This window comes from Pseudarthrobacter sp. Pseusp20 (assembly GCF_059492155.1).
In genome coordinates this window covers 674,709-729,234 of sequence record NZ_CP168521.1, presented here as the reverse complement: position 1 = coordinate 729,234, position 54,526 = coordinate 674,709, and the positions used below count along the sequence as shown (strand labels likewise).

At 67.5% G+C, this 54,526-nt stretch carries 58 protein-coding genes (1 of these 58 running past the window's edge); 21 read left to right on the top strand and 37 right to left on the bottom strand.

Features of this window, described 5'->3' with window-relative positions; all coding sequences use genetic code 11:
• Positions 1-160 carry the 3' portion of an NCS2 family permease gene (locus ACEN9K_RS03540; protein ID WP_056392274.1) on the top strand. The gene continues 1,280 nt to the left of window position 1, outside the view, so only the last 160 of its 1,440 coding nucleotides appear in the window; its start codon lies beyond the left edge, outside the window; it ends in the stop codon at positions 158-160.
• 31 nt (positions 161-191) lie between these two features.
• On the opposite strand, the gene ACEN9K_RS03535 is transcribed toward ACEN9K_RS03540, so the two are convergent.
• A complete protein-coding gene (locus ACEN9K_RS03535; RefSeq protein WP_056392276.1) occupies positions 192-1,496 on the bottom strand; it encodes a cation:proton antiporter in 1,305 nt (434 codons plus the stop codon).
• 229 nt (positions 1,497-1,725) lie between these two features.
• Between ACEN9K_RS03535 and hutG the strand changes: the two genes are divergently transcribed.
• Positions 1,726-2,715 (top strand): formimidoylglutamase, encoded by a 990-nt coding sequence (gene hutG, locus ACEN9K_RS03530; protein WP_495635183.1) that lies wholly within the window; start codon positions 1,726-1,728, stop codon positions 2,713-2,715.
• A 19-nt stretch (positions 2,716-2,734) separates the two neighbouring features.
• Here hutG and ACEN9K_RS03525 read toward each other — a convergent pair whose 3' ends face one another.
• Both ACEN9K_RS03525 and ACEN9K_RS03520 read right to left on the bottom strand, forming a co-directional pair.
• Positions 2,735-3,403: a response regulator gene (locus ACEN9K_RS03525; protein ID WP_018771722.1), complete on the bottom strand. Its 669-nt coding sequence runs from the start codon at positions 3,401-3,403 to the stop codon at positions 2,735-2,737.
• A complete protein-coding gene (locus ACEN9K_RS03520) occupies positions 3,400-4,980 on the bottom strand; it encodes a sensor histidine kinase (protein ID WP_018771723.1) in 1,581 nt (526 codons plus the stop codon). The genes ACEN9K_RS03525 and ACEN9K_RS03520 overlap by 4 nt, the downstream gene beginning before the upstream one ends.
• Positions 4,981-5,289: 309 nt before the next feature.
• On the opposite strand from ACEN9K_RS03520, the gene ACEN9K_RS03515 reads away from it, so the two are divergent.
• Genes ACEN9K_RS03515 through ACEN9K_RS03500 form a run of 4 tightly spaced genes read left to right on the top strand, consistent with a single transcriptional unit; the run spans position 5,290 to position 8,792 of the window.
• Positions 5,290-6,300, top strand: coding sequence for a Bug family tripartite tricarboxylate transporter substrate binding protein (locus ACEN9K_RS03515; RefSeq protein ID WP_018771724.1), 1,011 nt, complete (start codon positions 5,290-5,292; stop codon positions 6,298-6,300).
• A complete protein-coding gene (locus ACEN9K_RS03510) occupies positions 6,297-6,800 on the top strand; it encodes a tripartite tricarboxylate transporter TctB family protein (RefSeq protein ID WP_018771725.1) in 504 nt (167 codons plus the stop codon). Before ACEN9K_RS03515 ends, ACEN9K_RS03510 begins: the two co-directional genes overlap by 4 nt.
• The gene (locus tag ACEN9K_RS03505; protein ID WP_018771726.1) at positions 6,801-8,339 is read left to right on the top strand and encodes a tripartite tricarboxylate transporter permease; all 1,539 of its coding nucleotides are present in this window, start codon (positions 6,801-6,803) and stop codon (positions 8,337-8,339) included.
• A 57-nt stretch (positions 8,340-8,396) separates the two neighbouring features.
• Positions 8,397-8,792, top strand: a complete 396-nt coding sequence (locus ACEN9K_RS03500; protein ID WP_018771727.1) for a universal stress protein — start codon at positions 8,397-8,399, stop codon at positions 8,790-8,792.
• Positions 8,793-8,794: 2 nt separating this feature from the next.
• Here ACEN9K_RS03500 and ACEN9K_RS03495 read toward each other — a convergent pair whose 3' ends face one another.
• Positions 8,795-9,676 carry a fumarylacetoacetate hydrolase family protein gene (locus ACEN9K_RS03495; RefSeq protein WP_495635182.1) on the bottom strand — a complete coding sequence of 294 codons (882 nt, stop codon included), beginning with the start codon at positions 9,674-9,676 and terminating at the stop codon, positions 8,795-8,797.
• Positions 9,677-9,883: 207 nt separating this feature from the next.
• On the opposite strand from ACEN9K_RS03495, the gene ACEN9K_RS03490 reads away from it, so the two are divergent.
• Positions 9,884-10,144, top strand: coding sequence for a hypothetical protein (locus tag ACEN9K_RS03490; protein WP_144601200.1), 261 nt, complete (start codon positions 9,884-9,886; stop codon positions 10,142-10,144).
• A 70-nt stretch (positions 10,145-10,214) separates the two neighbouring features.
• Here ACEN9K_RS03490 and ACEN9K_RS03485 read toward each other — a convergent pair whose 3' ends face one another.
• The 4 genes from ACEN9K_RS03485 to ACEN9K_RS03470 all read right to left on the bottom strand — a co-directional run bounded on the left by ACEN9K_RS03485 (position 10,215) and on the right by ACEN9K_RS03470 (position 14,898).
• Positions 10,215-10,460, bottom strand: a complete 246-nt coding sequence (locus ACEN9K_RS03485; RefSeq protein ID WP_018771730.1) for a hypothetical protein — start codon at positions 10,458-10,460, stop codon at positions 10,215-10,217.
• A gap of 162 nt (positions 10,461-10,622) precedes the next feature.
• Positions 10,623-12,215, bottom strand: a complete 1,593-nt coding sequence (gene hutH, locus ACEN9K_RS03480) for a histidine ammonia-lyase (protein ID WP_495635181.1) — start codon at positions 12,213-12,215, stop codon at positions 10,623-10,625.
• A gap of 3 nt (positions 12,216-12,218) precedes the next feature.
• Entirely contained in the window at positions 12,219-13,916 is a 1,698-nt protein-coding gene (gene hutU, locus ACEN9K_RS03475) for a urocanate hydratase (protein WP_223993619.1), read from the bottom strand.
• A 139-nt stretch (positions 13,917-14,055) separates the two neighbouring features.
• Positions 14,056-14,898 carry an IclR family transcriptional regulator gene (locus ACEN9K_RS03470; protein ID WP_018771733.1) on the bottom strand — a complete coding sequence of 281 codons (843 nt, stop codon included), beginning with the start codon at positions 14,896-14,898 and terminating at the stop codon, positions 14,056-14,058.
• A gap of 334 nt (positions 14,899-15,232) precedes the next feature.
• Here ACEN9K_RS03470 and ACEN9K_RS03465 point away from each other — a divergent pair, with 334 nt between their 5' ends.
• Positions 15,233-16,720, top strand: a complete 1,488-nt coding sequence (locus ACEN9K_RS03465; protein ID WP_495635180.1) for an amino acid permease — start codon at positions 15,233-15,235, stop codon at positions 16,718-16,720.
• A 48-nt stretch (positions 16,721-16,768) separates the two neighbouring features.
• Entirely contained in the window at positions 16,769-17,404 is a 636-nt protein-coding gene (locus ACEN9K_RS03460) for a LysE family translocator (RefSeq protein WP_026266143.1), read from the top strand.
• A 145-nt stretch (positions 17,405-17,549) separates the two neighbouring features.
• Here the strand turns inward: ACEN9K_RS03460 and ACEN9K_RS03455 are convergent, their stop codons facing one another.
• A complete protein-coding gene (locus ACEN9K_RS03455) occupies positions 17,550-18,413 on the bottom strand; it encodes an SDR family oxidoreductase (RefSeq protein ID WP_018772207.1) in 864 nt (287 codons plus the stop codon).
• A gap of 139 nt (positions 18,414-18,552) precedes the next feature.
• On the opposite strand from ACEN9K_RS03455, the gene ACEN9K_RS03450 reads away from it, so the two are divergent.
• Positions 18,553-18,939: a winged helix-turn-helix transcriptional regulator gene (locus tag ACEN9K_RS03450; protein WP_018772206.1), complete on the top strand. Its 387-nt coding sequence runs from the start codon at positions 18,553-18,555 to the stop codon at positions 18,937-18,939.
• Positions 18,940-19,106: 167 nt separating this feature from the next.
• On the top strand, positions 19,107-19,373 hold the full coding sequence (locus ACEN9K_RS03445; protein WP_018772205.1) for a hypothetical protein: 267 nt from the start codon (positions 19,107-19,109) through the stop codon (positions 19,371-19,373).
• 22 nt (positions 19,374-19,395) lie between these two features.
• On the opposite strand, the gene ACEN9K_RS03440 is transcribed toward ACEN9K_RS03445, so the two are convergent.
• Both ACEN9K_RS03440 and ACEN9K_RS03435 read right to left on the bottom strand, forming a co-directional pair.
• Positions 19,396-20,145, bottom strand: a complete 750-nt coding sequence (locus ACEN9K_RS03440) for a 3-hydroxybutyrate dehydrogenase (RefSeq protein ID WP_018772204.1) — start codon at positions 20,143-20,145, stop codon at positions 19,396-19,398.
• 63 nt (positions 20,146-20,208) lie between these two features.
• Entirely contained in the window at positions 20,209-21,588 is a 1,380-nt protein-coding gene (locus tag ACEN9K_RS03435; RefSeq protein ID WP_018772203.1) for an MFS transporter, read from the bottom strand.
• A gap of 127 nt (positions 21,589-21,715) precedes the next feature.
• Here ACEN9K_RS03435 and ACEN9K_RS03430 point away from each other — a divergent pair, with 127 nt between their 5' ends.
• Positions 21,716-22,612, top strand: a complete 897-nt coding sequence (locus tag ACEN9K_RS03430) for a LysR family transcriptional regulator (RefSeq protein WP_018772202.1) — start codon at positions 21,716-21,718, stop codon at positions 22,610-22,612.
• Here ACEN9K_RS03430 and ACEN9K_RS03425 read toward each other — a convergent pair.
• The 11 genes from ACEN9K_RS03425 to ACEN9K_RS03375 all read right to left on the bottom strand — a co-directional run bounded on the left by ACEN9K_RS03425 (position 22,609) and on the right by ACEN9K_RS03375 (position 34,612).
• On the bottom strand, positions 22,609-23,520 hold the full coding sequence (locus ACEN9K_RS03425; protein ID WP_018772201.1) for a spermidine synthase: 912 nt from the start codon (positions 23,518-23,520) through the stop codon (positions 22,609-22,611). The two genes, ACEN9K_RS03430 and ACEN9K_RS03425, sit on opposite strands and share 4 nt — an antisense overlap.
• A 32-nt stretch (positions 23,521-23,552) precedes the next feature.
• A complete protein-coding gene (gene rfaE2, locus ACEN9K_RS03420; protein WP_495635179.1) occupies positions 23,553-25,085 on the bottom strand; it encodes a D-glycero-beta-D-manno-heptose 1-phosphate adenylyltransferase in 1,533 nt (510 codons plus the stop codon).
• Positions 25,082-26,542, bottom strand: a complete 1,461-nt coding sequence (locus tag ACEN9K_RS03415; protein WP_495635178.1) for an aldehyde dehydrogenase family protein — start codon at positions 26,540-26,542, stop codon at positions 25,082-25,084. Before ACEN9K_RS03415 ends, rfaE2 (ACEN9K_RS03420) begins: the two co-directional genes overlap by 4 nt.
• A 95-nt stretch (positions 26,543-26,637) precedes the next feature.
• Positions 26,638-27,354: an SDR family oxidoreductase gene (locus tag ACEN9K_RS03410; protein WP_018772198.1), complete on the bottom strand. Its 717-nt coding sequence runs from the start codon at positions 27,352-27,354 to the stop codon at positions 26,638-26,640.
• A 44-nt stretch (positions 27,355-27,398) separates the two neighbouring features.
• Positions 27,399-28,814: a D-glycero-beta-D-manno-heptose 1-phosphate adenylyltransferase gene (gene rfaE2, locus ACEN9K_RS03405; RefSeq protein WP_018772197.1), complete on the bottom strand. Its 1,416-nt coding sequence runs from the start codon at positions 28,812-28,814 to the stop codon at positions 27,399-27,401.
• Entirely contained in the window at positions 28,811-29,521 is a 711-nt protein-coding gene (locus tag ACEN9K_RS03400) for a D-sedoheptulose-7-phosphate isomerase (RefSeq protein WP_495635177.1), read from the bottom strand. Before ACEN9K_RS03400 ends, rfaE2 (ACEN9K_RS03405) begins: the two co-directional genes overlap by 4 nt.
• Positions 29,518-30,783 (bottom strand): glycosyltransferase, encoded by a 1,266-nt coding sequence (locus ACEN9K_RS03395; RefSeq protein ID WP_018772195.1) that lies wholly within the window; start codon positions 30,781-30,783, stop codon positions 29,518-29,520. Before ACEN9K_RS03395 ends, ACEN9K_RS03400 begins: the two co-directional genes overlap by 4 nt.
• Positions 30,780-31,814, bottom strand: coding sequence for a glycosyltransferase (locus tag ACEN9K_RS03390; protein WP_495635176.1), 1,035 nt, complete (start codon positions 31,812-31,814; stop codon positions 30,780-30,782). Before ACEN9K_RS03390 ends, ACEN9K_RS03395 begins: the two co-directional genes overlap by 4 nt.
• Entirely contained in the window at positions 31,811-32,899 is a 1,089-nt protein-coding gene (locus ACEN9K_RS03385; protein ID WP_495635175.1) for a glycosyltransferase family 9 protein, read from the bottom strand. Before ACEN9K_RS03385 ends, ACEN9K_RS03390 begins: the two co-directional genes overlap by 4 nt.
• On the bottom strand, positions 32,899-33,435 hold the full coding sequence (locus tag ACEN9K_RS03380) for a D-glycero-alpha-D-manno-heptose-1,7-bisphosphate 7-phosphatase (protein ID WP_018772192.1): 537 nt from the start codon (positions 33,433-33,435) through the stop codon (positions 32,899-32,901). The genes ACEN9K_RS03385 and ACEN9K_RS03380 overlap by 1 nt, the downstream gene beginning before the upstream one ends.
• A gap of 229 nt (positions 33,436-33,664) precedes the next feature.
• The gene (locus tag ACEN9K_RS03375; RefSeq protein WP_495635174.1) at positions 33,665-34,612 is read right to left on the bottom strand and encodes a sigma-70 family RNA polymerase sigma factor; all 948 of its coding nucleotides are present in this window, start codon (positions 34,610-34,612) and stop codon (positions 33,665-33,667) included.
• A 151-nt stretch (positions 34,613-34,763) separates the two neighbouring features.
• Here ACEN9K_RS03375 and ACEN9K_RS03370 point away from each other — a divergent pair, with 151 nt between their 5' ends.
• Positions 34,764-35,804: an NAD-dependent epimerase/dehydratase family protein gene (locus tag ACEN9K_RS03370; RefSeq protein WP_134165215.1), complete on the top strand. Its 1,041-nt coding sequence runs from the start codon at positions 34,764-34,766 to the stop codon at positions 35,802-35,804.
• 56 nt (positions 35,805-35,860) lie between these two features.
• On the opposite strand, the gene ACEN9K_RS03365 is transcribed toward ACEN9K_RS03370, so the two are convergent.
• Positions 35,861-36,577 (bottom strand): hypothetical protein, encoded by a 717-nt coding sequence (locus ACEN9K_RS03365; RefSeq protein ID WP_144601192.1) that lies wholly within the window; start codon positions 36,575-36,577, stop codon positions 35,861-35,863.
• Positions 36,578-36,764: 187 nt separating this feature from the next.
• Between ACEN9K_RS03365 and ACEN9K_RS03360 the strand changes: the two genes are divergently transcribed.
• The 5 genes from ACEN9K_RS03360 (at position 36,765) to ACEN9K_RS03340 (ending at position 40,760) form a co-directional block, all read left to right on the top strand.
• Complete coding sequence (locus ACEN9K_RS03360) at positions 36,765-37,754, top strand: hypothetical protein (RefSeq protein ID WP_495635173.1); 990 nt, start codon at positions 36,765-36,767, stop codon at positions 37,752-37,754.
• Positions 37,754-38,185 carry a phage holin family protein gene (locus ACEN9K_RS03355; RefSeq protein ID WP_026265945.1) on the top strand — a complete coding sequence of 144 codons (432 nt, stop codon included), beginning with the start codon at positions 37,754-37,756 and terminating at the stop codon, positions 38,183-38,185. Before ACEN9K_RS03360 ends, ACEN9K_RS03355 begins: the two co-directional genes overlap by 1 nt.
• On the top strand, positions 38,182-38,844 hold the full coding sequence (locus ACEN9K_RS03350; RefSeq protein ID WP_134164841.1) for a DUF3618 domain-containing protein: 663 nt from the start codon (positions 38,182-38,184) through the stop codon (positions 38,842-38,844). Before ACEN9K_RS03355 ends, ACEN9K_RS03350 begins: the two co-directional genes overlap by 4 nt.
• A gap of 104 nt (positions 38,845-38,948) precedes the next feature.
• Positions 38,949-40,178 carry a YihY/virulence factor BrkB family protein gene (locus tag ACEN9K_RS03345; protein WP_495635172.1) on the top strand — a complete coding sequence of 410 codons (1,230 nt, stop codon included), beginning with the start codon at positions 38,949-38,951 and terminating at the stop codon, positions 40,176-40,178.
• Between the two features lie 324 nt (positions 40,179-40,502).
• On the top strand, positions 40,503-40,760 hold the full coding sequence (locus ACEN9K_RS03340) for a hypothetical protein (protein ID WP_018772209.1): 258 nt from the start codon (positions 40,503-40,505) through the stop codon (positions 40,758-40,760).
• Between the two features lie 99 nt (positions 40,761-40,859).
• Here ACEN9K_RS03340 and ACEN9K_RS03335 read toward each other — a convergent pair whose 3' ends face one another.
• The 5 genes from ACEN9K_RS03335 to ACEN9K_RS03315 form a co-directional block, all read right to left on the bottom strand.
• Positions 40,860-41,636, bottom strand: a complete 777-nt coding sequence (locus ACEN9K_RS03335; protein WP_488315157.1) for a glycosyltransferase family 2 protein — start codon at positions 41,634-41,636, stop codon at positions 40,860-40,862.
• Entirely contained in the window at positions 41,633-43,012 is a 1,380-nt protein-coding gene (locus ACEN9K_RS03330; RefSeq protein ID WP_144601445.1) for a bifunctional PIG-L family deacetylase/class I SAM-dependent methyltransferase, read from the bottom strand. The genes ACEN9K_RS03335 and ACEN9K_RS03330 overlap by 4 nt, the downstream gene beginning before the upstream one ends.
• A complete protein-coding gene (locus ACEN9K_RS03325) occupies positions 43,006-44,094 on the bottom strand; it encodes an acyl-CoA dehydrogenase family protein (protein WP_478222446.1) in 1,089 nt (362 codons plus the stop codon). Before ACEN9K_RS03325 ends, ACEN9K_RS03330 begins: the two co-directional genes overlap by 7 nt.
• Positions 44,095-44,149: 55 nt before the next feature.
• Positions 44,150-44,839, bottom strand: a complete 690-nt coding sequence (locus ACEN9K_RS03320) for an O-methyltransferase (protein ID WP_056389630.1) — start codon at positions 44,837-44,839, stop codon at positions 44,150-44,152.
• Between the two features lie 86 nt (positions 44,840-44,925).
• On the bottom strand, positions 44,926-45,249 hold the full coding sequence (locus ACEN9K_RS03315; protein ID WP_478222447.1) for a thiamine-binding protein: 324 nt from the start codon (positions 45,247-45,249) through the stop codon (positions 44,926-44,928).
• 124 nt (positions 45,250-45,373) lie between these two features.
• On the opposite strand from ACEN9K_RS03315, the gene ACEN9K_RS03310 reads away from it, so the two are divergent.
• Positions 45,374-46,036 carry a TetR/AcrR family transcriptional regulator gene (locus ACEN9K_RS03310; RefSeq protein WP_051081466.1) on the top strand — a complete coding sequence of 221 codons (663 nt, stop codon included), beginning with the start codon at positions 45,374-45,376 and terminating at the stop codon, positions 46,034-46,036.
• A gap of 97 nt (positions 46,037-46,133) precedes the next feature.
• A complete protein-coding gene (locus tag ACEN9K_RS03305) occupies positions 46,134-46,358 on the top strand; it encodes a hypothetical protein (RefSeq protein ID WP_018772216.1) in 225 nt (74 codons plus the stop codon).
• 81 nt (positions 46,359-46,439) lie between these two features.
• Here ACEN9K_RS03305 and ACEN9K_RS03300 read toward each other — a convergent pair whose 3' ends face one another.
• The 7 genes from ACEN9K_RS03300 to ACEN9K_RS03270 form a co-directional block, all read right to left on the bottom strand.
• Complete coding sequence (locus ACEN9K_RS03300; protein WP_488315161.1) at positions 46,440-46,820, bottom strand: hypothetical protein; 381 nt, start codon at positions 46,818-46,820, stop codon at positions 46,440-46,442.
• 81 nt (positions 46,821-46,901) lie between these two features.
• Positions 46,902-47,039 carry a hypothetical protein gene (locus tag ACEN9K_RS03295; RefSeq protein WP_223993586.1) on the bottom strand — a complete coding sequence of 46 codons (138 nt, stop codon included), beginning with the start codon at positions 47,037-47,039 and terminating at the stop codon, positions 46,902-46,904.
• 233 nt (positions 47,040-47,272) lie between these two features.
• Positions 47,273-47,584 (bottom strand): AzlD domain-containing protein, encoded by a 312-nt coding sequence (locus tag ACEN9K_RS03290; RefSeq protein WP_144601439.1) that lies wholly within the window; start codon positions 47,582-47,584, stop codon positions 47,273-47,275.
• Positions 47,581-48,381, bottom strand: coding sequence for an AzlC family ABC transporter permease (locus tag ACEN9K_RS03285; RefSeq protein ID WP_495635171.1), 801 nt, complete (start codon positions 48,379-48,381; stop codon positions 47,581-47,583). Before ACEN9K_RS03285 ends, ACEN9K_RS03290 begins: the two co-directional genes overlap by 4 nt.
• Entirely contained in the window at positions 48,378-48,935 is a 558-nt protein-coding gene (locus ACEN9K_RS03280) for a DoxX family protein (RefSeq protein WP_495635170.1), read from the bottom strand. The genes ACEN9K_RS03285 and ACEN9K_RS03280 overlap by 4 nt, the downstream gene beginning before the upstream one ends.
• Before the next feature lie 59 nt (positions 48,936-48,994).
• Positions 48,995-50,380: a CoA transferase gene (locus ACEN9K_RS03275; RefSeq protein WP_495635169.1), complete on the bottom strand. Its 1,386-nt coding sequence runs from the start codon at positions 50,378-50,380 to the stop codon at positions 48,995-48,997.
• Between the two features lie 7 nt (positions 50,381-50,387).
• Positions 50,388-51,287: a glycerophosphodiester phosphodiesterase gene (locus ACEN9K_RS03270; RefSeq protein ID WP_018772223.1), complete on the bottom strand. Its 900-nt coding sequence runs from the start codon at positions 51,285-51,287 to the stop codon at positions 50,388-50,390.
• Positions 51,288-51,420: 133 nt separating this feature from the next.
• Between ACEN9K_RS03270 and ACEN9K_RS03265 the strand changes: the two genes are divergently transcribed.
• Entirely contained in the window at positions 51,421-52,698 is a 1,278-nt protein-coding gene (locus ACEN9K_RS03265; protein WP_495635674.1) for a DUF445 domain-containing protein, read from the top strand.
• A 178-nt stretch (positions 52,699-52,876) separates the two neighbouring features.
• Here ACEN9K_RS03265 and ACEN9K_RS03260 read toward each other — a convergent pair whose 3' ends face one another.
• Together ACEN9K_RS03260 and ACEN9K_RS03255 are read right to left on the bottom strand one after the other, a co-directional pair.
• Positions 52,877-53,626, bottom strand: coding sequence for a LamB/YcsF family protein (locus ACEN9K_RS03260; RefSeq protein ID WP_488315165.1), 750 nt, complete (start codon positions 53,624-53,626; stop codon positions 52,877-52,879).
• A complete protein-coding gene (locus ACEN9K_RS03255) occupies positions 53,610-54,410 on the bottom strand; it encodes a hypothetical protein (protein ID WP_026266216.1) in 801 nt (266 codons plus the stop codon). The genes ACEN9K_RS03260 and ACEN9K_RS03255 overlap by 17 nt, the downstream gene beginning before the upstream one ends.
• Positions 54,411-54,526 lie beyond the last annotated feature (116 nt).

The window sequence follows — 54,526 nt, the reverse complement described above, 5'->3', positions numbered from 1 at the left end:
CTCCATCGCCAACGGCCTGGGCGCAGGCTTCATCGCGTACGTCCTGATCCGCACCGTCCAGGGACGGGTCAAGGACATCCACCCGCTGATGTGGGCCGTGGCCGCGGCGTTCGCACTGTTCTTCGCCATCGGGCCCATCGAGGCCGCACTGGGCATGTAGCTACACCCCTGTATAGCTGCACGGCATGCAGCTATACAGGGGTGTTCGGCGCGAGTCCCTCGTCGCCGGACACCGCCAGCGCCTTCCTTTCGCGCAGCCGGTCCAGCCGGTTCATGAGGGGCGAGGTGGTGGCGCCATGGATCACGATGGACAGCGCCACCACCAGCCCGATGAAGGACCAGAGCCAGTGTGCCTGGTCCGTGAAGTGGCCTTCGCCCAGCGCAAAGGCCAGGTAGTACACCGACCCGATGCCGCGGATGCCAAAGAAGGAGAGCGCCACGCGTTCCCGCGGCCCGGTCTTGCCGCCCAGCAGGCCCAGCCAGCCGGCAAGCGGCCGGACCACCAGCAGGAATGCCAACGCCACCAGCACTTCCCCCAAGCCAATCCCTTCAAGCAGCCCACGGGCGATTGCACCGCCGAGCAGGACCAGGATCACCACCGTCAGGAGCCGTTCCAGCTGCTCCACGTAGGAGTGCAGCACCCGGTGGTAGCCGTGGGTGCGTTCAGCTGCGCGGATGGTCACGGCGCAGACGAAGACCGCGATGAATCCGTAGCCCGCCACCATTTGCGTCAGCCCATAGGCCAGGAACGTCGCCGCCAGGGCCACGAACCCCTCGGAGTGGTTGGACAGCCTGAAGCTCTCCGCATGGGCGGAGAAGAAGACCCTTGCCAGCAGCTTGCCGGTGAGGAAGCCCACCAGCAGCCCGATGGCCAGCCGCCACAGCACGTCCAGCCCGAACCATTCGCCAAACCAGGCAGTTGGGCTTGCCCCGGCGACGCTGATGGCAATGGCCAGGTACACGAACGGGAAAGCCAGCCCGTCGTTCAGCCCGGCTTCCGAGGTGAGTCCGAACCGGACCTCATCCTCCTTGTCGGTATGGCCATCCTGGTCCGCGGGCTCGCCCACCTGGACTTCGGACGCGAGGACCGGGTCCGTGGGGGCGAGGCTGGCGGCCACCAGCAGGGCCGCGCCCAGCCCCAGGCCCAGGAACCACATGCCCAGCAGCGTCAACCCCAGGATGCACAACGGCATGGCGATGCCCAGGAGCCGCCACGTGGTGGACCAGCGCTTGCGTCCCACCGGCCGGTCCAGGGCCAGTCCGGCGCCCATCAGCGAAATGATCACGCAGACCTCCGCAAGGTGCATGACAAAATCGCCGTGCTCCACCGGGTTGGGGTCCGGCAGCGATGGAATCAGCGCGAACGCCCCCATCCCGGCACCAAGGAAAACCATGGGCATGGACAGCGGCATGTCGCGCAGCAGCTTGGGCAGGACCGCGGCGATGAAGACGGCGATGCCTGCCGCGGCAAAGAGGATGTCTGGGGCTTCGAACATGGGGAAGGCTCTCCAGCCTGGAATGGTTGCGTGGATCCGGAAGCGGACACGCCACGCTTCGATGGGGCGGACTGCTCTCACCATAACCCCTGCACCCGGCATATCCCCGGCGCAGTAAGAAGTCCGGGTACCTGGAAGCCGGGTCCTGGAGTTAGGGGGTTCTTGGATCCCGGACAGGACGACGGCGGCGTTGCTGGTTTTCGTGCCCCGCATGCGGTGAGCTTGAGTCATGTCCCTCCAGCTCCCCGCCGTCGATGTCCCGCCCCAGCTCTGGACCGGGAGGTTCGACGGCGACGCTCCCGGCCACCGCCGATGGTGGCAGGCAGTTGACACGCTGGACAGCACCACGGCGGGTGCGGGGGACGGGATGGGCGCGCAGGGTACGGGGGGTACGGCGACCGGCAGGCCCGTGGCCCTGCTGGGCTTCGCCAGCGACGAGGGAGTGCGCCGGAACAAGGGGCGCACCGGAGCGTCCGCCGCCCCCGCAGCCTTGCGGAAGGCGCTGGGCCCGCTCGCTTTCCACCTCGACCGGACGGTGGCTGACCTCGGCGACGTGGCGGTGCCCGGGGAAGACCTGGAAGCCGGGCAGGAACGGCTTGGCCGCGCAGTGGCGGCCCTGCTGGACGCCGGCCACCAGACCGTTGTCCTGGGCGGCGGCCACGAAACCGCCTACGCGAGCTACCTCGGCGTCAGCGCCTCGTCGGCGGTCCGCAACGGGCAGCGGCTTGGTGTCCTGAACCTTGACGCCCACTTCGACCTCCGCGACGAGCCGGTGCCCAGTTCCGGGACCCCGTTCCTGCAGATGGCCCATGCGGAAGCGGACGCCGGGCGGGAATTCCGCTACGCCGTCGTGGGCATCTCGGAGCCGAACAACACCCGGGTCCTGTTCGACACCGCCCGGACGCTGGGCGTTCGGTACCTGCTGGACGAGGACTGCGACGCAGAGAGGGTGCGGGACTTCGTGGACGCCTTCCTGGCGGACATCGACGTGCTGTACCTGACCATCGACCTGGATGTGCTGCCCGCGGCCGTGGCGCCCGGGGTGAGCGCGCCCGCGGCCTACGGCGTGCCGCTGCCTGTTATTGCCGCCGTGTGCCGGCAGGTGGCGCGGAGCGGGAAGCTCCTGCACCTGGACGTTGCGGAGCTGAACCCGGCCTTCGATATCGACGGCCGGACCGCCAAAACCGCAGCGCGGCTGGTGGACACGCTGCTGCGCTGAAAGACGCCGCAGCCCGGAATCAGGCTCCCTTCAGGACGTACCGGCGCTCCGGCCGTCCCACGCCGTACTTGAGCCGCACCTCAAGGGTGCCTTCGTCGTGCAGGTATTCCAGGTAGCGGCGGGCGCTGACGCGGGAAGTGCCCAGTTCCTGGGCCACTTCTGCGGCTGACACGTCACCGGCGGCAGCGTTCAATGCCGCCTCCACCAGCTTCAGGGTCTCGATGCTGCAGCCCTTGGGGAGCGGACGTTCGGCGCGGTCCAGGCCGAACACCCGGTTGACGTCCGACTGCTCGGCCACGTCCTTGGACGCGTCAAGGCCTTGGTAGGCATTGCGGTAGTGCTCCAGCCGCTCCTGCAGGTCCGTCTGCGAAAAAGGCTTGATCAGGTAATGGACAATGCCGCCCCGGAGCGCCTTCCGCACGGTCTCCACCTCCCGTGCGGCACTGATGACCAGCACGTCCAGCTCCGGTGCCACCGCTCGCAGGCGCTGCATCAGGTCAAGGCCATTGATGTCCGGAAGGTGGATGTCCAGCAGCACCAGGTCCGGCTGGAGCCGTTCGGTTTCCGCCACGGCCTGGGCCCCGGTGTGTGCCGCACCCACCACGGCGAAGCCCGGCGTGCGCTGGATGAAGCCGGCATGCACCTTGGCCACCATGAAGTCGTCATCGACGATCAGGACCTTGATCATGGCTGGGTACTCCCTCGTTTCAGCACGGCGGTAAAGACAGCCCCATTATCGTTGGCCACCGCCAGGTTCCCGCCACTGCGGCGGCACACCACCCGGGACAGCGCCAGCCCGAAACCGCGGCTGCCGGCCGGGCCCGGTTCCTTGGTAGTGAAGCCCTGGCGGAAGATGTGGTCCGTGGAGCTGCCGGGAACGCCGGGACCATTGTCCCGCACCGTCACCACGACGTCTTTCCCTGCCTTGCCCTCCACCCGCACCGTGACGGCTCCCTGCGGAAGCCCGGTGACGGCGTCGAACGCGTTGTCCACCAGGTTCCCCACCACGGTGGTGAGGTCCCGGGACAACTCGTCATCAACGGGGTCCAGCACGGAGTCGGGGTGCAGCTGCAGGGCCACGCCCCGTTCGGTGGCGAGGCTGGACTTGGCGATCAGCAGGGCAGCGAGCGCGGGATCCTTGATCCGGCCGGTCACTTCGTCATTGAGCCGGGTCCGGTCCACGGTGGCACCGTTGACGAACTGGACCACGGAGTCGTACTCGCCGATCTGGATCAGGCCGGAAATGACGTGCAGCTGGTTGGCGAACTCGTGCGCCTGGGCCCGCAGGGTGTCCGTGGCAGTGCGGGTGGTGCCGAGTTCCTGCTCCAGTTCGGAGAGTTCCGTGCGGTCGCGAAGGGTTGTGACCGAGCCGATGACCCGGCCGCGGGACTGGATGGGCACCCGGTTCATCACCACCAGCCGGTCCCCCACCAGCACCAGCTGGTCCGGCCCGGGCTGGTCCCGGGTGAGGACTTCCTTGAGGGCGGGTTCGACGGCGAGGCCCGCCACGCGTTTGCCCACGCAGTCGGGCGGAAGTCCCAGCAGGGCGCGGGCGCTGTGGTTGGCCACCGTGATCCGATCGTGCAGGTCCAGCGCAACCACACCCTCCTTGAGGCCGTGCAGCATGGCTTCGCGGTTCTCCACCAGGCTGGTGATTTCGCTGGGTTCCATGCCGAGAGTCTGCCGTTTGACCCGCCGCGAGAGCAGCAAGGAGCCGGCAATGCCCAGGACGCTGGCGACGCCCAGGTACGTGAGGAGGTTGGGGACGGCGTCGCCCAGCCGCTCGAGCACGGTGGGATAGTTGCGGCTGATGGAGGCGATCCCGATCATGCGGCCGGTATCGTCCAGGACCGGGACGTGGGCGGAGAGGAGCGGGGCGGGCGTGCCGCCCACCACTCCGGTCCAGGCCCTGCCTTCCATCACCCGGCTGGCGCCGAGCTCCAGCGGCTCGCCCAGCAGGCTGGGGTCCGAGGACGCCACCACGGTGCGGTCCAGTTTCGCGAGCGCGACCCGGGAGGAGCCCGAGACGATCCGGACGGATTCCGCCACCGACGGCAGGACGGCCCCGCCGCGCGGTTCGGCGTCCGGGAGGAGTTCGCGCACCACGGGGTTGCCGCCCAGGGCTTCCGCGGCCGACAGGGCACGCCTGCCTTCGATCCGTTCGAAGGCGGCCGCGGACTGGGCCAGGGAGATGGCCACCACGCCCACCAGGACGGCCAGGACAATGAGCAACTGCAGCAGAAGGTACTGCCCCGCGAGGGACATTCCTCGTCGTCGAGTCACAATGGTCTTCCTGGAGTTGCTGGTTGGGCCGGGAGTTGTCCGGCGGGTTTGGCTGGCCCCTTATGCGCGCAGCAGCGCGGGCCCAGGGCCGGGGTTGGTACCGGGAACTATATCCCAAAGCCCGCGGCCGGGCCGTTGTGGGGGTTTGGAAACGTGAACGCAATGAACACAACTTTCTCTGCGTACACAAGAGTGATCGGCGTCACGGCCGCCCCTAGCATCGGAACCACAAGGCATCGGAACCGCAAGGCAGCCGATGCCGGTCAGATTTGTTCGAGAGAAGAGGAACACATGCGCCAGATCCGCGCATTGCGAATTGCCGCCGTTGCCGCCGGCATCGCCCTGATGGCCACCGGTTGCGGTGCCACCAGCAAGAGCTCCACCGGTTCGGAAAGCTCCGGCGCCGCCGCCGGACCCATCACCGGCCTGCAGATCATGGTCCCCAACACCCCCGGCGGCGGTTACGACACCACCGCCCGCGCCGCCGCGAAGGTCCTCGACGACGAGAAGATCTCCACCAACACCGAGGTCTTCAACCTCGCAGGGGCCGGCGGCACGGTGGGCCTGGCCCGCGTGGTCAACGAGAAGGGCAACGGCGATCTTGCCATGCTCATGGGCCTGGGCGTTGTCGGCGCCAGCTACACCAACAAGTCCGAGTCCAAGCTGACCGACACCACCCCGCTGGCCCGGCTGATCGAAGAGCCCGGCGCCATCATGGTCAGCAAGGACTCCCCGTACAAGACCATCGATGACCTGGTGAAGGCCTGGAAAGCCGATCCCGGTTCCATCGCCGTGGGCGGCGGCTCCTCCCCCGGCGGCCCGGACCACCTGCTGCCCATGCAGCTGGCCGGGGCCGTGGGCATCGACGCCACCAAGGTCAACTACGTTGCCTACGACGGCGGCGGCGACCTCCTGCCCGCAATCCTGGGCAACAAGCTGGGCTTCGCCGCTTCCGGCGCCGGCGAGTACCTGAAGCAGATCGAATCCGGCGAGGTCCGGGTCCTGGCCACCAGCGGCGAGAAGCGCCTGGACGGCGTGGACGCACCCACGCTCAAGGAATCCAACATCGACCTGGTGTTCACCAACTGGCGCGGCGTCGTGGCCCCTCCGGGAATCAGCGACAAGGACAAGGCATCCCTGATCGCAGCCCTGGAAAAGATGCACGGCACGGCCGGCTGGAAGGAAGCGCTGAAGACCCACAGCTGGACCGATGCCTTCATCACCGGTGACCAGTTCAAGACCTTCCTCACCGAGCAGGACAAGCGGGTGGCGGACGTCCTCACCAAGCTTGGGTTGGCGTGACCTCCCTGACCACAGGCCTCAAAGGCCGCTCCGAGCTGGGAGTTGCACTCCTGCTCGGGGCGGCCGGCGTCCTGGTCTTCCTGGATGCCAACGGCCTGGTAACCCCGTATTCGAAGTCCGACCCGGTGGGTCCCAAAACCGTTCCGTTCATCGTGGCCGGAATGCTGGTGGTCTGCGCCGTGCTGCTGGCCGTCAACGTCCTGCGCGGCGGCAAGGGCGAGGCTGAGGGCGGCGAGGACGTCGACCTCACGCACCCCGCCGACTGGAAGACCGTCCTGCCGCTGGCCGGCGCGTTCATCCTGAACATCCTGCTGATCGACTGGGCCGGCTGGGTGATCTCCGGAACCGTCCTGTTCTGGGGCAGCGTCCTGGCCCTCGGCAGCCGCCGCTACGTCCGGGACGGCGCGATCTCCGTGGCCCTGTCCCTGTTGACCTTCTACGGCTTCTACCTCGGCCTGGGCATCGCGCTGCCGGCCGGCCTCCTGGAAGGAATCCTCTAAATGGACGTCTGGTCCTCCCTGATGGACGGCTTCGCCACCGCCCTGACCCCCATGAATTTCCTGTACGCCGTCATCGGCGTCGTCCTGGGCACCGCCGTCGGTGTCCTCCCCGGCCTGGGCCCGGCCATGACCGTTGCCCTGCTGCTCCCCGTCACCTATGCCCTGGAACCCACCAGCGCTTTCATCATGTTCGCCGGCATCTACTACGGCGGCATGTACGGCGGTTCCACCACCTCGATCCTCCTCAACACTCCCGGCGAATCGTCCTCCGTGGTCACCGCCATCGAGGGCAACAAGATGGCCAAGGCGGGCAGGGCGGCGCAGGCGCTTGCGACGGCGGCCATCGGCTCGTTCGTCGCCGGCACCATCGGCACGGCGCTGCTGGCCGTCTGCGCGCCGATCGTGGTGAAGTTCGCAGTGAGCCTTGGTGCACCCAGCTACTTCGCCATCATGGTCTTGGCGCTGTTGGCGGTCACGGCCGTACTCGGTTCGTCGCGCTTGCGCGGCTTTGCTTCCCTGGGCCTGGGCCTGGCCATTGGTCTTGTGGGCATGGACTCCGTGACCGGCCAGCGCCGCCTCACCTTCGGCCAGCCGCTCCTGGCGGACGGCCTGGACATCGTGGTGGTGGCCGTGGCCATCTTCGCCGTGGGAGAGGCCCTCTGGGTGGCCGCGCACCTGCGCCGTACCCCCCTGCATGCCATTCCCGTGGGCCAGCCCTGGATGGGCAAGTCCGACTGGAAGCGCTCCTGGAAGCCCTGGCTGCGCGGGACCGCCTTTGGCTTCCCGTTCGGCGCACTGCCGGCAGGCGGCGCCGAGATCCCAACCTTCCTCTCCTATGTCACGGAAAAGCGCCTCAGCAAACACCCCGAAGAGTTCGGCAAGGGTGCCATCGAGGGCGTTGCCGGTCCGGAAGCGGCCAACAACGCGGCGGCCGCCGGCACCCTGACCCCCATGCTGGCGCTGGGCCTGCCAACCAACGCCACCGCCGCCGTCATGCTCGCCGCCTTCACCAGCTACGGCATCCAGCCGGGCCCGCAGCTTTTCGAAAGCCAAGGGCCCCTTGTGTGGGCGCTGATCGCCAGCCTCTTCATTGGCAACCTGCTGCTCCTGCTGATTAACCTCCCGCTGGCACCGATGTGGGCGAAACTCCTGCAGCTGCCCCGCCCCTACCTGTATGCCGGCATCCTGTTCTTCGCCACGCTGGGCGCCTACTCGGTTAACCTGCAGGCGTTCGACCTGGTGATCCTGCTGGTCCTGGGCGCACTGGGCTTCATGATGCGGCGCTTCGGGCTTCCCGTCCTGCCGCTGATCCTTGGCGTGATCCTGGGTCCGCGGATCGAAGGGCAGCTCCGCAAGACCCTGCAGCTGAGCGCGGGTGACCCGGCAGGGCTCTTCAGCGAGCCGATCGCTGTCGGGATCTATGTCATCATTGGCCTCATCCTGCTCTGGCCCTTTGCCTACAAGCTGTACCGGCGCAGCCGTCCGGACCGCAGGCCGCTGGTTCCCGCCAATTCGGGCGCAGCTGACTACAGCGACTGAGCAGGCCCGCCCCGTCGCCAGATCCCACTACCCGCATCGAGCAGAAAAGGAGACTCCATGACCGTCGTTGTGGGATACGTCCCCACCCCCGAGGGCGAAGCCGCCCTCACTCAGGCCATCACCGAGGCCAGGAAGAGCAACAGCACCCTGGTGCTGATCAACTCCTCAAAGGGCGAAGCACCGGTGGACAACCGCTTTGCGCAGGACGGCGATATCCAGGACATCGAGAAGCGGCTGGCCGGCCAGGGCATCGAGTACCTGATCAAGCGGCCCGTCCGCGGCCATGATGCCGCGGCCGAGGTGCTGGACGCCGCGGAGGAGCACAACGCCGAACTGATCGTGATCGGCCTGCGCCGCCGCACCCCGGTGGGCAAGCTGATCATGGGCAGCACATCCCAGCGCATCCTGCTGGAGGCGGACTGCCCGGTCCTGGCGGTAAAAGCGGGCCAGTAACCCTAGGCTCTGACGGCCGCCCGTGCCCGGAACAACTCCTGGCGCTGGCGGCCCAGGCCGTCCACCTCTACCTCCACCACGTCGCCCGGCTGGAGGTAGGGGAAACGGCCGCTGAGGGCCACACCCTGCGGCGTCCCGGTCAGGATCACGTCACCCGGTTCAAGCCGCATGTACTGGCTGCAGTGGTGGACCAGTGTGGGCGCATCAAAGATGAGCTCCGACGACGACGAATCCTGGCGCGGCTCACCATTCACCCAGCTGCGCAGCCGCAGGTTGCCGCCGTCGATCTCCCCCGCCGGAACCAGCCAGGGGCCCAGGGGCGTGGACCCGGGAAGGGATTTCCCCTTGGTCCATTGCCCCGCCGCTCCCGGCAACTGGTATTCCCGCTCGGAGAAGTCGTTGGCGGTCACATAGCCGGCAATGCACTTGGACGCCTCTTCGACGGACCCGAGGTAGCTGGCTTCGCTGCCGATCACGATGCCCAGTTCCACTTCCCAGTCATATTGGGTGGAGTGCGGCGGAAGCGGGGCGGGGTCGCAGGGTCCGGTAACGGTGTTGCTGGGCTTGAGGAAGACGACGGGGACCGTTGGCGGTTCGGCACCCGATTCGGCGGCATGGGCGGCGTAGTTCATCCCGACGCCCACCACCGAACCGGGCCGGGCCACGGGGGAACCAACCCGAAGCGCAGCGGCGCCCGCCAAAACCGGCAGTTCCCCGGCCTCCAGTGCATCCCGCACCCTGTCCAGTCCGCCCCCGGCAAGGAACTCCCCGTCCACGTCGGCGGTAAGGGGCAGCAGGCTGTAATACCGGTCGATGCCGTCCGCCGGGGAAACCAGGACCGCAGGCTGCTCGCTGCCGCTTTCGCCCAGGCGCATGATCTTCATACCGAATTCTCCTCAAGCCGTATCGATCGGGTGCTTCCAGGGCCCCTGGGCCCCGAGATCCATGGTCGTTGATTCGCTTCGATCCCGCGAACAAAAGCCTTTGTGACTGCACATCCAGCGCCCGAAAGGACAGTCATCTGACATCTAACCGGAGCAGTCGGTAGAATGGTTGAGCCATCTTGGCACGAAACACAGAAAGTGCAGTACATGACTACAGCCACATTGGAGCGGATCCCCACCGCCGCCAAGCCCACCGAAGGACCTGCTTTGCGGTCCATCAGCCTGGAGTTCTCCAGCGCCAGCGAGGTCCACGCAGGACTGGAAGAGGCGGTGGCCGAACTGATTGGGGTGGCAGCGAAGGATGCCGAGTGCGGCATCCGCGTCACCAGGCTGCACCCGGGAAGCTACACGGTAGCCCTGGACGCATCAGTACCTTTCGGCGAAACGTACGAGTCCTTCGCGGTCTGACCACGCCTACAAAAAATCCCCGCACGCCATACGGCAGTGCGGGGATTTTTTATTGCTGCTTGCGGGACTGCTAGCCGCGGCGGACCTCCACGCCGTCGGACTTCAGGAAAAGCTGCTTCTCCGCGGGGCCTGACGGACCGGCCGGAACCAGCCAAAGGACGTTGCCGCTTTGGGACACCTCTTCCACCTCCCCGGCTGCCACCACATGCGCATGCTTGATGATCTCGACGCGGTCCCCGGCCTTGAGGGCCTTCCAGTTGGATACCGCGGCGGAATGGGCATTGCGCCTGGACAGGACTGCCCCACGTGCTTTCATTTGAACTTCTACCCCTTTGTATCGTTCTGCTGCCACAGCTTCTTTGATGTGACTTTCACTACATCTTCAGTTCTACTACACTCCCGGCGCCCCGGGGGGCGGGGGCGCCGGAAATTCCACCTTTCGGACGGACGGTCAGTAGGCGCTGAAGATTCTTCGGTATCAGGCGAGCGACCCGACGGCGGATTCGGCTGCCCGGAGCACGTCACCTGAGGCGACCAGGCGGTCAGCCGCTTCCAGTTCCGGCGACAGGAACCGGTCCGTCCCCGGCCCCTCCACCACCCCGCGGAGCGCGGCCACGACAGCGGTACCCGCGGGCCCCGGCGTCAGGACCCCGCCCGAGAGCTGCGAGCGGATGTCCAGCGCCCGCGCCGAGGTCACCAGTTCGATGGCCAGGACGCGGCGGAGGTTTTCCACCGCCTTGCGCAGCTTGCGTGCCGCATGCCAGCCCATGGAGACATGGTCCTCCTGCATGGCGGAGCTCGGAATCGAGTCCACGGAGGCCGGAACGGCAAGCCGCTTGTTGTCCGAAACCAGGCCGGCCTGGGTGTACTGGGCGATCATCAGCCCGGAGTCCACGCCGGGGTCAGCGGCGAGGAAGGCGGGCAGGCCATGCGACCGGGCAGGATCCAGCATGCGGTCGGTCCGGCGTTCAGCGATGGAGCTGAGGTCGGCGACGGCGATGGCCAGGTAGTCCAGGACGTATGCCACAGGCGCGCCGTGGAAGTTGCCGTTGGAGCTCACACGCCCGTCGGGAAGGACCACGGGGTTGTCGATGGCTGCCGCCAGCTCCCGGGTGGCCACCAATTCGGCGTGGTCAACGGTGTCCCGGACGGCACCGGCAACCTGGGGGGCGCAGCGCAGCGAGTAGGCGTCCTGCACCCGGGAGTCCCCCACCCGGTGCGACGCCACGATGGGAGAGTCTGACAGCACGCGGAGCATGTTGTCCGCGCTTGCCGCCTGGCCCGGGTGGGGCCGCAGCGCGGCGTGCAGTTCGGGCAGGAATACCTGGTCGGTGCCCAGCAGCGCCTCGACGCTCAGGGCGGCGGTGATGTCCGCCGTCGACAGCAATTGGCGAAGATCGGCGATGGCCATCAGGAGCATGCCCAGCATGCCCTCGGTGCCGTTGACCAGGGCCAGGCCCTCCTTTTCGGCGAGGGTGACGGGCTCGATGCCGTGTTCTGCCAGCAGCTCAGCGACAGGCCGCTCTCCCCGCCCGCCGTAAGTCACGCCGTCGGGCCCTTCCGCTTCCCCTTCGCCCATCAGGACCAGGGCGCAGTGGGACAGTGGCGCCAGGTCACCGGAGCAGCCCAGCGAGCCGAACTCGCGGACCACGGGGGTGATGCCGGCGTTGAGGACGTCCACCATGGTCTGCAGGACCACGGGGCGGACGCCGGTGCGGCCGGAGGCAAGGGTCTTGGCGCGCAGGAACATGATGCCGCGGACCACCTCCCGCTCCACGGCCGGCCCCATGCCCGCAGCGTGGCTCCGGATGAGGGACTTCTGCAGCTGGGTGCGCAGTTCATTCGGGATGTGGCGGTTGGCCAGGGCACCGAACCCGGTGGAGATGCCGTAGGCGGGGACGTCGCTGGCGGCGAGGTCATCGATGTGGGCGCGCACCTTGGCGACGGTTTCCAGGGCGTCCGGCGCGATGGTCACCTTCGCGCCGTGGCGTGCGACGGCGAGCAGATCCCCGGGCGTGACGCCGACGGACCCGAGGGTGACGGTCAGCGGTTCGTGTGTCGTAACAGTCATTTTCTACTTGCCTTCATTCATGGGGATGCGGACGCCGCGTTCCCTGGCGACGTCGAGGGCGCGTTCGTAGCCGGCGTCGGCGTGGCGGATGACGCCCATGCCGGGGTCGTTGGTGAGGAGGCGCTCGAGTTTCTGCGCGGCGAGGTCGGTGCCGTCGGCGACGGAAACCTGGCCGGCGTGGATGGAGCGGCCGATGCCCACACCGCCGCCGTGGTGCAGGGACACCCAGGTGGCGCCGGAGGCAGTGTTGAGCAGGGCGTTCAGCATTGGCCAGTCGGCGATGGCATCGGAGCCGTCCGCCATGGCCTCGGTCTCGCGGTACGGGGAGGCGACGGAGCCCGAATCCAGGTGGTCGCGGCCGATCACGATGGGAGCTTTGACCTTGCCGTCCTTGACGAGCTGGTTGAAGAGCAGCCCGGCCTTGGCTCGTTCGCCGTAGCCGAGCCAGCAGATGCGCGCCGGCAGGCCCTCGAACTCGACCCGTTCCTGGGCGGCGTCAATCCAGCGGTGCAGGTGCTTGTTCTCCGGGAAGAGCTCCTTGATGGCTTCGTCCGTCACCCGGATGTCTTCCGGGTCACCGGACAGGGCAACCCAGCGGAACGGGCCAAGCCCTTCGCAGAACAGGGGCCGGATGTAGGCGGGGACGAAGCCGGGGAACTCGAAGGCCCGGGCGTAACCACCCTTGCGGGCTTCGTCGCGGATGGAGTTGCCGTAGTCGAACACCTCGGCGCCGGCGTCCTGGAATTCCACCATGGCCTGGACGTGCCGGGCCATGGATGCCTGGGCCTTCTTGGTGAACCCTTCAGGATCAGCCTCTGCCTCGCGGTGCCACTCGTCCACGGAAATGCCTTCGGGCAGGTAGGACAGGGGATCGTGGGCGGAGGTCTGGTCGGTGACGATGTCCACGGTGAGTTCGCCGGCCTTGTGGCGGCGCAGGATCTCGGGGAAGACTTCGGCGGCGTTGCCCACGTAGCCCACGGACCAGCCGCGGCGTTCCTCCTTGGCCTTGAGCACCTTGGCGATGGCGGCGTCGAGGTCGGTTTCCACCTCGTCCAGGTAGCGTTTGCCGGCCCGCCTGCGCAGGCGGGTTTCGTCGACGTCGACAATCAGGCAGGCGCCTTCGTTCAGGGTGACGGCGAGGGGCTGGGCGCCGCCCATGCCGCCGCAGCCGCCGGTGAGGGTCAGCGTGCCGGCGAGCGTGCCGTTCTCGTCCCCGGTGAGTTTGCGGGCGATCGCGGCGAAGGTTTCAAAGGTGCCCTGCAGGATGCCCTGGGTGCCGATGTAGATCCAGGAGCCGGCGGTCATCTGGCCGTACATCATGAGGCCCTCGGCCTCGAGGCGGCGGAATTCGGGCCAGGTTGCCCAGTCGCCGACGAGGTTGGAGTTGGCCAGCAGCACGCGCGGGGCCCACTCGTTGGTACGGAAGACGCCCACCGGCTTGCCGGACTGGACCAGCAGGGTCTCGTCCTTTTCCATGGTCTCCAGGGTGCGGGTGATGGCATCGAACGCTGCCCAGGAGCGGACGGCGCGGCCAGTGCCGCCGTAGACCACCAGGTCGTCCGGGCGCTCGGCGACCTCGGGATCCAGGTTGTTCATCAGCATGCGCAGCGGCGCTTCGGTCTGCCAGGACTTGGCGGTGAGCTCGGTGCCGCGGGCTGCCTTGACCGGGCGGGCCCCGGTGGTGAAATCGGCGGGTGCCATGATGGGCTCCTTTTCTTGGTGTCTGAGGTTTCGAAGAAGTTCTGTATCAACTAAAGCCCTTTGAGGACGGGCTTCACAGCGGTTTTAGCGGGGTGCTGTCCGGTATTTCAGACCAGCGCCGTCAGTTGTTTGGCTGCGCTCATTTGACCGGGCGGCCGTGGATGCGGACCGAGAGTTCGTCGGCTACTTTCTGCACCCGGGCCGCCAGTACCGGCCACTCGTCAGCAGGCAGTTTGTCCTCCAGGAAGGTGACCGCGACGGCCGCGGTAGGCCACCCCAAATGGTCGGTGACCGCGGCGGCAATGGAGCCGAAGCCAGGGGTCACCTCGCCGTGTTCGGTGGCGTAGCCCCGCTGGCGGACCTGGTCCAGGTGCGAGGACAGGGCGGAGTACTTCATGATGGCCCCCTCCACCTCGTGCCGCGCAGTGAAGGCAGCAGCGTTGGGGTACAGGGCGCGCACCTGGGATTTGGGCAGGGCGGCAAGGATGGCCCGGCCGCTGGCAGTGAGGTGGCTGGGAAGCCTGACACCGACGTCGGTGACCAGGGACGGGCGGTTCTTGGCCCGCTCCTCCACGATGTACAGGACGTCGCGGCCGTGCAGGACGGCGAGGTGGGCGCTCTCGCCAATCGCGTCCACCAGCGAGGCAAGCAGTGGGCGGCCCAACCGGGACAGCGGCTCCTGGCGCGAGTACGCGGAGCTGAGCTCGAAAGCGCTGATGCCCAGCCCGTAGCGCTGTTCCTCGTGCAAATGAAGGACGAAGCCATTGGCCTCCATCACCCCCAGCAGGTGGTAGACGCTGGAGCGGGGCAGGTCCAGGCTGGACGCGATCTGCGACGCCGCCATGGGGCCACGCCGCGAAGCCAACAGCTTGAGGATGCGCAGGGTGTTTTCTGCGGCAGGAACTTTTGACGTTGCCTTGACGGATGCCCGGGGCGCCTGGTTCCCGGCGCCCCCTGTTTCGGCGCTTAGTGCAGTGCTCATCGGCTGGAAGGGTCTTTCTGGCTAGCTCTGTCCGGTATCCCGTACTTAAGCTTGCGCCCCTTGAGGTGGCATTGGAACCCCGTTCGGACTCACCGTGTCTGGAATACCGGACATTCGCTCCGTCGTACGCCTTATCGACACGCATATCCCTTTTCGCGCCCTAAATATCCGGCGCGAAAAGTAAGATGCGCAGCGCCAAATGATATCCGCAGCGAAAGGGCGCCGCGAACAGTCTGAAATGAAAGACAGCAACCCGCCGTGAGCCTCATCACGGTGCCTGCGAAAATGGTCTGCTGGTTAGCGGCTCCCCTCCCAATGACGAGAAGGTATTTGCATGCAACCAGCTCCAACCCCAACCCGGACCGAAACCGCGGCGGAAACGCACAAGCCAACTGCCGGCGTGGGGCATGTCCTCAACCGCGGGCTGAACGTCCGGCACATCCGCTTCATGGCGCTGGGCTCGGCGATCGGCACCGGCCTCTTCTATGGCTCAGCCTCCGCCAGCCAGAAAGCCGGGCCGGCAGTTCTGCTGGCCTACATCATCGGCGGCGCAGCCGTGTTCATGGTGATGCGCGCCTTGGGCGAAATGGCCGTGCGGCACCCGGTATCGGGTTCCTTCAGCCAGTACGCGAGCCGGTACCTCGGCCCCCTCGCCGGCTTCGTGACCGGCTGGACGTACGTTTTCGAGATGGCCATCGTGGCGATCGCCGACGTCACGGCCTTCAGCATCTATATGGGCTTCTGGTTCCCGCAGGTGGACCGCTGGATCTGGATCCTGGCCGTCATCTGCTTCCTCGCCGCGCTGAACCTGCTCAGCGTCAAGGTCTTCGGAGAACTTGAGTTCTGGTTCTCGCTGATCAAGGTGGCGGCCATCATCGCCATGATCGCGGGCGGCGCTGCACTGATCGTGTTCGGCTTCCAGGGCGACGGCACTGCCGTGGCTCCGGGACTGGGCAACCTCGTTGACCATGGCGGATTGTTCCCCAACGGCTTCGAAGGCCTCCTGGCATCGTTCGCCGTGGTGATGTTCGCGTTCGGCGGCATCGAGACCCTGGGCATCACGGCCGGCGAGGCGGCTGACCCCAAAAAGGTCATCCCAAAGGCCGTGAACACTGTGCCCGTGCGCGTGCTGCTGTTCTACGTCCTCACGCTCGGAGTCCTGATGAGCCTCTTCCCGTGGGACCAGGTGGGCACCAGTGGCAGCCCGTTCGTGCAGATCTTCAGCGGCCTGGGCATCCCGGCGGCACCGCACATCCTGAACGCCGTGGTGATCACGGCCGCGCTTTCAGCCATCAACAGCGATATCTTCGGCGCCGGACGCATCCTTTTCGGGCTTTCCAGCCAGGGCCATGCACCGGCCGCCTTCGGCAAGGTCTCCCGGCACGGCGTCCCGTGGATGACCGTGGTCATGATGGCGGGAATCCTCCTGGTGGGAGTGGTCCTCAATGCCGTTATTCCGGAGGATGTGTTCCTGGTGATTGCCTCGATTGCCACCTTCGCCACCGTTTGGGTCTGGGTGATGATCCTCGCGTCCCATGTTGCAATGAAGCGGGAAATCGCCCGCGGGGGCCTGCCGGCGTCGGAATTCCCGTCGCCGTGGTGGCCCGCCGCCTCCGTCCTGACCATCGCTTTCATGGTGCTGGTGATCGCCATCCTGGGCGCGTTCGAGGACACCCGGATCGCCCTGTACGTGGGCGCGGCATGGCTGGGACTGCTGGTGATGGCCTACCGCCTGTGGATCAAGGGTGTCGGCCGACGCCGGGCCCACCTTGAGGACGAGACCTCGCCGCTGCCGGTGGTCGGGGCAGGCACGGGCAGCTAAGCCGGAAACAGCCGGCTGCGGACGCCCGTACCGGAGCTACAATCAGCCATGGTTCCAATGTCCAACCTGGTGGCATTCGCCCTGGCGTCCGTAATCCTGATCGCCGTCCCGGGCCCCAGCGTGCTGTTCGTCATTGGACGTTCCCTCGCGCTGGGGTGGCGCGGCGGCGTCCTTACCGTCCTGGGAAATGCCACGGGCCAGTTGGTCCAGGTCATCGCCGTGGCCCTTGGCGTGGGTGTGGTGGTGGCCGAGTCCGTGCTTCTTTTCAGCATCGTGAAGCTGGCAGGTGCCGCTTACCTGGTTTTCCTGGGGATCCGGACCATTGTCCGCCGGGGGCACGGTTCCCGGCGGCTTGCGCCGCCGCCGGCCTCCACTCCGTGGACGTTGGTGCGCCAGGGGGCGGTGGTGGGCGCCACGAACCCGAAGTCGGTGGTGTTCTTCGTGGCGATCCTGCCCCAGTTCGTGGACTACCCTGCCGGCAACATTCCGTTCCAGCTTGCACTGCTGGGTGCTGTCTTCCTGCTGATCGCGTTGGTCTCGGACAGCGTGTGGGCGATCGCGGCGGGGTGGGCGCGGCTGTGGTTCGTCCGCTCACCGCGGCGCGTCCCCGCGGTGGAGGCGGTCGGCGGGGCAATGATGATCGGCCTCGGCGGAACGCTGGCCCTAACCGGATCCAAAACCTAGGACTGCACCTGCCCTGGCAGCAGTACTGAAGCAAGAAGTGCCCGGTCCCCGAACGGACCGGGCACTTCCATGTTCTGCTCTGTAAGACCGGCGCCTGTCAGGCCACTGCCCTGTCAGCCCACTGCCCCGTCAGGCCTGCGCTCCCCTAGCCCGCAGCAGCGGCGGCCCGTACCGCCTGGCCGAGGGACGTCGTCGGGCGCCCGATCAGCCTGCGGAGGTCGCCGGTGCTGACCAGGAGATCGCCGCGTGCAATGCCCAGGTCCGAATCAGCCAGGATCCCGGCAAAAGCCTCGGGAACACCCACACCGGTGAGCAGGCCAACGTAATCCTCGGTGGGCAGGTTGTTGTAGCGGACGGGTTTTCCGGTGGCTGCAGTGATCTCGGACGCCAGGTCCGCCATGCTGAAGGCCTCGTCGCCGCCCAGCTCGTAGACCTTGCCGGCCTGGCCATCGGCCACCAGGACCGCTGCTGCGGCGTGGGCGTAGTCGGCCCGTGCGGCCCCGCTGACCTTGCCCTCTCCGGCACTGCCCGCGAGCGCTCCCTGGGCCAGGGTGCCCGGCAGCTGTTCCGTGTAGTTCTCCAGGTACCAGCCGTTGCGCAGCAGGACGAAGGGGACGCCGGATTCGCGCAGCAGCGCCTCCGTGGCCTTGTGCTCATCCGCCAGCAGCATGCCCGTGGTGTCCGCATTGGCGATGCTGGTGTAGGCCAGCAGCTCCACGCCTTCGGCCTTTGCGGCGTTGATCACGGTGCGGTGCTGTTCCACCCGCCGGCCCACTTCGCTGCCGGAAATCAGCAGCACCCGCCGGGCGCCCTTGAGTGCTTCGGCCACGGAACCAGGGTCGGCATAGTCCATGTGCTGCACGCGTACCCCGCGCGCGGAAAAGTCTGCGAGCTTCTCCACCGACCGGCCGGCGGCCACGATATCCGCGGCGGGTACGCCCCGCTCCAGGAGGGCTTCAAGAACGTGGCGGCCCAACTGTCCGGTGGCGCCTGTAACAACAATGCTCACGGTGGTTCCTTTCGGGAGTTTTTCTCTGTCAGAGGGCACAACCATGGCCAGCCGGCAGAACTTCCCAACAGAGAGTACGCACTTTGAAGTAAGGTACTAACCCAAAAGTTAGATACCAGGCTTTGGGTAAGCTGAAGGCATGGAAACAGCACCTCACGCGTCGCCCCTCCCGCAGGCCTTTGCCGACGGCGTGTTCCCCGCCGGGTGCCCCAGCCGGACCCTGCTGGACCACATCACCAGCAAATGGGGAGTCCTGATCCTGCTTTCCCTGTCCGAGGGTGAGCAGCGCTGGAGTGATTTGCGGCGGCGGGCCGAGGGAATCAGCGAGAAGATGCTGGCCCAGACATTGAAGACCCTGGAGCGTGATGGCCTGGTCAGCAGGAACGCCCAGCCGGTCATTCCGCCCCGCGTGGATTACAGCCTCACGGAGCGGGGCTACGAATTGAGCGCTCTCCTGGTGCCTTTGGTTGCGTGGGCATTCGACAACGCCGAGGACATCATCAACGGAGCCGGCCTGGGCAGGTAATGCCCCCCTCAGAACTTGAGTACCTGTTACTGATGTTGCTGATGTGATTGGCGCCTAGCGTGGGCGTACGGTGGCGGCCGGAATGGGAGGACCATCCTCCGCTGGGAGCGTTCGGCCAACCAGCACCGTTAGCGGGCGGCAGGCTGCCGCCTGGAGGAGTTGGTCACATGGCCAGGGACGACTACGCACAGGATTTTTCCCGCCTGGGCCAGCCCGTCAGCGTGGGTGAAGCGCTGGGACAGGTCCTGGGACTGATGCTGGAGGCCTTCAGTCCGCGGTCCCCTTACCGGGTGGGTGACACCGTCATAGGCGACGACCCCTTCAGCGGCAGGCGCGAAGGGGTCGTCGTGTGGCGGGACCGGCGTTCGGTGGGGGTGAAGACGACCTACGGCGTCTTCTTCTTCGACCACCGGCTGGTCAAACCCCTGGAATAGGAGGCGCGGGGCCGGACGGGTGCTACCGCGCGGACCAGCCCCCATCCATGGTGTAGCTGGCGCCGGTGACCATTCCGGCGTCCGCGGAAGCCAGCCAGGCCACCAGGGACGCCACTTCTTCCGGCTCCACCAGGCGCTTGATGGCCGCCTCGGTGAGCATCACCTTGGCCAGGACCTCGGATTCGGGGATGCCGTGAACCTTGGCCTGGTCGGCGATCTGCGACTCCACCAGGGGCGTGCGCACGTAGCCGGGGTTGATGCAGTTGGACGTGACCCCGTGAGCCCCGCCTTCCAGCGCCGTCACCTTGCTCAGCCCTTCCAGGCCATGCTTGGCGGAAACGTAGGCGCTCTTGAACGGGGAGGCCCGGATCCCGTGCACCGACGAGAGGTTGATGATGCGGCCGAAGTTGTTCGCGTACATGTGTGGCAGCGCCGCCCGGATCAGCAGGAAGGGCGCCTCCAGCATGAGGGTGATGAGCCGGCGGAAATCTGCCGGCTCAAAGTCCTCGATGGGGCTGATGCGCTGGATACCGGCATTGTTCACCAGGATGTCGCAGTCCAGGCTGAGGGTGGCCAGGGCGTCAACGTCCAGCAGGTCCACGCCCCACGCGGTGCCGCCCACCTCATCGGCGAGCGTCGCCGCCGCGGCGGCGTCGACGTCGGCCACCACCACTTTCGCTCCCCGCGCGGCAAGTGCGCGCACGCACGCCGCCCCGATTCCGCTGGCACCGCCGGTGACCAGCGCCTTGCGTCCATTCAACGTGTCCTCCATTGCAGTTCTCCTTTTGTGCGCCTACGCGGTCCAGCGGGTTCCATCGGTCCAATCGTGGCCAGGTCAGCCGTGCGTGGGGCTGAGCAGTCCCTCGCGGGCGGCGTCTTCCTTGTCCACGTCTTCCAGGGCAATGCCCTTGGTTTCCTTCAGGCTCAGGACGGCCACGGTTGTGATGGCGCAGGCCACCACCAGGTAGATGGCGGTGGGCACCCATGAGCCGGTGTCCTTGAGCCACTGGGTGGCCAGCAGCGGCGCCAGGGAGCCGGCGAAGATGGACGTGACCTGGGAACCCAGGGAGGCTCCGGAGTACCGCATGCGGGTGGGGAACATCTCGGCCATGATGGCCGGCTGGCCGGCGTACATGAGGCCGTGCAGGCACAGTCCGATGGTCACCGCCAGGACAATCACCACGGCGTTCCGGGTGTCGAACATGGGGAAGGCGAAGAACGGCCAGGTGGCACCCAGGATGGCTCCGGCGAGGTAGACCGGCTTGCGGCCGATCCGGTCCGCCAGGCGGCCGTACTGCGGGATGATGGCGAAGTGGATGACGTGCGCGATCAGCAGTGCCAGCAGCAGTGATGACGTGTCGTACTTGTGCACGCTCTTGAGGTAGACAATCGCGAAGCTGACCACCAGGTAGTACATGATGTTCTCCGCGAACCGGAGGCCCATGGCCTGGAAGATGCCCTTGGGGTACTTGCGGACCACCTCGAACACGCCGTAGCTGACGGCCTGTTCCTTTTCCACCAGTTCCTTGGCTTCGAGGAAGATGGGGGATTCACTGACGTGGGTACGGATGTAGTAGCCCACGAAGACGATCACGGCCGAGAGCCAGAAGGCCACGCGCCAGCCCCAGCCAAGGAAAGCCTCGCTGCTGAGGGTGGTGGACATGATGTACAGCACCAGGGTGGCCAGCAGGTTGCCCACCGGGACGGCGGCCTGGGGCCAGCTGGACCAGAAGGCGCGGGTCTTGTTGGGGCTGTGTTCTGCCACGAGGAGGACTGCTCCGCCCCATTCGCCGCCCAGCGCGAAGCCCTGGATGAACCGCAGGGCCACCAGCAGTGCGGGGGCCAGGTACCCGATGTCGGCGAAGCCGGGGAGGCAGCCCATCAGGAACGTGGAGACGCCGATGATCACGATGGTGAGCTGCAGCGTGGGCTTGCGGCCCAGCTTGTCACCGATCTGGCCGAACACGATGCCGCCCAGCGGGCGTGCAATGAAGCCCACGGCGTAGGTGAGGAAGGCCTGGATGATCCCGTCGAGCTCGTTTCCGGTGGCGGGGAAGAAGTACTTGCCGAAGACCAGGGTGGCGGCGGTGGCGTAGAGGAAGAACTCGTACCACTCCACCACCGTCCCCACCATGGAGGCCGCGACGATCTTCTTCAGTCCTGATCCTTTGGGTGCATGCCCGGCCTCGTTTGCGGGGCGCTGCTCTACGCTCATGGTTTCTCCTAGTGTCCACATTGACACGCGCTGTGATCTCCAGCACAAGTGACTCAGATGAGTATTGCTGCACAAACCAGGCACTTCAATGCCCAAAGCGGCACGAAACATGTGCACAATTGCAGATATGAATGCGAACCCCGATGACCTGCTGGTCCTCCTGGCAGTGTCCCGCTCGGCCAGGTTCACGACGGCGGCCCAGGCCCTGGGCTTGAACCACACCACGGTGTCCCGCAGGATCGCCGCCCTTGAGAAAGCGCTCGGCGGCCGGGTATTGTCCCGGGCAGCAGGCGGCTGGGAACTGACGGAGCTCGGCGAACGGGCCGTGCGGGCAGCGGAACAGGTGGAAGCGGTGCTGGGCACGCTGGGACCGGCAGGCCAGGCACCCGACCCGATTACCGGCGTCGTACGCATGACCGCCACCGATGGCTTCAGCGCCTACATTGCAGCCCCAGCGGTGGCGCGCCTGCGCCGGGACCATCCGGGCCTCAGCGTGGAAGTGGTGACCATGACGCGCCGTGCCCTGCAGCAGCGGTCCGGCCTGGACATCGAGGTGGTGGTGGGCGAGCCGCAGGTGCACCGGGCGGAGGCCATCCGGCTGGGTGAATACCGGCTGGGAATGTACGCGTCCCGCGCCTACCTGGCGGAGCACGGGACACCGGCCACCGTGGCTGAACTCAACGGGCACCCGCTGGTGTATTTCGTGGATTCAATGCTGCAGGTGGATGACCTTGACGCGCCGCGGCGGCTGGTTCCGGCCATGCGCGACGGCCTCACCTCCACCAACGTGTTCGTGCACGTGGAGGCAACCCGGGCCGGGGCGGGGGTCGGGTTCCTGCCGTGCTTCATGGCGGACCTGCACGATGACCTGGTCCGGCTGCTGCCCGACGAGATCGGCGAACTGCTCCCCTACTGGCTGGTCCTGCGCCCGGATTCGCTGCGCCGGCCCGCGGTTGCCGCGGTGGTGCAGGCCCTCCGGGAACGGATGGCGGATTACCGCGAAGCGCTCCTGGGCCGGGCTTAGGCTTCCGGGGGCGCCGGCGGGTCGTGGCGGACTGCCGCTCCGGCGGCGAACGCCCGGACCTGGGCGTCGTCCCAGAGGTGGGCCGGGACGGCTCCGCCCAGGAGCCTGCGCCGCAGCTGTGGGTCGTCCACGATGGGCGAGTCGCTGCCGGCCATCACCATGTTTCCGTAGCGCCGGCCCTTCAGCATGGCGGGGTCGGCAATGATCACCGTGTGCCGGAAGGCTGCCGCAATGGTGGCCGCGTCCTCCCGCGCATTCCGGAGGTCGGGGGCATCGCCGGAGTTGGCCACGTACAGGCCGCCCGGGGCCAGGACCCGTTTGACGTGCGCATTGAATTCGGCGGTGGTCAGCGGGCGCGGGGTGTGGGCGCCGGCGAAGACGTCGCGGATGATGAAGTCCCGGGTGCCGGCCGTCAGGGTCTCCGTCACGGCGCGGGCCTCCCCTACCCGGATCCGGAGCAAAGGCGCCTTGGGAAGGTCGAACCAGTTGCGGACATGCTCCGCGAGCTTGCCGTCCAGTTCCACCACCACCTGGCGGGCGTCCGGGTAGGCTGCGGCGAAGTAGCGGGCCATGGAGCAGGCGCCGCCACCCAGGTGCAGCCCGCGCAGCTTTGCCGACGATGCGTCCGACGGCGGCCAGCGGGATTCAATGAGCGCCGCCATCCACCGCATGTACTCGAAGTCCAAAAACAGGGGATCGGCGAGGTCGATGTGCGAGCTCATGACCCCGTTGATCTTCAGGAGCCAGCCCGTGGAGTTGTCCTGGTCCGCCACCAGCTCGCAGTCACCGGTATCGATGTAGTAGACACCCTCCACCGGACCACTCTGGCGGGAGCCCGCAGGCACCTCCACCACGCCTGCAACCGCACGGATGCTGTTCCGGCCCCCTGACCTTCCGCGTTTTGCCATTACCCGTGCCACGCTTCAGTCATGCTTCAACCTTAGTTGGTAGGCACTGCGCCTTCACCGTCGCGGATCCGTTTCACCACGGCGGTGGTGGACCGTTCAGCCACGTAATCAAGAATGGCGATCCGGCCGCCGTACTCTTCCACCGCCGGGGTCTCCTCCAGCATTTCCGGCGTGTAGTCCCCGCCCTTGGCATAGACTTCGGGCCGGAGCCGGCGGATCAGCGGGGTGGCCGTGGGGGTATCGAACACTGTCACATAGTCCACGCAGCTCAGGGCCGCCACCACGGCTGCACGGTCCGCCATGGTGTTGATGGGCCTGCCGGGGCCCTTGAGCCGGCGCACCGAATCATCACTGTTCAGTGCCACCACCAGGATGTCGCCCAGCTGTTTCGCCTGGTTGAGGTACCTGGTGTGGCCGCTGTGCAGCACATCGAAGCAGCCGTTGGTCAGCACGATCCGCTGGCCCTGGGAGCGGTGTATTTCCATCTGCCGTTCCAGTTCGTCCGCACTCAGGGCGGTATCGGCGAAGGCCTCCAGGTACCGGCTGAGCTGGGCGGTGCTGCACACAGACGTGCCGGGCTGGTGGACCACCACGTCGGCGGCCGACTGGGCCAGGTCCAGGCTGGCGGTCAGCGGCAGCCCGGCGGCACGGGCAAGCGTCAGGGCCGCCACGAAGGTGTCCCCTGCCCCGGATGCCTGCTTCTCCGCGGCGGGCCGGGCCCACGTCCGGTGCCGCACGCCGTCGGGCATCAACAGCACGGTTCCGTCCCGGTCCAGGGTGACCACCACGGCCCGGGCGCCGGTTGCCTGAAGCAGGGCCGCGGACTCCGCGGACACCGCCTCCACCCGCGCCTGCCCTTCCGGCAGTTTCCGGTCCAGGAGCCGGGCGGTTTCCTGCGCGTTCGGGGTCACCAGGTCGGGCTGCAGGGCAGCCCAGGGGCGCGGATCATGGGCGTCGACCACCACAAGCGGACGGTTTTCGCCGGCGGTGTCAGGTCCCAGGACGCGCGCCAGTTCCGTGCGGACAGGGTCCGCCACCACGCCGGTCCCGTAGTCGCACACCAGCACGGCGTCCTGGCGTTCGACGGCGGCACGCACCGAGGCGGCGAGCGCGGCCAGGGCGTCGGCCGGGACAGCGCCGGCCGAGTCGTCGAGGCGCAGCATCACCTGGCCGCCGCTGCTGATCCGGATCTTGGTGGTGGTGACCATGTCCGGGTGGGTGTGCAGGTGCCGGACGTCGATGCCGGCGGCGGCAAGCTGCGCACGGAGGTCTTCGCCGGCGTCGTCCGAGCCGATGATTCCGGCCACCGAGACCTTTGCTCCCAGGGCGGCCAGGTTCATGGCGGTGTTGGCCGCGCCGCCCGGGACCGATTCGCGGGACTGGATATCCACCACGGGGGCGGGCGCTTCCCGGCAGAGCCGTTCGATGCTGCCGCTCCACCAGCCGTCGAGCATCACGTCGCCGATGACCAGGATGGAGGGATGTTCCGCGGCGAGCCGGCCGGGGAGCCAGTCGGACAGTGCCCGCTGGGTGGACAGGTCGATGGATTCCGGGGACGCGTTCACGGCAGGTCCCCGTCGTCAGTGTTGATGATGGTATCCGGGCCGTCGCCGGAACCGGCCGCCGGCGGGGCCGCGATGTGCACCACCTTGACCCGGCTGAACTCGTCCAGGAGCTCTGGCCCGTAGCCGAACCCGGCCCCGCTCTCGCCGCGCGGCTGGGCTGCTCCGCCGGGGGCGCCGCCGAACACCTCGTTGACCTTCACCGTTCCCACGGGCAGCGCAGCCACCGCCTGCTGGATGTGCGCGATGTTGCTGCTTAGGACGGTGGCCGCCAATCCATACCTGCCGCTGCACGCCAGGCGCAGGCCGTCGTCGAACGTGTCCACCACCTGCACCGGAGCCACGGGGCCGAACGTTTCCTCCGCCATCACCTGCATGCTTTCGGTGCAGCCGAGCAGGACGGTGGCCGGGTAGAAGGAACCCGGGCCGGCCGGGAGGGCACCGCCCTCCACCGCGCGGGCGCCCTGGGCCAGGGCCTCGGCGACGTGGGCGTGGACGGCGTCGCGCATCCGCAGGTCCACCAGCGGCGCCACGCTGCCGCTGCTGTTCCGGAGCGCTGCCTCGGCCTCCAGGGCTTTGCAGAACTCGGCGGCAATGTCCCTATGGACGTAGATCCGTTCCACGGAGGTGCAGATCTGGCCGCTGTTGCTGAAGGCTCCGATGGCTGCCTGCTGGGCAGCCCACCCGGGATCCACGTCGCGGTCCACCAGCAGGGGGTCGTTGCCACCGTTTTCCCTGATGACGTGGGCGCCGGTAAGGGCTCCGGCCTGGGCAATGCGGGCGCCTGAGGCGCTGGATCCCACGTGGGCTATGACGTCCACGGCGGCCTGCGACAGCGCCGCTCCCACCCCTGCGCCACCGGAGAGGGTCTGGAATACCCCGGCAGGGAAGGCCGGCGCCAGCACTTCGCCCAGCGCCTCCCCAAGCCGCGGGCACCGCTCGCTGGGTTTGTGGATGACCGTGTTGCCCGTGGCCAGCGCGGCGCCGATCAGCCCGCAGGCAACGGCAACCGGATCGTTCCAGGGGGTCAGCAGGACGGCCACGCCGCGCGGTTCGGCCAGCGTGTAGTCGGAGGCGAGCCGGTTGCCGCGGAGGCTGTGGCCACGGTGGACCGGGCCAAGTTCCGCGTACTGCTCCAGGGTGGAAACCCCGGCGGCGATGCCGGCCAGGGCCTCATCCTCCGGCCGGCCGGTTTCGCTGGCGTTCAGCCCCGCGAGCTCCCGCGCAGCTGCATCAAGGGCTTTGGCGGCTGCCCGCAGCGCGGCGCCCCGTTCGGCCGGTGCAGTTGCGGCCCACGCTGCTGCACCGCTGCGGGCCACACCCACGGCGTGGTTGATGGCCTCGGGCGCCGCTTCGGGCACCGTCCAAAGCACTTCACCGGTTCGCGGGTCCTGGATGGTGATGCCGGAGCCCTGGACTGTCCCATGGCCTGCGGATGTTTCGGTGGCTGTGGTGGGCATGGTGTTCCTCCCGCCTTTCCGTGCTGGATGTGTCGGTGCTGGATATGTCGCTTGTGCAAACTGCGGATGGCAGCGTAGTTGTGGCCGGCGGCGGCTTAGGGCCAGGAGCCCTCTTCCTCGTGGCAGATCAGCATCTCGCGCACCTCGCAGCCGGTGGGCTGGTTGAGTGCGAACAGGATGGCCTGCGCGGTGTTGGCGGGGTCGTTGAGCCGGGAGTCGTCCTGCGGCTTGTACTGCTCGGTGCGGTCGTCGAAGAACCGGGTCTTCATGCCGCCGGGGATCATGGTGGTGACGCCGATTTCGCCGCCGGTTTCCGCGGCCAGTGCGTGGCTGAACCCCACCACGCCGAACTTCGAGGCGCAGTACGCGGTGGCATCAGCCACGGCGCGCTTGCCCAGGGTGGATGCCACGGTCACTACGCGGCCGTGGGTTTCCTTTAGGTAGGGCAGGGCGGCGCGGACCACGGAAACGGTGCCCATCAGGTTGACGCCGATGACCTTTTCCCACTCGTTGGCTTCGACGTCGGCGAGCTTGCCGCAGCGGTCGATTCCGGCGGCGGTGACCACGGCGTCCAGGCCGCCCAGGGTTTCGGCGGCTTCCAGGACAGCCTTCTCCACGGCAGCGCGGTCAGCGACGTCCACTTCGAACGCCTTCACCCCGGAGACGCTGCTGATGTCGCGGTCCAGGACCACCGGGGTGCCACCTGAGCGGAGGACGGCGTCGACGACGGCGGCCCCCAGTCCGGAGGCACCTCCAGTGACCAGGACGCGGCCGGGGTTGGTGGGTGCGGTTGCAGTTGGTTCTGCTGTCATGGTGTTCCTTTCAATGGGGAAAACAAGTCGATGGGCAGGGAGGTTCAGCTGACCTTGGCGAGTGCGTCCGCCAGGCCGGTGGTGGAGCGGGCCGGGTGGAAGGGGACGGTGAGGCAGCGGCCGCCCCAGCTTTCCACCAGGTCCGTCTCGGGCAGGCGGGCGCCCTTGTAGTCGCCGCCCTTGACCCAGATGTCCGGACGCAGACGGTCCAGGACGGCTTCCGGTGTGTCCTCGTCGAAGACCATCACGGCGTCCACGCATTCCATCGCCAGGAGCAGCTCGGCCCGGTCATGCTGGCCGATGATGGGACGCTCCGGCCCCTTGAGCCGGCGCACCGAATCGTCGGAGTTGAGGCACACGATCAGGCAGTCCCCCAGCTCCCGGGCTGCGGTGAGTGTTCGGACGTGGCCGGCGTGGATCAGGTCGAAGCAGCCGCCGGTGGCAACCACTTTTCCGCCGTTTTCACGGACCGAACGGGCCAGGAGCAGTGGTTCGGTGGTACGCCGGCCGGGCGCCTGCGCCGGCCCGCGATGTCCGGGGGCGGCATCTTCCCCACCGGCATCGGGCAGGGCCGACACTCCTCCGGCGGCCAGGAAATCGGCGGCATCGTGGACCGCCAGGGCCGCCGCATCCGGCAGGTCGCGGCCGGCCAGGAGGTGCACCGCCAGGCTGGCTGCCAGCCGGTCGCCTGCCCCGCAGGGATCGCCGGCCTCCACCCTCGGCGCGGGAACGGAACGGGCGGCGGTACCGCCCCGCTGCAGCAGCACGGCCCCTTCCTCGCCTTTGGTCACCAGCACCGCCTGGCTGCGCCAGCGTTCCAGCAGGACCCCTGCCACGGCTGCGGCTGGGTCTGCGGAATCCGCCTGGGCGGAGCCCTTCCCCGGACCGGACTGCACCGCCTTGGTGGCCTCGGAGATATTCGGGGTCACCACGGTTACGCCTGGCACCGGTTCGGGCCCCGAGGGATGCGGGTCCCAGATGACCGGCACCCTGTCCGCGAGCCGGGCCAGCACGTCGCGCAGCTGCGGGTTGGCTGCCAGTCCCCGGCCGTAGTCCGCCACGATCACCACGCCGGCTTTTTCCACGGCGCGGAGCATGGCGGGGCTGACCTCCGGGACCGGCGTCTTTTCACAGCCCTGGTCGAAGCGGACCACCGGATGGGAACCCGCCCGGACCCGGGTCTTGACGGGCGAGGGATAGCTGCTGCTGCCCGCGACGAGCCGCACGCCGGCCAGCTGCGCACGCAACTGGCTGCCGGCGTCGTCGTTGCCAAGGACCGTCACCAGCGTGACGGGCCAGCCGTCCTGGGCCAGCATGCGCGCCACCAGGCCTGCGCCGCCGGCGCGGCGGCGGACAGCCGAAACGTCCACCACGGGAACAGGGGCGTCCGGGCTGAGCCGGGTGGCCTCACCGGAAAGGTCGACGTCCAGCATCACGTCTCCCACGACGACGATCCTCATGGCCGGCCACCTCTGGGGAACCCTGGGACCACTGACGGGGTGTGCCGGGCAACCTCAAGGTCGAAGGCCCGGCACACGGCATGCAGGGCGATCAGGTGCCCTTCCTGGGCGTTGGCGTTCCGGGCGTCGATCATGACGGCCTGGTCGCAGACGTCCGCCAGCGGGTTCGGGCCGGAGCCGGTGAGCGCCCAGGTGGTCACGTTGAGCCGGGAGGCCGCTTCCGCGGCGCGCAGCAGGTTGGGGCTCTTGCCGCTGGTGGACAGCAGCATCAGCACGTCACCGGAGCGGCCATGCGCGCGGACCTGCCGGGAAAAGACTTCGTCGTACCCGTAGTCGTTGGCGATGGCGGTGACCGCCGATGACTCCGCGTGCAGGGAAATGGCGGAGAACGGGACCCGCTCGCTGTCGAACCGGCCCACCAGTTCGGCGGTGAGGTGTTGCGCCTCCGCGGCTGAGCCGCCGTTGCCCGCGGCCAGGAGCCGCTGGCCGCGCAGCAGGCGCTGTGCCAGCTCCACGCCCCAGGCAGCCAGCCGGCCCGACTGGCTGCGGAGCGAATCAAGCGCCGGAATGACGTTGTCCAGGTGGGTGCGGACGGCCTCGGCGCTGGCGGCATCCACGAACGTGGCGCCCGGGAGCACAGCGGGCAGGGCCGGTGCTGCGGTCAGGGTACGGAGGTCTGCTTCACGCAGGGACGATTCAGCAGTCACAGGGCGGCTCCTTCCATCGGTACGATCCCGGCCGAAACGCTGGCCGGGGCACCGGCCATGGCCAGCTGGTATGCCTTTTCGGTTTCCGCTGCCACCCGGTCCCAGGAGTAACGGGTGCGCGCGCGCCGCTCCCCGGCCTGGCCGAGCTTCGTCCTGAGGGCGGGGTTTTCCAGCAGCAGTGACAGTGCCGAGGCAATGGCTTCAGGGTCCCGCGGCGGGACGTGCAGGCCGGTGGTGTGGTCAACCACCGTGTCCCGGAGGCCGCCAACCGCTGCTGCCACCACCGGAATGCCGCATGCCATGGCTTCCAGCGGCACGATGCCAAACGGTTCATACCAGGGTGCGCACACCACGGCATCGGCACTGCGGAAGATGCCGGGCATCTCCGCGCGGGACACCTGCCCCTGCAGGGTCACGTGTTCAGACACGCCCAGCCCGGCGGCGAGGTCCAGCAGGCGCCGGATTTCGGGGTCGGCGTGCATCACGTTCGTGTCGCCGCCCCCGCCCACGATCAGGAGTTCGACGTCGTCGAATCCCGCCGCCTTGAGGTACGGGAGCGCACGGATCACCAGGTCCACACCCTTGCGTGGCACCAGCCGCCCCACAGACAGGATCCGGTAGCGGCGCTTCCTGGCTGCCACCGGCCCCTCTGCAGAGAAGAAGCCCAGGTCCACGCCGCAGGGTGCAATGGAGATCTTGCCGGTGGCGATACCCATGGCCTTGAGCTCGAAAACTTCGTCTGAGCAGGTGGCGATGATCCGGTCGGCAGCTCGTCCCACGCCGGGTTCCAGCCAGCGGCGTGCCTCCGGGCTGGTGTCCTCCGCGCCCTGGTGCCTCCGCTTGACGGTGCCCAGCGCATGGAACGTTTGCAGCATGGGCACGCGGTATCCGGCATCGGGCCGCCTGGCCGCCTCCAGGGCTGCCAGGCCGGACATCCAGAAGTGGCCGTGCACCACATCCGGCGGCCGATGCCCCCAGTCCCTGGCCACGCCGTCCGCGAGGTCGCCCATGTAGGGCAGCAGCTGGTCCTTGGGCACGTGGCGGGCGGGCCCGGCGTCCACGTGGACCACTTCGAACCGGCGCCCCACCCGGACCCGTGCGGGAAGCTCCGTTGCGTCCCTGCGGGTGTAGACGGTGACGTGGTGGCCGCGCTTGGCAAGGGCCTCGGACAGCGCGGCAACGTGTACGTTCTGCCCGCCTGCATCCACCCCGCCCAGTGCCGCCAGCGGACTGGCGTGTTCAGAAATCATGGCGATCTTCATGGTGTCTTCCTCTCCCGCGCCGGAACGAGGATCCGCTCTTCCGGCCGCTCGTTAACGGGGTGCCGCGGATGGTTCCGCAGGTCCGCCAGGAGCTCATCCCAGCGGTCCTGGAACTTGCCCAGGCCGTAACGCTCGAGTGCCGCCTCCCGGGCGGCAACTCCCCGCCGTCGGGCTTCATCCGGATTGGCCACCAGCCGCGCCGCGCAACGGAGCAGCTCGTCGACGTCGGCCGAGACCACGCCGGCTTCCTGCGGCACGGCACGTGGGGCCTCGGTGGTGGCAAGCACCACCACCGGCATGCCCAGGTGCATGGCTTCCAGGAGGGACAGCCCCAGCGAGGTCCAGCGCATGGGATGGACGTAGACCCGGCAGCGGGCAAGTTCCCGGTGCAGGTCCCGGGTCTTCAGGTCGCCCCGGGACGTCACGCGTGAAGCCTCGATTCCGGTGGCTGCCGCCAGGCCCTCTGTCTTCATGCCGAACACCTGCAGCGGCGCCACCGACGCGAAGGCCGGCAGCAGGTCGGTTCCTGTGACCCGGCCGCGGCGGACCGGTTCGTTGACCACTACCCCCAGTTCCGGCAGTTCACCGGTATAGAGCTGGCCAGGGTCCGGGATTCCGTGCTCGATCACCGTGGTGGGAGCGGAGCCGTTGTCCCAGGCCAGGCGGTTGAAGTGGGTGACGTGGACCACCGGGATGCTGGTTTGGTCCGCAAGCGGGTGGCTAATGTTCGGGAAGTTGCCTTTGGGCGTGTTGTGCTCCACGAACACGGCCGGAAGGTCGACGCCGGGCATCCGGCCCAGGGTTCGGACCACCTCATCGATCTCTTCCGGGCGTTGGAGGACGACGGCGTCCACGGCGTCAGGGTGGAGCGTCGCCAGGTCCACCTCCCGCGCTGATTCCGGCCAGTCCCTGCCGGCGCGGCCCAGGCCCCATGCGCCGCCTCCGGGCAGGACGGGAAGCAGGTACTCGTGGCGGCCGCGGACAAAGGCGTCCGTCCAGGAACCGTGGACATGCCAGAGCAGGATTCTCATCTGTTGCGGGCCTTTCTACGGGTGCTGACATGGGTGCTGAAGGAGCTCACTCCGCTGATCAGGCGTTCCACCGCTGCCACCACTTCCTCCGGCGATACGGAGTCGAGGCAGGGGTGGCCCGGGACGGGGCAAAGCCGGGCGCGGGACATACGGCAGGGTGCGTTCTGGTCCCCGAGGAGTTCCAGGGGCACGCCATAGGGCGCCCACCGGATGGCCGGGACCACAGGGGAAAACAGGCACGCCACGGGTGTGCCCACCGAGGCTGCCAGGTGGGCCGGTCCGGTGTTCCCGGTGACCACCGCATCGGCTCCGGCCATGACGGCGGCCATGGTGGGCAGGTCGGTGCGCCCGCCGAGGTCCACCGCAGAGGGGCCGGCCACCGTGGCGGTCAGCGACTCCTCGCCGGGTCCGCCGGTCACCACCACCCGGTACCCGGCACCCTGGAGGAGTTCGACGGCGGCGGCATGGTGCAGCGGGGGCCACGCCCTGGCGGGAACAGCGGCTCCGGGGTGGACCACAACGTACGGTTCGTCACCCACCAGGCCCGTCACGTCCGGACCGGACTTCACGCGCAGCTTCCCGTCGTCGCCCGCGGGAAGCCGGAAACCTGCGGCCTCGGCAATGCCCAGTGCCCGCTCCGCCTCGGGCTGGTCTTCGGGGAAGTCCTCCCCCGGCTTGAGGCGGACATCCAGCAGGGAGCCGGCGTAGTCAGTGGAGGCGCCGGTGATGCGTTCCACTCCTGCCAGCCGCAGCAACAGGGCCAGCGGCAGCGGCGACTGGTGGAAGGACGTGAGGATGACTGCTTCGGTGATCCGGGAATTGCGGACATACTCGATCAGCCGGTCGGCGTGCGGCCCGGTCATCCCGGGCGCCGGGTTCATAATCCAGGGACTGTCCCAGCTGTACACCTCAGCGGCGCCAGGGAGCATCGCGGCCGCAGCTTCACCCTGCCTGCCGCACAGCATCACCACGTGGTTGGTGCTGCCGCCGTACTGGGCACGGCCGTTGGCTACCGCCCGCACGGCCGGACCTGCCAGCAGGACATCGCCCATGCTGTCCAGCCGGGCCACCAGGACGCGCCCCATCAGGGCGTCCCCTGCAGCAGGCCGACGGCGGACGCCAGGTCGGAAGCAACCAGCCGCGCCGCAGCCACCTCCTCGGCACGGGTCACGGGGGTGGGAACCAGGACTCCGGTGGCGCCGGCCGCTTCGGCAGCACCGACGTCGGCGCCAATGTCCCCAATCAGGGCGGCCTCCGAGGCATGGATGCCAAGTTTGCGGCAGGCGCTGTGGACCATCCCCGGAGCGGGTTTCCGGCATGTACAGCCGTCCTGCTCCGCGTGGGGGCAGACTTCCCACACGTCAAAAGGTCCCAGCAGTTCTTCCACCCGGGCGTTGACTCTTGCCACGTCCCCGGCCGAGATCAGGCCGCGGGCAATGCCCGACTGGTTACTGATCACGCCGGTGGCGATACCCTCCGCCCGCAGGCTGTCCAGCACGGCCTTGGCGCCGGGCATTGGCCGTACTTTGCCGGGGTCCCCGTTGTAGGGCACATCGATCACCAAGGTTCCGTCCCGGTCGAACAGGACAGCGCGGAGCTTGGATCTTTCAGAGCTTCCCATGACCAAACAGTTCCCTCCTGCTGATGCTCCTAAACAGGGCCACGGCCTCTTTCAGCCGCAGGAGCGTGTTTCCTTTCGGCGGCTGAACAGGCAAGATAGGATGCCTGTTGCTGCAGGCACTCCCTCCGGGGCGCTTCGCAGCCCCTCCCGGCAGCCGGCGATGATGTGCTTCCGCGGCCGCCACCCGCCGTCGTCCGTTGACTGCGCGGGTCCGGTCGAAGGCCGGGCTTTACCTGGTCCCCGCACCGCCGAAGCGGCGGCCGGCACCTGCGCCGGTGTGCCCGTTCCGGGCACGGCGGAAAGGCGCGGGGTGGTTGGCTGTCCGGCCTGCCGGCACAACCCGGGAGGAGGTCCCATTGCCGGCGGCATCCTCCGGCGCGCCGAACTGGGCGCCGGCCTCCAGGCGCCGCTGCAGTTCCACCAGCACCTTGGCCAAACGGCGGGACACCTGCATCTGGGACATCCCCAACCGCTTCCCCAGCTGCACCTGCGTCTCCTCACAGAAGTAGCGCCGGTACAAAAGCTCCCGGTCGGAGTCATCCAGGTCCTGCATGGCGTCCCGCAGGCAGGCGAGTTCCTCAAGCCGTTCCAGAGGCGTCTCGGGGCTTGCCAGGACGTCGCCGATGGACGGGGCATCCGAGTTGGGGTTCACGGCGTCAAGGGAGTCCGGGTGCATGCTGCTGGATGCCGAGATGGCCTCCTGCACCTCAGCCGGGTCGCTTCCCAATTCGCTGGCCAGTTCGGCGACGCTGGGATTCCGGCCCAGGGATTGGGTCAGTTCCGGCTCTGCACGGAACAGCCGCGTTCTCAGATCCTGGATGTGGCGTGGCGGGCGCACAACCCAGGTCCGGTCGCGGAGATACCTCTTGAGTTCGCCCGTGATGGTGGGCGCGGCGTAGGCCGGAAAGCTCTCGCCCTTGGCCTGGTCAAAGCCGCGGGCCGCTTTGACCAGGCCAAGGTAGGCCACCTGGTTCAGGTCTGCCCGCTCCCGGCCGCGGGCCTCAAAACGGGCGGCCAAAGCCTCGGCGAGGTCCAGGTACCGGAGGACCAGTTCGTTTTCAAACGTTTCCCGCAGCCGTCCTGAGGTTGCGGGAGGAGTGGGTTGTTGTGCCGGTTCGGGCTGTTGGCAGCGGACAGGGGCAGCGTCCACGGCAAATGCGGCAAAGGATTCGGGCATGAGTGTTGGTTTCCCTCGGTCTGGTTCCGAAAGCCTGCGGCAAGACTTAGAAGCAGCAAATCATAAGGTTGCTTATAAAACAATGCTTCTCCGCTGTAGGCTCGTCCTGAAGGGCCCGCAACCAGTCCAAGCGTGCAAAGGAGTCGTTGGCATGCGCATTGCCATCACCGGGGCCAGCGGAAACGCGGGAACAGCACTGCTGCGCAACCTGCAGGGCCACGTCGCCCGAAAGCCCGGGAGCCTGCAGTTGGTTGGCATCAGCCGGAGGGTGCCTGACACGTCCCGGGACCCCTACGGCGGCGTGCAGTGGCACAGCCTGGACGTGGGCCTGGAACAGGACAGGCCGCTGCTCGAGAAGGCGCTCGAAGGGGTTGATTCCGTCGTCCACCTGGCGTGGCAAATCCAGCCGAACCGCGATTTGCCCCTCCTGCACCGCACCAATGTCACAGGCACCAGGAATGTCCTCGACGCTGCCGGAAAGATGGGCGTCAAACAGGTTGTCTGCGCCTCGTCCGTCGGCGCCTACAGCAAGGCGGACAAAGACCGGCGCAGGGACGAGTCCTGGCCCGCCACCGGGATGGCCGGATCGCATTACAGCCGCCACAAAGCCGAGCAGGAAAAGCTCCTTGACCAGTTCGCCGCCGCTGAACCGGAGATTTCGGTCGCCAGGCTGCGGCCGGCCCTCATCTTCCAGGGAAACGCAGGGAGTGAAATTGGCAGGTACTTCCTGGGAAGGGTTCTTTCGCAGCTCGTACCCCGCAAACCCTGGGTTCCATTGCTGCCGGTCCCGGACAACCTGGTCTTCCAGGCCGTGCACGCGGACGACGTGGCAGAGGCCTATTGGCGGGTGGTGGACCAGCGGGCCAGCGGAGCCTTCAACATCGCCGCCGAGCCGGTTTTGACCCCGCAGGAACTGGGCCGCATCCTGGGCGCCAAGAGGATCCTCCCCATCCCCATGCGGCTGCTTCACGCCGTGGTGGACTTGACGTGGCGGGCACGTATCCAGCCCACGGATTCCGGATGGGTGGAGATGGCGGCGGGCGCGCCCATCATGGACACCAGCCGCGCACAACGGATCCTGGGGTGGGAACCACGGGTGTCATCAATAGACGCCGTCAAGGAAGTCCTCGCTGGCATGGGAACGGGGGAAGGCGTTGGCCCTTCCCCCGTCCTCAAGCCGCGGCGGCCCTAGCGCTTAAGACCCCGGGCTCAACCACTGCGGCCGCCGCCTGCGGCCGCTTGCGGACCTTAGATACGCGGGTTTTCCCTGCCGCGCGCATCACGTCCCGTGGGGGTGTCTGGATTTTCCGAACTAGTTGGATTTTCCGAAGTGCCCGTATTTCCCGGGGTGCCAGTCTCATCGCGATGACGCCTCCGCTCGGATTCGGCGCCAGTCATGCCCACCGGCATATCCGACTCGTTTCCGCCGTCAATCGTGCCGCGGCTGCCGCGGCCGTCATGTGGCAGGTCGGCATGTCGGCCCTCCACGTATCCCGCGTCCCCGCCCGTAGCCCGGCCGGCACCAGCGTCGGCAGGTCCACGCCCGTCATGGCCGGCATTCCCGTATTCCGCCTGGCGGCCGTCTGGGCCCGCCGCCTGGTCCCGCCGGCCATCCCGGCCGACGTCGGGATCGAGCTCGTCCGCCTTCCGGGTGTGGCTGGCTACGTCGCCGCGCAGGGCCTGCGCCTCATGGGCCCGCTGCTCGGCTTCCTGCCGAAGGCGCGCCGCGTCGACCTGTGCCTGTTCGGCGTCGGCGCGTGCCCGAGTGGCCTTGGCTTCCCTCTCGCGGGCGTCGATTTCCATGTTCTCGGCTTCACGCCGGATCTCTGCCGCCTTTTCCCGGTGCTCCTGGTCCCGCTTCTGCTGGAGGGCCTTCCGGCGCTTTCCGCCGGCCAAAAGGAGCACCACGATCAGTGCAATGACAACGATGGCAACTATCACCCAAACCCATGGAGCTGTATCCATGTTTCCCACCACTTTCCACTTCGTTGTGACCGGGCAGGCCCTCGCCATTCCGGCTGACATTTTTGGAACGGTTATAACTCGCTTAGCAAGGGTACTTACTTTTTATTAGTAACCATGCTTATCATTTTACGGCCAGTATTGCTGGTTCTTGATCAACAACCGGCCTTCTTGGAAAGAGAGAGCGAAGATGACAGAGAACCAATGGCCCGAGGACCCCGCTTACACGACTCCTCCGGGCAGCACAGGAATCCCCGGTGAACGGGAGGCCACCACCTTCCCGTCAACCGCCAGCCCATACGCGGGCGAGGCCGGAACCGGCTACCCCACCACCGGTGACACCTCTGCGTCCTCGCGCAAAGACGCTGCCAAGGAAGAAGCAGCCGATGTGGCCCGGACCGCTGCCGGATCCGCCCAGAATGTAGCGGAGACCGCCAAGGGCGAGGCCGCGAATGTGGCCCACGAGGCCAAGCTCAATGCCCAGGACCTGCTCCACCAGGCCAAGTCGGGCCTGACCACCCAGGCCGGCACGCAGCAGCAGAAGGCCGCCGAGGGCATCCGCAACATTTCCAGCCAGCTGCACAGCATGGCCAGCGCCCCGGACCAGCAGGGCATGGCCAGCGACCTTGTCCGGCAGGCAGCCGAGCGGACCTCCTCCATTGCGTCCTGGCTGGAGAACCGGGAACCCGGTGACCTCCTGACCGAGGTCCAGCGGTACGCCCGCAACAATCCCGGCACGTTCCTGCTCCTCGCCGCCGGCGCCGGTGTCCTTGCCGGACGCCTCACCCGCGGCCTCACCGCAGGCGCCCCCGACACTTCATCCACTTCTGCCGGCACCAGGACATCCGGCCTGTCCGGCCAGTACTCCGGCACCCCCTACGGTGGCCAGTACAACCAGACAAGCCCCGTTGCCGGCGGGACCGTTCCTCCGCCTCCGGTCCAGCTCCCCGGCCCGGCCACCACTACGGCCGGTTACGACGGCGGTGCACCGGGCAGCAGCTATCCGGAGGCAGCGGGGCCGGCCAGCGGCCTGGACAGCCCGCAGCTGGTGGAAGAACCGTGGTCCGGAAACCAGCTCTCGGACGATCCGCTGCGTGACCGCGCACTCGCCGACGATCCCATGGCAAACGACCCCCTCACGCAGGACCGCAGCCGGGGCGGCCAGACGGGTGGCCTGTAATGAGTAGCCAGATTCCGGAAATGCCGCCGAGTGCGGCGCATGTGAAAGCGGACAACGCGTCCCTGGGCGAGCTGCTGGGCGACGTAACCCGGGACCTGTCCACCCTGATGCGCCAGGAAGTGGAACTGGCCAAGGCCGAACTCAAACAATCCACCTCCCGCGCAGGGAAAGGCGCCGGCATGCTCGCCGGCGCCGGCGTCGGCGGACACTTCGTCCTGCTCTTCCTCTCCCTGGCCCTGATGTGGGCCCTGGGCGCCATCATGCCCCTGGGCTGGTCCGCACTGATCGTCGCCGTCATCTGGGCCATCATCGCCGCCGTCCTGGCCTCCATCGGCCGCAAGGAACTCAAGCAGATCAAAGGCCTGCCCCAAACCGGGGAAACCCTCTCAGAAATTCCCCCAACCCTAAAACCAGGTGAGGTAAACCGATGAGCGAAAACCCTGACGTCATCCGCGCAGACATAGAAGCCACCCGGGCACGCCTGGGCACCAACGTGGACGCCGTGGCAGACAAGGTCACCCCGTCCAACATCGTCCACCGCCAAACCGACAAGGTCAAAGACGCCGTCACCGGCGTCAAGGAGAAAATCATGGGCGCCGCAGACAACGCCACCACCAGGGTCCACGACACCACCGCCACCGGCGCCGGGCACACCACCAACGCCATGCACACCGCCGGCGACAGCCTCCACCAGGCAGGCGACACCGTCTCGACCAAACTCAGCGACGCCGGCCACGCCGTCTCCGCCGCCCCGGACCAGGTCAAAGCCAAAACCGCCGGCAACCCCCTCGCCGCTGGCCTGATCGCCTTCGGCGCCGGACTCCTGGTCTCCTCGCTGATCCCGGCAAGCCAGAAGGAACGCGAAGCCGCGGACCAGCTCAAAACCGCAGCCCAGCCCCTGGCAACCCAGGTCACCGACGCCGCCAAAACCATGGCCCAGGACCTCAAGGAACCAGCCCAGGAAGCCATGGAAAACGTCAAGGCCACCGCCACCGACGCCGCCCAAAACGTCAAACTCGAAGGCCAACAAGCCGCCACCGACGTCAAAGACCGCGCCACCGACGCCAAAGACCACGTCCAAAACACCTGATCAGTCCAGCACCGCACCGTAAGGCAATAGTTTCGTTCGGCAGGCCGGCACCGCCACTCCGCGGGCCGGCCTGTTCGTTTCGCCCCTGATTGAGAGGACACCCCATGGCCACTCACGACGATTCCGAGACCAGTACCGCCAAGGCGGGCCAGGCTCCGGATCCAAACGACGCAAGGAAACCCACCAGCCCGAGGGACCTGGACAAACCGTCCTGGAAATACATAACCAGGAAGACCCTCCGGGAGTTCAGCAAGGACCAGTGCCCCGACCTGGCAGCAGCCCTGACCTACTACGCGGTCCTGTCGCTGTTCCCCGCCCTGCTGGCACTGGTCTCACTTCTTGGCCTCTTTGGCGATCCCCAGAAGACCACTAATGCCTTGCTGGAAATCGTGCGCGGCTTCGCTCCTGCCGAGACCGTCAATACGATCAGCGGTCCCGTCTCGGAACTGACGAGTGCCCCGGCGGCCGGGCTCACCCTGGTGATCGGCCTTGCCACCGCCCTGTGGTCGGCATCCGGCTATGTTGGCGCCTTTGGGCGGGCGATGAACCGGGTTTACGAGGTGGATGAAGGGCGCGCCTTCGTGAAGCTCCGTGGCACCATGCTGGCCGTCACCCTCCTGGCCGTGGTCGTCGTGGCACTGTTGGCCGGCATGCTGGTCCTCAGCGGGCCGGTCTCCGAGGCCGTGGGCGGGCTCATCGGCCTCAGCGGCCCGTTCCTCATGGTCTGGAACATCGCCAAGTGGCCCGTCATGATCGTCCTGATCATCGCCATCATTGCTGTCCTCTACTACGCCACGCCCAACGTCAAGCAGCCCAAGTTCCGCTGGATGAGCATGGGCTCCGGAATCGCGCTGGTCGTGTTCCTGATCGCCTCGCTGGGCTTCGGCTTCTACGTGGGTAACTTCGGCAACTACAACAAGACCTACGGCGCCTTGGGCAGCGTGATCATCATGCTGCTCTGGCTCTGGATCCTGAACATGTCCCTGCTCTTCGGTGCTGAGTTCGACGCCGAAGTGGAGCGGGGGCGCCAGCTCCAGGCCGGCATCAAGGCGGAGGAGACCATCCAGTTGCCCCCGCGGGATACCAAAAAGAGCGAAAAGATGCAGCAGCAGATCGAGGAAGACATCAAGCACGGCCGCGAACTCCGGGAGAAGTACTCCTCGGAGAACGGCGGTAACGGCTCCGCCGACAGCCAGGACGGGCAGCCTGCCGGCAATGGCCGGGACGGCGGCCACCACGGTGAGCGGCACCGCGACAGGGTCCGCGAGAAGGTACAGCACCGCGCTGGCAACGGGGAGTCCGACGACGACGGCCGGCCAAGCGGGAAGGCGTAGCGGGCGCGGTCCGGCTACCGGAAGAGGGACTAGGCAGGACCTTCAAGATGGAGGAAAATTCATCTTGGAGGTCCTGTTGAGGTTTCCCGGGTGGCATGCGGCCCGGGGCAATGCGGGGCCGGCGGTGAGATGGCCTCTTCTGAGACCGAGGCCAGTCCCCCCAGTCGCCGTCGGCCCCCTCAGCCTCCCCCCGGGGGTCAGGCCCTGACTGGACAAAGCGCAGTGAACTGCAATACTTTCTTGAATACCTCGCCGGGATCCTTTGGAGACCGGCAGGTCCGCTGAAGCAGACGGCGGCACCACGGTCAACCCTTATGAGCGGACATGCCTGCTACCCATTTTGAACAGTTTCTTTCCGAAGCAGTTGTCGCGGACAGGGAGCCAGGCCTGGGCCTGGGACGCGACGAGCTGTACGGCCTCTACACCAGCTGGTGCCTCCTGCACAAAGCTGAACTGCAGCCGCCGGCTGCGCTTTGGGAAGCCATGCACGATGCCGGGATCAACCCGGACAGCAACAACCTTTCCATGACCGGACCCGCCGCGGCGGACTACATCGTAGCCAGCGCTCCGGACTTGGTATAAGGCCTGCACGCGGAACCTGCGTCCGCACCGTAAAGGGCTGTTGCCGGAAGGCAGCAGCCCTTTCTGCATCCCATGCTGCCCCGCCGTTGAGGGTCCCGGCTATGGCTGGGCCAGTGCCAGGAGGTAGGCGGCAAACCCCCGCGGCGCCCGCCCCACGGTCCTTCCGGAGGTGAGAACCCGGGTTGTGTCCGTGGCAACCATGCTCGCCCCGCTGCTGCGAAGCCGGTCCACCAGAGCCCGGTCCTCATCGAAATCAACCCCGGGAAACCCGCCTGCCGCAAGGTAGGACGAGGCACGCACCCCAAGGTTGGCACCGTACACGTGGGGGTGGTTCTCCGTTGGAACATGCCGGGCATGCCATCGGGCAGCGAGGTGGTGGGGCATGCCGTGGCCATCAGGCTCCACAGATCCAAGGACGACGTCGGCGCCCCCGGCGGCCAATTCCAGTTGGCGCACCAGCCAGTTTTCCGGAACGCAGGAATCGGCATCCGTGTTGGCCAGCCAAACGTGCCGCAGCGAAGAACCTGCCGTGGATCCACCCGCAGGAGAACGCCTGGTTGCGTTCTCCAGCGCGGCTTCGGCCCCTGCCTGCCTGCTCTTGCCCACGCTCCGGAAGTCCACCGGCAGGACCATGTACCGCGGGTCCTCAGCAGCGAAGACCGCCGCCACCGCAGCGGAGCCATCCGTGCAGCTGTCCAGGACAACCACCACCTGCACGCGTACGCCGGTAAGGTCCGACTCGGCTTGGTCTGCCGCGTCACGGGCTGCGGTCAGCGCACGCTTAAGGTGTTGCTCCTCGTTGTGCGCGGGAATCACCACCGCAACTTGCCGGATGCTGTTGGCAGCGCTGCTTCCCCCTGAAGCCGTGACCGTCATGCCGACGCTTTGTGGCCGGGGGCCACCATGAGTTCCAATACGAAGTCCCGTTCCTGGTACAGTCCTGCGGTCCGCCAGCCCAGACGCTGCCGGGCCATCGCGTGGACGGTGTCGCCGTCGAGTTCCCAGCCTGCAATGGGATGCCGCCAGTGGCACAGGAGCAGGGTTCCGCCCGGGTTCAGGGACGCTTCGATCCGGTCCCACAGTTGGCCCAGCTCACCCGCGGACAGGTAGTAACCAACCTCCGAAACCACCACAAGGTCAAAAGTTCCGCCCGGCCATGCCCCGGGGACGACGCAGTGTTCAACCCGGACCCCGGGGCAGCCTGCAAGGTGCTGCCTGGCCCGGTGGACCGCGGTTCCACTGGCATCCACCGCCAACATCTTGCGGCACCGGGCAGCCAACCCGGCTGTCAACGTCCCGATGGAGCAGCCCACTTCCAGGCCGCTTTCATAGGATTCCTCCGGGAGGGCAGCAAGGGTGAGCGCCCGCTTGCGCCGCTCGTACCAGCTCCCGGTGTAGTTCCAGGGATCCGTGGAGCCACCATGCACGCCGTCGAAGACCAGTTCCGCGTCATCGCTTGAATGCGCCTGCGCGGATGCAGTGGGCGCCGGCGTCCAGGCGAAGACCTCAAAGGGGCGTGAGAAGTGCGCCAGGAATTGCCCGCTGAGGAGTGTTTCGTCGCCGGGAAGCGGAGACAGGGGCTGCACCTGTGTTGCGTGCTCCGCCATGGCCCGCCTTTTAGCCGCCCGGGCCGGTTCATCCAGGTGGAATCGCAGCCATGACCGCCATTCCGGCACCTGGGGTGCGGCCCAGTGCCAAAACCAGATGGGGTATTCCAGCAGCGCGTGGCCGTCCTGCCGCGCAACTTCTGCCGCCGCCGCACCGAGCGCATCGTGGTCACCATGCCCGTCGGCCCGGTACGGTGCCACGAGGGCCAGCCGGTCGGGATCACCGGGAAGCCGGCGGGCGGCCTCCCGGACAGCCTTGGCGATGGTTCCGGCATGCTCTCCAAGTCCGCGGTCCGGCAGCCCGAGGAATGCCCAGCGGTCCGCCAGGCCCAGTGCGGCCAGGGCCGCTGAGAATTCAGCCAGCCGGGTGTGGGCCAGCTGTTCCGGGGAGGTGGTGGGCGAATCCGGGTGTGACCCCTCCCCTGCCGTGCACAGCAGGACTTCCACCTCGGCTCCCAGTGCCGCCAGGGACGCCATCAGCCCACCGGCCCCCAGTGTCTCGTCATCCGGATGCGCCGCCAGGACCACGAAGCGCATGCCGGCCAGTTCGGCGGGGTCAAGCGGCAGCTCGGGTGCTGCGTCCAGGCCGCTCACGGCCCAGGCGGCCTCGCCGGTTCCCTGGTCAGCGTGCGAAAAGGTCACCACGGGCAGTCCCCCTTGAGCGCAAGCCGGCCCAATTGGGCATCATCCCGTGCCCCGTGATGCTGCCGGACGTAGAGTGCCAGGTCGGCCATCCTCTTGGCGTACGGCCCGTCAAAGGCAAGCGGACCTGGACCACGGTTGGAAGCCACCAGGGAAAGGACGCGTTCGACGGCGGCCGCAACAGTTCCGCGGACCCGCTGGGCTTCGCTCCACGCGCTGTGGTTCCCGGCGGAGCCGAGGGTGCCGGCATCGATGCCCGCTGCGGTCCGGGCAAGATACTGCAGGGCAGCCGAGAGCGTGCGGTCCACCTCTCCGAGCGCCGCAAGTGCCACCTGGTCGGGCTCCCGCCCCGCTTCGGCCCCTGCCAGCAAACCGTTGCGGAAGTCCCGTGCCACGCCCACTGCTCCCCCCAGCCAGCAGGCAGCCACGCCTATCCCGCCCCAGGCGAAGCCAGGCCGGCTGTGGTACCAGCCGGTACCACCCAGGGGGCTCGCCGGGACCTGGTCGAAGTGAACTGTTCCGCTGGGGATTTCCTGGAGCCCGCGCGCGATCCACTCCGGTTCCTCACATGCCACGCCGGGATGGCGAAGATTGACCGCGAAGGCCGCCCTGCCGCCGTCGTCCGTGTGGGCGGTGACCACCGCGCAGTCCAGGGCCGCGGCGAGGGAACACCACGGCTTGGACCCGCTGAGGGTGGTGCCGGCACCTGCGGAATGCGCTTCGAGCCGGGCACCCGGTGCCTCTGCGGCGAAGACGCCCCAAGCGGCATCGCTGCTCCCGTCCGGGAACGGGTGTCCGGGCTCAGCTGCGTGGGCAGCCTGGGCAAGAATGGCGACGGCGTCGAGGTGCGGCTCAAGCACCCGGGCCGCGGCCACATCGGTGGCAGCCACGGAAGCCAGGAGTTCCCACAACACGGCGGTCCGCCCCTCACCGGGCAGCGGCCACGTCCGCCCGGCCTCGACGGCAAGGGCCAGCAGGGCAGGGACGTCACCCGTTGCGGCGGCGACGGATTCGACCAGCGGAACCCATGGCGAAAAATCTGCGGGCGTGGAGTCCAGGAGTACAGGAGCAGGTGCCGCGTGCAAAAAGCCCTCCCTCTACGATGCCCGGCACTGCGCCGGACGCATCTCCACAGCTTACTTACTGTTTTTGCGGGAGGATGCGCGCCAGCGCGAACCCGTCCCACCCCTTGGAACCCACCGTCTGGATGACAGTGGCGTCCAGGCGCGGGTGGTTGCCGAGCAGCCGGAGTGCGTCGATGATTCCTGGCGCGTTGACCGGGTCCATGTCCGGGTCCAGGACGGCCCCTTCCCAGATCGTGTTGTCCAGGACTACCACCGCACCCGGCCTGCCCAGCTTGACGGCCCAGTCGAGGTAGCGGCTGTTGTTTTGCTTATCGGCGTCGATGAAGATGAAGTCGAACGGCTCCCTGTCCTCTTCCTCGAGGGCAGCCAGGGTTTCCAGCGCGGGGCCCAGCCGGATTTCCACCCTTTCACCCAGGCCGGCGGCGTCGATGTTGGCCCACGCCACTTCTGCATGCTGCGGCAGGTATTCGCAGGTGACGAGCTTGCCGTGGTGGGGAAGGCCGCGGCCCATCCAGATGGTGCTGTAACCCGCCAGGGTCCCGATCTCCAGGATGCGGTGGGCGCCGGACAACTGGACCAGGAGCTTCAGGAGCTTCCCGGCGTTTGGCGCCACCTCAATGGCCGGCATGCCGGCGTCAGCCGCAGTGCGGATGGCCTGCTGGACCGCCTCGTCCGGATGCACCACAGTGCGGGACAGGAACTCCTCGGTGGCAATCCATTCCGGCCGGGGTTTGTGCTCGAACATGGGCACAGTTTGGCACGCGGCGTTCCGGCGGTCCAGACACTTTAGCCGGGCCCACGCCAGCCCCGGCGCGGAGGCTCAGGACAGGCTTAGGACTCCTGGGCCATGGCGTTTTCGAGGCGGTCCACCTTTGCCGTCAACTCGCCGCTGTAACCGGGCCTGATGTCGGCCTTGATCACCAGTGAGACGCGGCTGCCGTAGCGTCCGACCGCCTCGGTGGCGCGCTTTACGACGTCGAACACTTCATCCCACTCACCCTCAATGGTGGTGAACATGGAATCGGTCTGGTTGGGCAGCCCGGATTCCCGGACGATCTTCACGGCGGCTGCAACGGCGTCGTGCACGGACGCATCGTTTGGCCGGGAACCTTCGCTGGGAACGCCTGACGGAGCAACAGAAAATGCAAGCAACATGCCTCCAAGTTTCGCACGCGGTCCCCGGACTGCCGCAGGCCCAAACGCGGGAGCGCGCCGTCACATAAGCTCCTACCCCGGAGTAACCATGGTGGCCGAAGACTCCGTTGCTACCCTTTTGGGCATGAGCCTCGCAGTCGCCCGTAAGCCCCTCCGCGCAGACGCAGCGCGGAACGTGGACAAAATCATCACGGCGGCGCGCCAGTGCTTCCGGGAGTTCGGCCCGGAAGTACCGCTCCAAACCATCGCATCCACCGCGGGCGTTGGCCCCGCAACCCTGTTCCGCAACTTCGCGGACAAGGAAGAACTGGTCCTGGCGGCACTGAACCGGCAGCTCCGGCTTACCGTGGATCCCGTCATGGACGGCGCCCTGGCCGATATCGATGCCGCTGCCGGGCTGCTGCGCGTGCTCGAGGCCCTGATGGCTGCGGCAAGCGACGACGCCAACCTGCTGTGCGCTGTGGCGGGCCGGCGCGAACTCCTCACCGGCATTACCGGGTCCCTCATGGAGTCGATCAGCATCCTTTTGGTGCGCGGGCAAGGCCAGGGAAGCCTGCGCACGGACATCACCATGACGGACATGTTCCGGCTGCTGGCCATGCTGATCGGCGTTGTCGACACCATGGAGCCGGGCTCCGATGCATGGCGCCGTCCGCTGGCACTGGTCGAGGACGCCATCCGTACGGTCCGCCCGCCACGCCCGCTTCCCGTGCTGGTGCCCGTCCCTGCTGCCGCAGTACCCGGCATCCCCGGGGGCACCATTGTCGGCACACAACACGTGCAATAAACTCAGAGCGGGGTTAGGCAGCCAGCCTCGAATAGTCCGAGATGGAGCGACCCATGGAACTTTTCCTGCGTATCCACCCTGCAACCGCCGCGCTGCGATGACCAGATCAAAACTCTTCCACTACCTCACTGACGCCCGTGGGCCGGAAGAAGTCCTCCCTGCGCTGACAACCGCGGAACTCGTCGAATTGCTTGACGCCCTGTACCAAAACCTTGATACCCCCGAGCCCGAGTTCGGCGCGCAGGTGTGGTACGAGATGGGCGTGGAAGAAAGCTGCCGCAGGTCGGTCTCGCCCGACGGCGCAGCCCACGGCGTGGCGTAGCTACCGCTGTATCGAGCCCCTGACAGCCGGCCGGCGCTGCCCGGCTGTCAGGAGTGTTTCCCCGGTATCGGGAGCGTTCCGTCAGGGATTTTCCCCGTTTTCTCCAGTGCCGGTTTCTCCGCCTTGGGTGCCGGGCCGGGGCTGTTCTGATGGCTGTCCTGGCTCAGGATGCCCGTGTGACTGGGGTTCGTGGTCATGGTGCTCATGGAACTCGTTGGGGATGTGGTGCTTCGCCTCCATCAGGTGCTGCTGGAGTTTCTCCTCGGCATCCCGGCGCCGCCGTGCAGTGTCCCGTAATTCACGCGTTGCCTCGGAGCCGCGTGGGTCCAGGTAGGCGGGCCGCAGCTTGCCGGTTTGCTCAGCGGCAGGAATTCCGGCGCTGCGCGCTTCCCCAGCCTTCCCTTCGGTGTCCTCTGTGCCCTGGCCGTCCTGCGGCTTATCAGGCCGTGACTGTTCGTCCATCTCGATTCCTCCTTTGGTGGCCGCCTGGTGTGGGCTGCATCTCCTCCAGTCCACCACACCTGGCCCCGCGATGCTGGCCCGCTAGGCGTTGCCCGCGTCTGCCCGCTTGCGGAGTTCCTGACGCACCAGGGCCTGCAGCGCTGGAACGGACGACGACGGGTCCAGGTCGAATGCCTCCCGGAGCCTTTGGGCGAGAATTTCCAGGTCCTCTTCCGGCACGTCTGAAAGGCGGGAAAAGCGCCTGAAGAAGCGTTTGGCTGGGAGGCCCGCCCGCCGTCGGGCGTCCTTGTGGCGGGGTCTGTCCGCCAAGCCGCCTGCGGGATACAGCTGATTTTCCATGGTCGCCGTTCGTAGGAATGCCATGGCCAACTGCATAAGCCGATTTCATAGTACAGCCGCCGCCGCGCCGGGGAAGTGACCCCCATCACTAATTTATGCAGACGCCTGCCAAACTAGCTCCAGCCCAATGCCCTCAGCAGGGCAGCGGTGCCGGCCCCGGCGATGACCACCACCAGGAAGGGTGCGCGGAACGCCAGCGCGAGTGCGGCCGCGGCAAGCGCCCCCAGCCTGGCGTCAGCCGCGAGACCCTGGCCAGACACGACGGCATTCACCACGGTAAGGGAGGCCAGCATGCCGATGGTCATGGTGCCCGCAACCCGGGATGTGCGCGGGTCCTCGAGGAACCTGGCGGGCACGAAGTAGCCCACGATCTTCCAGGCGTACGCCAGCGCGCAGGCAAGAAGCAGCCAGATCCACAGGCTCATGCGCCTGCCCCCGGATCCGTGCCTTCGCTCCCCTGCGCACCCGGATACGGGCGGCTTGCGTCCTGCTGCCGGCCAGGGTGATGGTCACGGTGTCCGCCATAGGGCTCGACGTCCGGCTCAAGGCCCTCGTCGCGCCGGCCGTGGCTGAACCAGCCCACCAGCGCGGCCACCAGGGCGGCCACCAGGATGGGCACCCCCGCCGGCACGAAGGGAACGGCGACAACGGTGGCCACCGCACACACCACCGCGATGGCAATGGGTTCGCGGCCCTTAAGCCGCGGCCAGAGCAACGCCAGGAAGGCGGCCACCGCGGCGCCGTCGAGCCCCCATTGCTTGGGATCGCCCAGTCCGCTCCCGGCGAGCGCGCCCACGGCGGTGAAGAGGTTCCACAGCACGTAGACGCCGATCCCTGCAGTCCAGAATCCCCGCCGCTGCTCGGCCGGGTCCGCCTGGCCCGTGCTGGTGGCCGTTGATTCGTCGATGGTCAGCTGCGCGCCGACAAACTTGCGCCAGCCGGTGGGCCGCAGCAGTGCGTTCAACTGCATGCCGTAGATGCCGTTGCGCATGCCCAACAGGGTTGCTGCGCTCATTGCGGCGATGCCCGAACCTCCACCTGCCACCACACCGATAAACGCGAACTGCGAACCACCGCTGAAGAGGAGCAGGCTCAGGGCCATGGTCTGCCACAGGTTGAGCCCCGAGGTCACTGCGAGCGCTCCGAAGGACACCCCGTAAAGGCCAGTGGCGATGCTGATGGAAATCCCCACCCTGACCGCCGGCGAGGCCAGGAGTTTCACACCCAGCCTCCAGGTTTGCGTGCCTTTTGGATGGGCTTCCGGAGGCTCCAGGCCCAGAGGATCAACGGTGCCTGGAGCGGCAACCGCACGGTGTGGATCTTCCGCCGGCGGGGCGTACCCTGCGGACCATAAGCCTTCGCCAGTGCGTCAGCGTGTCCCGCCAGGAATGCGGCAAACATCGCTGTGAGGGCGTTGGCGGTCAGCTTCCGTGTGGGCGGGAGGAGGATTCCGACGGCGGCGGCCAGCTCCAGCAGTCCGCTCACGGCGATCCACTCATCCCGGGACAGGACGGCCAGGGGATGGTTGGGCACAGGATGGTTGGGCACCACAGTGTGGGCCGCACCGGGTTCCGGATCCGGTTCCGCGTCCCGGCGGCAGAGGTAGTCCGGAACGACGTCGCGGTAGAAGCCGGGATCCCTGAAGTGCTTGCCCGCGCTGGCCAGCAGGAGGGCTCCCATGGCAGCCGCGGACAGGGTCTGAACGGCGGGGCCCTGAAGGGAAAAGTTCGGTACGGACAAGCCCCTGACTGCAGGACCGGACCAGGGAAGAGGCATGGAACCACTCAATCACAGCCACGGTGGCCGCCAGAAACCGGCCTGTGAGGCAAGGTCCCTCAATTCCAGGCGGGCGGAGAGCTTCCATACGGGGGCGGCGGGGACAGGTAGTCCACCGGCCGGCCCGCGTCCAGCAACGGTGGACCGACGTAGCGGAGCTGCCCGTAGGTGCTGTCCATGGAGTTGTGGTGGGGTCCGGGTAGCTCTGCCGGGCCGTCAGGGACCCCTGGTTCGGTGTCCCCTGCTTCGGTGCCCATTGGAAGGGAAAACAGTTCCTCGGCGGTGCGGGCAAGGGACAGGTGCGCACAGGCACCCATCCCAGCCGCCCGGCGTCGGTCCAGGAGGCGGACGGCCGCCGCAGCCACCCCGTATCCTGTGGCGTGGTCCAGCGCCTGGACAGGCAGGGCACCCGGGCGCCACCCGCCGTCGTCATTGTCCTTCCCGTACACGTGCGCGATTCCGCAGGCGGCCTGGACAATGCTGTCAAAACCGCGCATACCGCTCCATGGCCCGGCGCTCCCCCAGCTGTTGAGGGTGACCACCACCAGCCCAGGGTGCGAGGCCAGCAGTTCCCGCGGGTTGAGCCCGAAACGGTCCAGGGCGCCGTGCCGGTAACCCGTGACCACGACGTCGGCGCGGGCCAGGAGCTGCTGGAGGCTGTGCTGGTTCTGCGGAAGCCCCAGATCGGCTTCCGCGCTGCGCTTGCCGAACGCGGTGTCCACGAACTGGTCTTCGATTTCCGGGAAGGCTGGCGGGTCGGTCCGCAGGACATCGGCTCCCAATGCTGCAAGCAGGCGGGTGGCCACAGGCCCTGCAATCACCCGGGTCAGGTCCAGGACCCGCAGCCCCTCCAGCGGCGGTTTGTGGCCGCCACCGATGCCCTCGCCGCCTGCCGTAGTAGCCGCCGCGGCAAAGTCCTGCAGTCCCAGACCGGCCGTGGTGCCGTCGGTATGCTCCACGGCAATCCAGGGTCCGGATCCCGCCGCCCGGCCCATGCCGGACGCAAGCCATTCGTCACGCGTCCTCACGGCCGCAGCGATCCCGCCGTGGCCCTGGATGGCGGCCTCAGCCTCAAGCGCCGCCATGGAACGAAGAGCCTGTTCCGCCCCTTCCGCGGAGGCGGCTCCCAAGGCGCGCAGCAGCCGCTGCTCGTGGTGCGGGTAGTTGGCGTGGAGCCGGATCCAGCCATCGCGGGTCTGCCGGAAGCCCGACAGGGGCGCGAAGCCCTGTGGCTTGCGTCCGGCAATCCGCAGGTGGCCGAAGGAATCGAAGGCAGCCGCGGTAAGCGCCGGCGTGGTGCTGAACCGGCCGGGCGTGCGCGCATACAGGTTCAGCGCTTCCGCCGCGGCTCCCACCGAGTACAGTGCCAGGCCTTCGACGTCGAGGGCGCCGGCCCACCAGCGTCGGGGCGAATACGGGAGCGGATTGACGTGGTGCGCGTCCACGTCCGCCCTACTTTCCCTGCGGAGAGGCTGCGTGGAGCTGGTCCAGGACGCGGGCCGGCACGTTGGTGGTGATCTCGTGGATGCCCAGCTCCTGGCAAAGTGCCACATCCTCCGGGGAGTCCACGGTCCACACCCGGAAGCGCCGCCCGGAGTCCAGCCATCGGCGGATTGTGGCCGGGCGCTCCCTGACGTAGTCGATGCCGGGGCCGGCCATTCCTACTTCCCGGTCGTCCAGGATCCGTTCACCCTCCAGCTGGGTGGCCTTCATGAGGTTGGCGACGGCGCTCCCCGTAATGAGGCCCAGGCCCAGCCCGCCGCGGATCTCATGGATGGTGAGGTCGTCCACCAGTTGGCAGATGTATTGCGGCGGGACGGACTGGAGCAGGTGGCGGACCGAGTCCGGGCTGAAGCTCATGAAGGTCACGGCCACGTTGTCCACGGTGGAGCTTTGGGGGTCCCAGCCCTCGCTGCGGAGCACCTCCAGCACGCGGTCCTCCAGTTTGAGCTGGTAGGGACTGGGATGCTTGAGCTCGATGGCGAGTTTCACCGGGCGGCCCGCCCCGCGGAGGATGTCCAGCAGCTCCGGGAGGGTCAGCAGCTGTTCCGAACGTGCTCCATACTCTTCGGGAATGCGGACCCCCTTCCAGGATGAGAAGTCCAGCTGGTGCAGCTCGCGCAGGGTCCGTTCAGCCACCGGCCCGGTCCCGTCCGACGTCCGGTCCAGGTTGGCGTCATGGAGCAGGACCAGGTGCTGGTCCCGGGTGAGGTGGACGTCGCACTCCACCCCGTCGGCCCCGTCAGCCAATGCCTGCAGGTAGGCGGCCCGGGTGTGTTCGGCGTATGCGCCGCTGGAACCACGATGGGCAAAGACCAGCGGCCGCTGCGGCACTGACTCGTCAATTGTCATGGACACACGGTAGCCGACCGGCCCCCGCCTTCGGGGCTAGGCTTGGCACATGCAGGTGAACTCTGAGGCAACTACTGGGCCAACCACGCAGGATCCCCCCGCCGAGGCCGCGCAGCAGGTGCGCCCTGGCACTATGGCGGCAGGCGCCGTCGTAAGCCGCCAGCCCGGTGCCGGCGACGCCGAGAAAGCGGCAGCGCTGCGGAAGATGAAGCTGCTGGCGCTGAGCCTGCTGATCGCCATGGCCGTGATTTTTGTCTTTGCGTTCGCGCTGCAGAAGGACTACCCGTGGCTGCAGTATGTGCGCGCGGCGGCCGAGGGCGGAATGGTGGGCGCGCTGGCCGACTGGTTCGCCGTGACGGCCCTGTTCAAGTACCCCATGGGCATCAAGATTCCCCATACCGCCATCATTCCCCGCCGGAAGGACCAGATCGGGGCCTCGCTGGGCGAGTTCGTGGAGACCAATTTCCTCTCCGAGCAGGTGGTCCAGGAGAAGCTGGCCAGCGTCAACATCGCGCGGCGGGCCGGCGTTTGGCTGGCCGGCCCTGGTGGTGCCGAACGCGTGGCCAAGGAGGGAGCCGCCGTTATCCGCGGCGCCTTCAAGGTTTTGAATGACGACGACGTCCAGGCCGTCATCGAGGGCATGGTGCGCAAGCATCTGCTCACCCCGCCGTGGGGACCTCCCGTGGGCAGGCTGGCGGAGCGCATCTTCCATGACGGGCACCATCACACGCTGGTGGACCTGCTGGTGGACCGCGCGGCGGACTGGGTGGATGACAACCACGAAACCGTCACCCGCCTGGTGTCCGACCGCTCCCCCACGTGGGTTCCGCAGTTCGTGGACGGACTGGTGGGCGACAAGGTCTATATCGAGATCCTGAAGTTCGTCCGTGCCGTCCAGGCTGACCCCCGCCACCAGGTGCGGCAGTCAATCGACAAGTACCTCAACGACCTGGCACAGGACCTGCAGCATGACCCCGCGATGATTGCGCGCGCGGAAGACATCAAGGCGCAGGTCCTGGGCGACCCCGAAGTGCGCGAAGTGGCCTCGCGGACCTGGGGAACGGTCAAGAACGCGCTGCTGGGCGCCGTGGATGATCCGGACAGCGAACTCACCATCAAGTTCAAGGCTGCGGTGCGCGATTTTGGGTCACGGCTCGTGGACGACCCCGAACTGGCCGGGAAGGTCAACGCATGGATCGGTGACGCCGCCGGGTACCTGGTCCGCACCTACCGTTCGGACATCGCAGGCGTTATTACGGACACCGTGGCGCGGTGGGATGCCGAGGAAACCTCGCAGAAGATCGAGCTCCAGGTGGGTAAGGACCTGCAGTTCATCCGCATCAACGGCACCGTGGTGGGGTCCCTGGCCGGGCTGGGGATTTTCACGGTGGCGCAGCTGATCTTTGGGTAGTTTTCCGCTGCTGTAGGTCCCGGGTGGACTTGGCGCTGCGCATCTTCCTTTTCGCTCGGGATATTTGGGGTGCGAAAAGGAATGTGCGTGTCGATAAGGCGTACGACGGCGGCACGGAGGGCTGGAGTGACGCTCGGATTGTTGGAATGGAGTCGGCCCGCCGTACGGCTGCAGGCTCCTAGGCGAAGGACTCCAGTGCGACGCCTGCGCCCTCAAGTCCTGCCCTGATCCGGGCCGCCATTTCTACGGCGTCAGGGGTCCCACCGTGAATGCACAGGGAGTCGGGCCGTACCGCAATTACGGATCCGTCCACGGCAACCACTTCGCCTTGCGTGGCCAGGCGGACGGCCCGTTCGACCACCGCATCGACGTCGTACAGGACGGCATCGTCCTCGGAGAGCGGCACCAGGCTGCCGTCGGCGAGGTAGGCACGGTCGGCGAAAGCCTCAACGAACACCGGGTGCCCGGCTTCCTTGGCCTGCTTCAGCAGCTCCGAGCCCGGGAAGCCCAGGAACGGAAGGCCTGGATCGTAGGCGTTGACCGCAGCCACTACGGCGGAGGCCTGCTCGGCGTCATGGATCGTGGTGTCGTACAGCGCTCCATGCGCCTTCACATAGTCCACGGAGGCGCCCACGGCATGCGCAACCCCGTCGAGCGCGCCCAGCTGGTACAGCACGTCCCCGAAGAGCTCGTCGAAGCTCATGCCAAGCATGCGGCGCCCGTAGCCGGCCAGGTCCCGGTAGCCCAGGTGCGCACCGACGGTGACATCAAGTTCGTACGCGGCCCTGCAGCTGTCGAGCATGGTGACGGGATCCCCCGCGTGGAGGCCACAGGCTACGTTGGCGCTGGTTGCCAGCTGGAGCATCGCCGGATCGCCTCCCGCGGTCCAGGAGCCGAATGATTGGCCTACGTCAGCGTTGAGATCCAATGATGTTGCCTTCCAGCGTCAGGTTGTCCGGCCCGGCAGCGGAAGTCAGCTCCCCGGGAATGGTGTCCGGCATCGGCCCGAACGCCTCCCGGGCATTCTTGGCCACCGCACGGCCCATCACGAGGTTACCGGCTCCGCCGACAACGGCCCCTATGCCGAACGGGAGGGCCCGCCCGAACAAGGCAGTCCCTTGGCGCTTGAGCAGGTTCTTGAGGAAGGCATGCTGGATCCTCTTCCGGACGCTGCCGAAACCCGGCACCACCATGGATTTGGACAGCGCGTTGCCCCAGGTGTTGGTGGCGCCGCCGGATGCCTGGCCGCTGAGCGTGCCCAGCAGGGCGGTGCCCTCCTCGCCGAGCATGATGGCCATGACCATGGTGCCGGCCTTTTCCGGGTTGGTCAGCCGGATGCCGTGCAGTTCAGCCAGCGATGTTGCGTACAGGGCTGTGGCTTCCAGGAAGCCAACGGTGGCGGCTGCGGAAAGTCCCAGCGACGCCACGGTTCCAACGCCGGGGACGACGGCGGTGGCACCCACCAGGGCTCCCCCTCCGGCAACAGCCCGCAGGTAGTCGCGCTCTGCAATGTCCGCCAGCTGCGCGGCCGTCGCCCGCGGATGCCTCTTCTGGAGCCTGCGGATGTAGCCAACCACCAGGGGCCGCTGGATCTGCACTGCTTTCAGGAGCATGTTGTGGACGCCGGGCTTGGGCTTGCCCTCGGCGTCAAACATTGCGTTGTGGGCGGTTTCCTGTGCGATGCGTACTGCGGGGTTGCTGCGCCGGGCCATGGTCACCTTCATTCAAATCGACCTGCAGCGGCTAGGCTGCCGTGCCTTTCCATCCTATGTGGATAGACACTAAGCATGCTTAACTTCCGGGCCGTGGCTTCGTCCGGCGGGCTGCG

Coding starts and splice junctions, on each gene's coding strand:
- ACEN9K_RS03450 (WP_018772206.1), top strand. CDS start 18,553: ATGGAAACAGCACCTCACGCGTCGCCCCTCCCGCAGGCCTTTGCCGAC.
- ACEN9K_RS03300 (WP_488315161.1), bottom strand. CDS start 46,820: ATGGACGAACAGTCACGGCCTGATAAGCCGCAGGACGGCCAGGGCACA.
- ACEN9K_RS03370 (WP_134165215.1), top strand. CDS start 34,764: ATGCGCATTGCCATCACCGGGGCCAGCGGAAACGCGGGAACAGCACTG.
- ACEN9K_RS03410 (WP_018772198.1), bottom strand. CDS start 27,354: ATGACAGCAGAACCAACTGCAACCGCACCCACCAACCCCGGCCGCGTC.
- rfaE2 (WP_018772197.1), bottom strand. CDS start 28,814: ATGAGGATCGTCGTCGTGGGAGACGTGATGCTGGACGTCGACCTTTCC.
- ACEN9K_RS03460 (WP_026266143.1), top strand. CDS start 16,769: ATGGTTCCAATGTCCAACCTGGTGGCATTCGCCCTGGCGTCCGTAATC.
- ACEN9K_RS03360 (WP_495635173.1), top strand. CDS start 36,765: ATGACAGAGAACCAATGGCCCGAGGACCCCGCTTACACGACTCCTCCG.
- ACEN9K_RS03435 (WP_018772203.1), bottom strand. CDS start 21,588: ATGAGCGTAGAGCAGCGCCCCGCAAACGAGGCCGGGCATGCACCCAAA.
- ACEN9K_RS03395 (WP_018772195.1), bottom strand. CDS start 30,783: ATGAAGATCGCCATGATTTCTGAACACGCCAGTCCGCTGGCGGCACTG.
- ACEN9K_RS03430 (WP_018772202.1), top strand. CDS start 21,716: ATGAATGCGAACCCCGATGACCTGCTGGTCCTCCTGGCAGTGTCCCGC.
- ACEN9K_RS03355 (WP_026265945.1), top strand. CDS start 37,754: ATGAGTAGCCAGATTCCGGAAATGCCGCCGAGTGCGGCGCATGTGAAA.
- ACEN9K_RS03280 (WP_495635170.1), bottom strand. CDS start 48,935: ATGCCTCTTCCCTGGTCCGGTCCTGCAGTCAGGGGCTTGTCCGTACCG.
- ACEN9K_RS03315 (WP_478222447.1), bottom strand. CDS start 45,249: ATGTTGCTTGCATTTTCTGTTGCTCCGTCAGGCGTTCCCAGCGAAGGT.
- ACEN9K_RS03470 (WP_018771733.1), bottom strand. CDS start 14,898: ATGAGCACTGCACTAAGCGCCGAAACAGGGGGCGCCGGGAACCAGGCG.
- ACEN9K_RS03385 (WP_495635175.1), bottom strand. CDS start 32,899: ATGGGGCGCGTCCTGGTGGCCCGGCTGGACAGCATGGGCGATGTCCTG.
- ACEN9K_RS03485 (WP_018771730.1), bottom strand. CDS start 10,460: ATGAAAGCACGTGGGGCAGTCCTGTCCAGGCGCAATGCCCATTCCGCC.
- ACEN9K_RS03375 (WP_495635174.1), bottom strand. CDS start 34,612: ATGCCCGAATCCTTTGCCGCATTTGCCGTGGACGCTGCCCCTGTCCGC.
- ACEN9K_RS03265 (WP_495635674.1), top strand. CDS start 51,421: ATGGCGGCAGGCGCCGTCGTAAGCCGCCAGCCCGGTGCCGGCGACGCC.
- ACEN9K_RS03440 (WP_018772204.1), bottom strand. CDS start 20,145: ATGGAGGACACGTTGAATGGACGCAAGGCGCTGGTCACCGGCGGTGCC.
- hutG (WP_495635183.1), top strand. CDS start 1,726: ATGTCCCTCCAGCTCCCCGCCGTCGATGTCCCGCCCCAGCTCTGGACC.
- ACEN9K_RS03520 (WP_018771723.1), bottom strand. CDS start 4,980: ATGTCCCTCGCGGGGCAGTACCTTCTGCTGCAGTTGCTCATTGTCCTG.
- ACEN9K_RS03380 (WP_018772192.1), bottom strand. CDS start 33,435: ATGGGAAGCTCTGAAAGATCCAAGCTCCGCGCTGTCCTGTTCGACCGG.
- ACEN9K_RS03465 (WP_495635180.1), top strand. CDS start 15,233: ATGCAACCAGCTCCAACCCCAACCCGGACCGAAACCGCGGCGGAAACG.
- hutH (WP_495635181.1), bottom strand. CDS start 12,215: ATGACTGTTACGACACACGAACCGCTGACCGTCACCCTCGGGTCCGTC.
- ACEN9K_RS03365 (WP_144601192.1), bottom strand. CDS start 36,577: ATGGATACAGCTCCATGGGTTTGGGTGATAGTTGCCATCGTTGTCATT.
- ACEN9K_RS03505 (WP_018771726.1), top strand. CDS start 6,801: ATGGACGTCTGGTCCTCCCTGATGGACGGCTTCGCCACCGCCCTGACC.
- ACEN9K_RS03535 (WP_056392276.1), bottom strand. CDS start 1,496: ATGTTCGAAGCCCCAGACATCCTCTTTGCCGCGGCAGGCATCGCCGTC.
- ACEN9K_RS03415 (WP_495635178.1), bottom strand. CDS start 26,542: ATGCCCACCACAGCCACCGAAACATCCGCAGGCCATGGGACAGTCCAG.
- ACEN9K_RS03335 (WP_488315157.1), bottom strand. CDS start 41,636: ATGACGGTCACGGCTTCAGGGGGAAGCAGCGCTGCCAACAGCATCCGG.
- ACEN9K_RS03310 (WP_051081466.1), top strand. CDS start 45,374: ATGAGCCTCGCAGTCGCCCGTAAGCCCCTCCGCGCAGACGCAGCGCGG.
- ACEN9K_RS03320 (WP_056389630.1), bottom strand. CDS start 44,839: ATGTTCGAGCACAAACCCCGGCCGGAATGGATTGCCACCGAGGAGTTC.
- ACEN9K_RS03290 (WP_144601439.1), bottom strand. CDS start 47,584: ATGAGCCTGTGGATCTGGCTGCTTCTTGCCTGCGCGCTGGCGTACGCC.
- ACEN9K_RS03515 (WP_018771724.1), top strand. CDS start 5,290: ATGCGCCAGATCCGCGCATTGCGAATTGCCGCCGTTGCCGCCGGCATC.
- ACEN9K_RS03495 (WP_495635182.1), bottom strand. CDS start 9,676: ATGAAGATCATGCGCCTGGGCGAAAGCGGCAGCGAGCAGCCTGCGGTC.
- ACEN9K_RS03345 (WP_495635172.1), top strand. CDS start 38,949: ATGGCCACTCACGACGATTCCGAGACCAGTACCGCCAAGGCGGGCCAG.
- hutU (WP_223993619.1), bottom strand. CDS start 13,916: ATGGCACCCGCCGATTTCACCACCGGGGCCCGCCCGGTCAAGGCAGCC.
- ACEN9K_RS03500 (WP_018771727.1), top strand. CDS start 8,397: ATGACCGTCGTTGTGGGATACGTCCCCACCCCCGAGGGCGAAGCCGCC.
- ACEN9K_RS03425 (WP_018772201.1), bottom strand. CDS start 23,520: ATGGCAAAACGCGGAAGGTCAGGGGGCCGGAACAGCATCCGTGCGGTT.
- ACEN9K_RS03525 (WP_018771722.1), bottom strand. CDS start 3,403: ATGATCAAGGTCCTGATCGTCGATGACGACTTCATGGTGGCCAAGGTG.
- ACEN9K_RS03270 (WP_018772223.1), bottom strand. CDS start 51,287: ATGACAATTGACGAGTCAGTGCCGCAGCGGCCGCTGGTCTTTGCCCAT.
- ACEN9K_RS03305 (WP_018772216.1), top strand. CDS start 46,134: ATGACCAGATCAAAACTCTTCCACTACCTCACTGACGCCCGTGGGCCG.
- ACEN9K_RS03340 (WP_018772209.1), top strand. CDS start 40,503: ATGCCTGCTACCCATTTTGAACAGTTTCTTTCCGAAGCAGTTGTCGCG.
- ACEN9K_RS03255 (WP_026266216.1), bottom strand. CDS start 54,410: ATGGCCCGGCGCAGCAACCCCGCAGTACGCATCGCACAGGAAACCGCC.
- ACEN9K_RS03490 (WP_144601200.1), top strand. CDS start 9,884: ATGACTACAGCCACATTGGAGCGGATCCCCACCGCCGCCAAGCCCACC.
- ACEN9K_RS03390 (WP_495635176.1), bottom strand. CDS start 31,814: ATGAGAATCCTGCTCTGGCATGTCCACGGTTCCTGGACGGACGCCTTT.
- ACEN9K_RS03350 (WP_134164841.1), top strand. CDS start 38,182: ATGAGCGAAAACCCTGACGTCATCCGCGCAGACATAGAAGCCACCCGG.
- ACEN9K_RS03445 (WP_018772205.1), top strand. CDS start 19,107: ATGGCCAGGGACGACTACGCACAGGATTTTTCCCGCCTGGGCCAGCCC.